The organism is Bradyrhizobium sp. USDA3010 (assembly GCF_056429065.1).
Genome location: NZ_JBWJZD010000004.1, coordinates 109,519 through 164,619, shown reverse-complemented (window position 1 = coordinate 164,619; position 55,101 = coordinate 109,519). Strand labels below are relative to the sequence as shown.

Genomic DNA, 55,101 nt, shown 5'->3' with positions numbered 1-55,101 from the left:
CGATCGCGGCCTGCACCTGATAGGGCCCGCTGCGGCGATGGCGCATCGCCTTGTCGATCAGCGCCAGCCCCTCGGCGATCAGCTTCTGGTTCCACAGGCTGCGGTCCTGGTCGTCGAGCAGGATGACCTGGCCGTCGGCGTCGAACCGCGCGGCGGCGCGGGCGTGCTGCAACAGCAACAGCGCGGTCAGGCCCATGATCTCCGGCTCGCTCTGGAACAGCCGCAGCAGCAGGCGGGCGAGGCGAATCGCCTCCTCGCACAGCGGCGAGCGGATTTGAGCGGTGTCGCCGCTCGCCGAATAGCCCTCGTTGAAGATCAGATAGATCATCGCGGCGACCGAGACGAGCCGCTCGCTGCGCTCGACCGCGCCCGGCGTCTCGAACGGCACATTGGCGTCGGCGACGCGCGTCTTGGCCCGCGTGATGCGCTGCTCCATCGCGGCTTCCGAGACCAGGAAGGCGCGCGCGATCTGCTTCACCGACAGGCCGGAGACGATGCGCAGCGCGAGCGCGATCTGCTGCGTCGCCGGCAGGTCCTTGTGACAGCAGATGAACAAGAGCCGCAGGATATCGTCGCGGTAATGCGAGCCGTCGAGCCGCTCGGCGAGCTCTTCCTCGGCGTCGCCGAGGTCGGAGATCGCCTGGTCGTCGTCGGGCAACGCCTCCTGCTTCTTGCTGCGCCTGATGTCGTCGATCGCGACATTGCGGCCGACCATGATCAGCCACGCCGCGGGATCGCGCGGCGGGCCGTTCTGCGGCCAGCTCTTCAGCGCCCGCAGGCAGGCATTCTGGAAGGCCTCCTCGGCGGTATCGAGATTGCGGAAGTAGCGCAGCAGGGCGCCAACCGCCTGGGGACGCGCCGACGTCAGCGCGGCATCGATCCAGGCAGTGTCGGTCATGCTCACGCCTTTGCGCTCCCCGGAGTGAAGTAGCCGACCGGGCGGATCTCATAGGTGCCGCCGGGATTGGCCTCGCCGAGGTCGCGCGCGATGTCGAGCACCTCGTCGAGGTTCTTGCCTTCGACCAGATAGAAGCCGAGCAGCTGCTCCTTGGTTTCGGCGAACGGGCCGTCGAGCACCACCGGCGGGTTTTCCTTGCGCAGCGTGGTCGCCGCGGTGGTCGGCAGCAGCCGCGCCACCGGGCCGAGCCGGCCCTGCTTGGCGAGCTTGTCCTGCACGACCGACAATTTCTGCATGACCGAGGCGTCGTGTTCCTTGCTCCAGGAACCGACCATGTCTTCGTCATGATAGCAGAGGATGGCGTACAGCATCGAAAAGGCATCTCCGTTCATTGCAAGAACGAACGATTATGCCCGCTGCCGACAGGCGGAGCGAAAGAAATTTAGGTTCCGGATGTCGGCGATGGATTTGGTCGACGCTTCATGGCGCGCCTCGACCGACTGCGTCTTGGGCCGTGGCGATGGCGCGTCACGCCGTGACCACGACGTTCATGTGCGACTACCAATAGACGCCGTAGCGGGCTGCGATCCGGCGCGCCTTGGCCTCATCGCTCTCCCGGCGGTTGGCGTGGCTCCTGTTGTTGGCCGGGAGGCTTGCAGCCTCGGAGGCTCCGCCAGCTGCGCCTGCGACGGGGCCTGCTGGGCTTCGGCCGGAGCGGGCGCAACAGCCGGTTGCGCCTGAGTGGGCGTATCGGCGTTTGCGAGCACCAGGCCGCGGCTCTGGCCGGCATCGGCGGTGGCGACGGTAGCTGCGATGAAAGCCGCGATCAGGATCAGCTTGCGCATGGAAGTTCTCCCCGGTTGATGGCAGGAGACTAGGGAGCGGGCCATGCCCGCTCTGTGATACATATCACATTGAAATTGGAGGTATCCGGATGGGTAAGGGCGCACTGGCGCTGCTGATCAATGGCGGCTCGGAAAACTGGTCGTCGGCGCGCTGGAAAGCGCGGTTCGACACGGTCTGCCCGGACCGCCGCGTGGTGCTGCTGCCGGATGGCGCGCTCGATCCTGCCGAGGTGCACTATGCCGCGGTGTGGAAGCCGAAGCCGGGCGAGCTCGCGGCGTTCAAGAACCTGCGCGTCATCTTCAACCTCGGCGCCGGCGTCGACGCGCTGATGGCCGACCGCTCGCTGCCCGACGTGCCGTTGGTGCGGGTCGCGGTCGGCGATCTCACGGATCGCATGACCGAATATGTCGTGCTGCATGTGCTGATGCATCACCGCCAGGAGCTCTATCTGCGGGAGTCGCAACGATTGAGGCGCTGGGCGCCGAAATATCAGTGGGCGGCGGGCGCGATCACGGTCGGCATCATGGGGCTCGGCACGCTCGGCGCGGCCTCGGCACAAGCGCTGCGCGCGCTCGGCTTCCGCGTCGTCGGCTGGAGCCGCAGCGCGAAGCGGAACGACGGCATCGCCTGCCACCATGGCACTGAGGGGCTGGACGCGTTCCTGCGCGAGACCAACATCCTGGTCTGCCTGCTGCCGCTGACGCCCGACACGCGGCACGTGCTGAACCGCGACGTGTTTGCGAAACTGAACCGCAACAGCCCGCTCGGCGCACCCGTCATCATCAATGCCGGCCGTGGCGGCTTGCAGAACGAGGAAGACATCCTGCGCGCGCTCGACGACGGCACGCTGGGCGCCGCCTCGCTCGACGTCTACGAGACCGAGCCGCTACCGCAAGACAGCCCGTTCTGGAGCCATCCGAAGGTGGTGCTGACGCCGCACAACGCTGCCGACACCGATGCCGACGAGATCTCGAAATACGTCGCCGAGCAGATCGCGCGCTTCGAGCAAGGTGGCATGCTGGAGAACCTGGTCGATCGCGGACGGGGGTATTGAGGCAGTGTCGTCCCTGCGAAAGCAGGGACCCATAACCACCGATGCTTATTGACGCGCGATAGTGGAACGACGAGTCTGTTTCACTACACCGGCCGCGGGGTATGGGTCCCTGCTTTCGCAGGGACGACCACGTTGATGGAGCAGCGCTTCGCTGGCGAAGCACAACTCTCGGCGAGGGCTTCACCCCATCTCGGCAACGATCTCCGCGAGCCGGTCGTAGGCGGGCTCTACGCCCTTGTCGATGCCGGAATTGAGGTGGCCATCGCGGGCCTCCTTCGTCGGATGCTTGATCGTGGTGGTCAGCGTTGTGGTGCCGCCTTCCTCGACGAAGGTCGAGGTGACCAGATATTCGTCGCTGGTGAAGCCCGGCATCGCAAAGGTCTCGCCGAATGTCAGCCGCTCCGGACGCACCACTTCGCGATAGGTGCCGGTGAGGATGTGCTCGACGCCGTCGGACGACCGGAATACGAACCGATAGGCCCCGCCGACGCGCAGGTCGATCTCGCACACCGGCATTGTGAGCTGCTCGCAGCCGAGCCAACGCACCAGATATTCCGGCTTGGTCATCGCATCGAACACGAAACGCCGCGGCGCATCGAATTGCCGCGTCATCGCGATCTCGAAATCCGACGGGGTCGTGACTTTCAGTTTCCTATCTGCGCGTGCGTCCACGTGGCTTCTCCTTCCTTACTCTGACTTTACGGTTGCTGCGCGGCGGGGCCTTCGCGGCCTCCTCCGCCTTCATCTCCTCGAGAAGGCCGTCGAGGCGGTTGAAGCTCTCGTCCCAGAAGCGGCGGAAATTCCCGAGCCAGCCGTCGACCTGCTTGAACGAGGCGGGCGCGATGCGGCACGGCCGCCACTGCGCCTCGCGCCCACGCGCGATCAACCCGGCATGCTCCAGCACCTTCAGGTGTTTGGAGATCGCCGGCAGGCTCATGTCGAACGGCTTTGCCAGCTCCATCACCGAGGTCTCGCCGAGCGCGAGCCGCGCCAGGATCGCGCGCCGGGTCGGATCGGCCAGTGCCGCGAAGGTCGAAGTGAGGGGATCGAGCGGCATGTACTTAGCCCATCGGTTAAATAACCCATGGGTTAAATATGACCGATCGGCGGTCGCGTCAACGGCCAATTTTGGCCGCTGACGCGGGTGTGAACCGTTCAGGATGTCTTGCGCGCGAAAGTGACGTGCGTGGCGTTCGGGCTCGCGACATGCGAGACGACGGCATACCCGAGCGCAGGCAGATCGAGGCCCGCGAACAGATTCTCGCCCGAGCCCAGCAGCGCCGGCGACAACGCCAATTGCAGCTCGTCGAGCAAACGCGCTTGCAGGAACTGGCGCACCAGCGAAACGCCGCCGCCGACCCTGATGTCCTTGCCCTGCGCAACATCGCGCGCGCGCTCGAGCGCTTCGGCAATACCTGATGTCACGAAGTGGAACGTCGTCCCGCCTTCCATCTCGATGTCAGGCCGCGCGTGATGGGTCAGCACGAACACCGGCGTGTGATACGGCGGATTGGCGCCCCACCAGCCTTTCCAGGCATGATCCGGCCATGGCCCGCGGATCGGGCCGAACATGTTACGGCCCAAAATCCAGGCGCCGATATTTTCCATCGATTTGCGCGCGATCTCGTCATCGAGACCGGTGCTGCCGCCATCCTGGCCGAACGTCTGGCGAAACGTCCGCGTCCCGAGGAACCAGGCAGGCAGCGCCATGCCACCTTCGCCGAATGGATTTTCGAGGCTCTGCCGCGGCGCTGCGCCAAATCCGTCGATCGAGACCGAGAATGCTGAAGTCCTGACTTTTCCCATGATATTCCACTTCCGTAGGTTGAGGGACCTTACGGAAGACGGGCGGGAAAAACAGCGCCCGACATTTGATGCCGAAGAAATTTCGCCGCTTCTATTTGGCCGCGCACAGCACGTCGAGGGCGCCTTTCACGATCGCCTCGAGTTCCCCGCGCGGCACGCGGGCGCGGGCACGGATCGCGATGGTGTGGATGGTCGCTGAGGCGAGATGCGCCAGCGACGCGGGATCGGCGCCCTCAGGGAGCTCGCCGCGCTCCTTGGCATGGCGGAAGCAGATGCCGAACGCCTTGTCGAGCTCGGTCAGGCCCTCCACCACCATTGTGCGGATGCCCGGATCCGACACCGCCTCGGAGGCTGCCGTCATCACCGTGAAGCAGCCGCGCGGGCCGGACTCGCCGGAGAGATAGATGTCGAGCGCGATCCGGTAGATGCGCTCGAGCCGCTCGCGCAGCGGCGCATCGGCGCGGAAGATATCGACCATCGCCGCGCGCGCGTCATCGCGGTAGCGCTGGTAGCTCTTGATGTAGAGCTCGCGCTTGTCGCCGAACGCGCCATAGAGGCTCGGCCGGTTCATGCCGGTCGCAGCGCTGAGATCATCGAGCGAGGTCGCGGCGAAGCCATCGCGACGGAACAGATCGAGCGCCTTGCCGAGCGCGACCTCGGGCTCATAGGCGCGCGGCCGCCCGCGGCGCTTCGGCGCGACCGGAGCCTCGATTTTGGCAGCAGATGGCGGCTTCTTACTTTTTTGTACCATTTCGCACTTAAATCCTTGACCGCATCAATATTATCCAGGACAGTACAAAAATCAACAAGGCCGGGACATCCGCGCCAGACCGCCCCAAGGAGGCACCAATGGACCTTTATTTCTCGCCGCTCGCCTGCTCGATGGCGACCCGTGTCGCGCTCTATGAAGCCGGCCAGCCGGCCAACTATCTCGAGGTCGATCCGAAGACCAAGCAGGTGCGCAACGACGGCTCCGACTTCAACAAGGTCAACCCGCTCGGGCTGGTGCCGACGCTGCGCACCGACGACGGCGTGGTGCTGACCGAGAACGCGGCGATCCTGCAATATGTCGCCGACCAGTTCCCGCGGGCCGGCCTCGGCACCGCGTCGAACGCCGAGCGGTCAAAGCTGCATCAATGGCTGTGCTTCATCGGCACCGAGCTACACAAGGGCCTGTTCCTGCCGCTGCTCGACAAGAAGGCGCCGCCGGACGCCAAGGCCTACGCGCTGGAAAAATACGTGTCGCGGCTCGACTATGTCGAGGATCATCTGAAAGGCCGCGAGTATTTGCTCGATCATTTCAGCGTCGCTGACGCCTATCTCGTCACGGTCATCAACTGGACCATGGCGACGCCGCCGATCGAGCTCGCGAAATGGCCGGCCCTGAAGGCCTATTACGAGCGCCTGCGAACCCGGCCGTCGGTTGCCAAGGCGGTCGCGGAAGAGTTCGAGCTCTACAAGGCCGAGATCGCGCGCCACAAGGCCGCGGCGTAAGGCGGTTTCTTACCATGCGTCGTCCCGGCCTTCGCCGGGACGACAACTAAAGCGCGATGAGATTAGGTTGAGCTGGAACGGCGTCGAAAGTTCACCTCTCCCTTGGGAGAGGTCGATTTGCGCAGCAAATCGGGTGAGGGGTCACGGTCTATCGAGAGAGCAGGAGCCCTCACCCGGATTGCTTCGCAATCCGACCTCTCCCCGGCGGGGAGAGGTGAACCGAAAACGCGGCGGGCCGATTCAACCAAAACTCATCCCGCCTCAGAACGGTTCCTGGCCCAACCCCGGCACATCGGCCGGACGCGGGCCGGGAGCCGGCCAGTGGAAGCGGCGATCCTTCTCCGTGATCGCGATGTCGTTGATCGAGGCCTCGCGGCGGCGCATCAGGCCGTGCTCGTCGAACTCCCACTGCTCGTTGCCGTAGGAGCGAAACCAGTTGCCGGCGGCGTCGTGCCATTCGTACTGGAAGCGCACCGCGATGCGGTTGCCGTCGAACGCCCAGAGATCCTTGATCAGACGATACTCCCGCTCCTTTTCCCATTTGCGGGTCAGGAAGGCGACGATCGCCTCGCGGCCCTCAAACACCTCGGCACGATTGCGCCAGCGGCTGTCCTCGGTATAGGCGCCGGCAACCCGAACGGGGTCGCGCGAATTCCAGGCATCTTCCGCCGTGCGCGCCTTCTGCGCGGCGGTCTCGCGGGTGAAAGGCGGCAGTGGCGGGCGTGACATCGGCGATCCCTCGCGGTTGTTTTGTCACGCGCAAATCTATCGTCGCCGGATGAAGAGTCGATGGGGCATTCCCTATCACCCGATAGCTAGGCCAGATCGGCCTTCATCAGTGCGCGGATGGACTTCGGAATCGGCTGTGCCCTGCCCTGACTGACGAAGGCGACGCGCACCTGCGCCTTCACAAGCACGTCATCGCCGCGCCTAACCTCCTGCGCGAGCATGATGGATGCGCCCTTCACCGCGATCGGCCAGGTCACGACGTCGAGCATGTCGTCCATCCGCGCGGGCTTGAGGAAGTCCAGCGTCATCGAGCGCACGACAAAGGCGAAGCCGCCGGTCTCCTCCTGCGCCTCCTCGAACAGCGCGTTCTGTTCGGCGCCCATCAATCGGAGATGATTGGTGCGCCCGCGCTCCATGAAGCGCAAATAGTTGGCGTGGTAGACGATGCCGGAAAAATCGGTGTCCTCGTAATAGACACGGACCTGCATATGGTGTCGGCCATCGCGGATCGCGCCGTCGATATGGGGTAAGGTCAATTGCGGCCCCTCGATCGCTCTCGGAAAGACAATCGTTTTGCGCAAATTGCCCGATCACGCAAGCGCGATCAGGACACCACCGGCCCCTTTGCGCCGAGCGTGACCTGCACGATCTCGGGCGGCACGCCGAGGCGGAACGGCATGATGCTGCAGCCGAGGCCGCCGGAGACGACGACGTCGCATTTCAGCTTGAAATGGCCGTAGGCGAGCCGCATGCCGTGCTTCACCGGCACCGCCGGCGACCAGCCGAGCAGCCGGATCTGGCCGCCATGGGTGTGGCCGGACAGCTGCAGCGCGACGCGTGAGGGCACGCGGAGCGCGACGTCGGGCTCATGCGCGAGCAGGATCACCGGCGCATCATCGGTGACTTTTGCAAGCGTCGCGTTGAGATCGTCGACCCCGATGCGCCGGACCTCGCGATAGCGCCGCGCCGGCAGATAGGCGAGCTGGTCGCCGAGGCCGGCGAGCCAGAACGGGCGGTTATCCTTGACGAGCCGCACCGCATCGTTCTCGTAGACCGGAATGCCGACGCGCTCCAGCGCACGGCGCGCGACGGGTGTGCCCTGCCCCAGGCGCTGCACCGTCTTGTCTTCCCAATAATCGTGATTGCCGAGCACAGCATGGACGCCGAGCGGCGCCTTCAGGTCCTTGAGCACCGCGGCCCATTCGGAGGCCGGAATGAAGCGGGTGACGTGGCGCAGCCCCGCCACATAGTCGCCGAGCAGCACGATGATGTCGGGGTTCAGCGCGTTGGTGCGCTCGACGATCTCGGCGATGCGATCGAGCGACATCCATGGATCGCAGGCGTGAATGTCGGCGATCGCGGCGATCTTGAGCGGAAAGTCCGAAGGCCAATGCCGCGGCGACAGATCGTAGCGCGCCAGCGTGAGCCGGACGACCGGCTCGCTCAGGCCGTAGGCCCCGGTCGAGGCGGTGGCGGCGGTCATTCCGCCGGCGGTGCGCAGAAAATGTCGACGTGAAATCATGGACGCTTGATCGGTGATGCCTGGTCCATGATAGGCCCTTTGATTGGAGCGAAATTGGGCCGCGTTTGTGCAGACGGCCTGCAGAGACGTCGCAATGGTTAGCGGGCAAGGTTACCGTGCAGCGCGATGCGCTGCGTCAACACGTCTGTTCACGTCTTCGAGAGCGAGGAGGCTCAGTCTTCATCGTCATTGCCGCCGAACAGGCCGAACTGCGAGGGATCGCGGTTCGGCTCGGCAAGGCCGAGATGGCGGAAGGCATGTGAGGTCAGCAGTCTTCCGCGCGGGGTGCGCTGCAAATAGCCGCACTGGATCAGATAGGGCTCGATGATGTCTTCGATCGCATCGCGTGGCTCGGATAGCGCGGCCGCCATGGTCTCGACGCCGACCGGACCGCCGCCATAGTTCAAGGCAATGGTGGTGAGATAGCGCCGGTCCATCGCATCGAGCCCGGCGCTGTCAACCTCGAGCGCACTCAGCGCACGATCGGCGATGCCGCGATCGATGGCGTCGGCATCGGCCGCGGACGCAAAGTCGCGCACGCGGCGCAAAAGGCGGCCGGCGATGCGCGGCGTGCCGCGGGCGCGGCGCGCGATCTCGTTGGCGCCATCGGGGCTCATGCCGATGTTCAGCACGCGGGCGCCGCGGGTCACGATCTTTTCCAACTCTTCCTCGGTGTAGAAATTGAGCCGGATCGGAATGCCGAAGCGGTCGCGCAGCGGATTGGTCAGCAGGCCTGCGCGCGTCGTCGCGCCGACCAGCGTGAATTTCGACAGCTCGATCTTGACCGAACGCGCCGCGGGTCCTTCGCCGATGATCAGATCGAGCTGAAAATCCTCCATCGCGGGATAGAGCACTTCCTCGACCGCCGGGCTCAGGCGATGGATCTCGTCGATGAACAGCACGTCGCGCTCTTCCAGATTGGTGAGCAGCGCCGCGAGATCGCCGGCCTTGGCGATCACAGGACCGGAGGTGGCGCGGAAGCCGACACCGAGCTCGCGCGCGACGATCTGCGCCAGCGTGGTCTTGCCGAGACCCGGGGGGCCGACGAACAGCACGTGATCGAGCGCCTCGCCGCGCTTCTTCGCCGCCTCGATGAAGATCGAGAGATTCTTCCGCGCCTGCGCCTGGCCGACGAACTCCGTCAGCGACTGCGGGCGCATCGCGGTGTCGCCGACATCGTCGGAGCGGCGTTCGGGCGTGACCATGCGCGAGGGCGTATTCACTTCGACAATTCCTTCAGGCCCAGCCGGATCAGCTGCGCGGTCTCGGCCTTCTCACCGGCGCTGCGGGAGGCGGCGGCGATCGCGGCGGCGGCCTGCGGCTGGCCGTAGCCGAGATTGACCAGCGCGGAGATCGCGTCGGTGACTGGGCGCGGCGCGCGGTTGTTGTCGATCGCGCCGGACAGGTGCACCACCGCGGGATCGACATCGGCAAAGCCCGGCGCCTTGTCCTTCAATTCGCTGACGATGCGCTCGGCCACTTTGGGTCCGACGCCCGGCGTGCGCGCCACCGCCGCCTTGTCGCGCAGCGCGATGGCATTGGCGAGATCGGTCGGCGGCAACGTGCTGAGCACCGCGAGCGCGACCTTGGCGCCGACGCCCTGCACGGTCTGCAACAGGCGAAACCACTCACGCTCGAGATCGCTGCGGAAGCCGAACAGCTTGATCTGGTCCTCGCGGACATAGGTCTCGATCGAAAGCACGGCCGCGGCGCCCGGCTGTGGCAGCGCCTGCAGCGTACGGCTCGCGCAATGCACCTGATAGCCGACGCCGCCAACGTCGAGGATCACGTAATCCTCGCCGTAGGAATCGATCAGGCCCTTGAGCTTGCCGATCATAGGCTCGCCACCCTGAGCCGAAGCGCGGTGCTCTGGCGGTGATGGGCGTGGGTGATCGCGACCGCGAGCGCGTCAGCGGCGTCTGCGGACGGCGGCTCGGCTTTCGGCAGCAGTATCTTCAGCATCACCTGGATCTGGTTCTTCTCGGCATGTCCGGCGCCGACCACGGTCTTCTTGACCTGGTTCGGCGCGTATTCGGCGACCGAGATACCGAACATTGCGGGCGCCAGCATGGCGACGCCACGCGCCTGGCCGAGTTTCAGCGTGGCAACGCCGTCCTTGTTGACGAAGGTCTGCTCGACCGCGGCCTCCGCCGGTCGGTAGTGGCCGAGCACGGCGGCCAGCCCCTCATGGATCGCGAGCAGCCGGCTCGCCAGCGGCAGATCGTCCGGCGGCTCGACCGAACCGCAGCCGATATAGACCAGACGGTTGCCCTCGGTCTCGATCACGCCCCAGCCGGTGCGGCGGAGACCCGGATCGATACCGATGATGCGGACGGGAGAGCGAATCGGCTGCGATGTCATGGGGTAGTGATACCGCCTGGGCCGGGAGAACGAAACACAAACGGAGGTTCGTCCCCTGCCGAGGTCGTTGTGCTCGGCCGCGCTCGTCATCCCATTCTTGCTTGTCATCCCCGGCAAAAGCGGGGGTATCCAGTACGCTGCGGCCTCGCGAATCAAACGACGGTCTCTGGAATACCGGATCGCCCGGATCGAACCGGGCGATGACAGCGGAGTTCGGGGCGATGAACGGGCGCTTACCCGCCCATCTTCGCGAGCAGCGCGTCGGACACCTCGAAATTGGCGTACACGTTCTGCACGTCGTCGTGCTCGTTGAGCAGGTCCATCAGCTTCAGCAGCTTTTCGCCGGTCTCGTCGTCGACCGCGACGGTGTTCTGCGGCTTCCAGGTCAGCGCCGCCTTGCGCGGCTCGCCGAACTTCGCTTCCAGCGCCTTTGCAACTTCGCGGAAGGTCTCCTGCGAGGCGTAGACCTCGTGACCGGCTTCGCTCGAGACCACGTCGTCGGCGCCGGCCTCGATCGCGGCGTCCAGCATGGCGTCGTCGGAGGCGACCTTGGCGTCGTATTCGATGATGCCGGTGTGATCGAACATGAAGGCGACCGAACCGGTTTCGCCGAGATTGCCGCCCGACTTGGTAAAGAAGGAGCGGATATCGGAGGCGGCGCGGTTGCGGTTGTCGGTCAGCGCCTCGACGATGACGGCGACGCCGCCGGGGCCATAGCCCTCGTAGCGGATCTCGTCATAGTGCTCGCCCTCACCGCCGATCGCCTTCTTGATGGCGCGGTCGATATTGTCCTTTGGCATGTTCTCGGCGCGGGCGGCGACCACGGCGGCGCGCAGCCGCGGGTTCATCGCCGGGTCCGGGGTGCCGAGCTTGGCCGCCACGGTGATTTCGCGGGCCAGCTTGCCGAAAAGCTTCGACTTCTGGGCATCCTGCCGGCCCTTGCGGTGCATGATGTTCTTGAATTGGGAATGGCCGGCCATGCGACGTCTCTTCGAGCGTAGGGTCTGAACAGGGGTGGAAAACGCGGCCTTATAGGCCCCTGGCGGTCAAAATCAAAGGTCGGCAGGGGCCGTCCGGCGGGGGAATACTACCGCATGCCGGAATATGAGGCACTTGTTAACCACGACTTCATGCCCGGATGCGAGGATCACCCCGTCCCGCCGCAACTTTCCAAGAGCCCCCATCCCCATGGCGTTCGGTTTGTTTCGAAAGAAAGTGCCGGAGCCGGCCGCGCCTGCCGCCGCGCCGCAGGTTCCGACCGCGGCTGATGTCTCGACCGAGATTGATTCGGCCAAGGATTCGTCAAAGGAAATCCTGGAACTGCTGGAACTCGAGCTGGGCGCGATGATCCGCCAGCTCGAGCGCGCCGCGGGCTCGGTGGCCGACGGCGCCGAGGCGACGGCAGCCAAGCTCGCGACCATCCGCGCCCGCACCGACGCGCTGACCGGCCGCAGCAGCGATGCGCAGAGCACCGCGACGACGTTCTCCGAAGCCGCCGACCGGTTCACCCATTCCGCCGAAGGCATCGGCGCGCAGGTGCGCAGCGCGAGCCAACTCGCCGACGACGCCGCGGCCGCGGCGCGCGAGGCCACCGCCAATGTCGATCGCTTGCGCGAATCCTCGGCGGCGATCGGCAATGTCGTCAATCTGATCGCGCAGATCGCGCGGCAGACCACGCTGCTGGCGCTCAACTCGACGATCGAGGCGGCGCGCGCCGGCGCCGCCGGCAAGGGTTTTGCGGTGGTCGCCACCGAGGTCAAGGCGCTGGCGGTGCAGACCCAGAGCGCAACCGAAGAGATCACCCGCAAGATCGAGGCGTTGCAGAAGGACGCCACCGGATCGGCGGACGCCGTCCACCGCATCTCGCAGGCGATCGAAAAGATCCGACCGGTGTTCGCGAACGTCAACGGCGCGGTCGCCGAGCAGAACCAGATCACCGGCGAGATGGGCCAGAACGCGGCCTCCGCCTCCCATTTCATCGTCTCGGTCGGCACCAGCGCCGGCGAAATCGACTCGGCAACGCGCGAAGCCGCCGTGCATGGCGACAATGTCGCCAAGGCCGGCAAGGCGGTGACCGGCTTCGCCCAGAAGCTGAAGGCGCGCTGCGCGGTCCTGCTGCGCCAGGACGAGCGCGGCGATCCGCGCAAGAACGAGCGCCTGCCGTGCAGCCTCACGATCGAGATCACGACCGCGCGCGGCACGGTCACCGCGCCGGTCTACGAGATCGCGATGGACGGCATCCTGATCGGCGGGCCGGATGCCGAGAGGCTGCCGACCCATGAGACCCTGAGCGCGACCTTGCAGGATATCGGCGCCTGCCGGATCAGGATCGGCGAGCGCTCCAAGGCAGGCAGCCAGGCGCGCTTCGAGGTGGCGACCGCCGCGCTGCGCGAGAAGATCGAAGACCGGATGTGGGCGATTCACGAGGAGAATGCCGAACTCGTCACCCGCGCGATGGAAGCGGGTCGCACGCTGAGCAGGCTCTTCGAGGACGGACTGGCAAGCGGCGCGATCACGATCGCCGACATGTTCGACACCGACTATGTCGAGATATCAGGCACCAACCCGGTGCAGTATCGCACCAAAATGCTGGATTGGGCGGATCGCTCGCTGCCCGCTCTGCTCGAGGCGTTCCTCGCCAAGGACAAGCGCCTGGCGTTCTGCGCCACCGTCGACCGGAACGGCTACCTGCCGGTCCATAACAAGATCTACTCGCAGCCGCAGCGGCCGGGCGACGTGGCCTACAACACCGCCAATTGCCGCAATCGTCGTATCTTCAACGATCCCGCGGGCCTCGCCGCCGCGCAAAATCAGCGCGCCTATTTGGTTCAAAGCTATGCGCGCGACATGGGCAATGGCACCACGGTGATGATGCGCGAGATCGACGTGCCGATCCGCGTCCGCGGCCGGCACTGGGGCGCCTTCCGCACCGCCTACAAGCTTTGATGACTTCGTAGCATGGATGCAGCGAAGCGTAATCCGGGACAGGTATTCCCACGAGCAGGAATCCCGGATTTCGCTGCGCTGCATCCGGGCTACGCAGTGCGCGCTCAGGCAAGACCGTCGGCCCGAATCACGTTTTAGTTTTCGAAATGGGAATGTTGCGGCGGGCCAGCGGACCGCTCTGATGGAGGAAGTGCTGACATGTCGGCGGCGCAGCTTGCAGTGCTGGATACGTCATCGAACCGGACACTGGCCGAACGGCTGGTCGACCAGCTCGCCGACCGGATCGGCGGCCTCGGGGTCGAGCTTGCCGACATCGCCGGCAACGTCCAGGAGGTCGCGAACCGCGTCACCAACCAGTCGGAGCGGTTCCATCATTTGCAGGAGACCGCCGAGATCATGGTCTCGGCCAATCACGACATCGCGGGTGCTTCGCAGGCGGTGCAAACGACCGCAGCCGCCGCGGTTGGCCAGATCGCTGAATCGCGCAACGCGGTCGAGACGGCGGTCAGCCATATCGCAGAGCTCGTCGCAGCGGTCGGACGGATCGAGGCGCGGCTCGCCGCGGTCGGTTCCGCGCTGAGCCAGGTCGCCAAGGTCTCCGGTTCGATCGAGGCGATCGCCAAGCAGACCAACCTGCTGGCGCTCAACGCCACGATCGAGGCCGCGCGCGCCGGCAATGCCGGCCGCGGCTTTGCCGTGGTCGCGAGCGAGGTGAAGAACCTTGCCGAGGCGACCCGCCAGGCGACGCATCAGATTTCCGACACCGTACGCGACCTCGACGGCCAGATCGGCAGCCTGATCGGCGAGAGCAGCGACGCCTCGCTGCGCGCCAAGAGCGCCGGCGAAGGCGCCCGGCAGATCTCCGGCATCATCATGCGCGTGCAGGAGGGCTTCTCATCGGTCGGCACCGAGATCGACAGCGTGGCGCGCGCTGCAACCTCCAATCTCGGTCATTGCGACACCGTAATCGCCGAGCTGAACGAGCTCGCCAAGGGCGTCGATCTGTCCTCGCGCGACCTCAAGCACGCCGACGGCCGCGTCGCAAAGCTGCTCGAGCTGTCCGAGAGCCTGATCGTGACCATCGCCGACAGCGGCGTCGAGACCAGCGATGCGCCGCTGATCCGCGTCGTGATCGACACCGCGAAACAGATCTCGGAGCTGTTCGAGCATGCGATCGCGCGCGGCGAGATCACGCTCGCGCAGCTGATGGACGAGAATTATCGCGAGATCGCGGGCACCAATCCGAAGCAATATCTGACCGACTATGTCAGCTTCACCGACCGCGTGCTGCCGGCCATCCAGGATCCGATCCAGAAGACCGATCCGCGCATCGTGTTCTGCGTCGCCTGGGCGCGGAGCGGCTATCTGCCGACCCACAATCCGAACTACCGGCTGCCGCAGGGTCCGGACCCGGTGTGGAACAACGCCAATTGCCGCAACCGCCGGCTGTTCAACGACCGCGCGGTGAGCAAGGTCGCGGCCAATACCAAGCCGTTCCTGCTGCAGACCTATCGCCGCGACATGGGCGGCGGCAAATTCGTGTTGATGAAGGACGTGTCGTCGCCGATCTTCGTGAACGGCCGCCACTGGGGCGCGTTCCGGATGGGCTTCCGGCAGGGCTAGGCTCGTTGTTTGGACGCGTTTTCTTCACGCACACCGGAATCCACTTCGCTCGAAACGCCTTGGCTATTCCGGCAATCCTGCGTCGCGCAGTGCGGCGCCGATCTTGTCACGCAGCGCGGCATCGCGCACCGGAAACGCCTCGCTGACATGCGAGGTGCGGAAGCCCGGATGCACCCGCAACAAACGAGCGATCGCCTTTCTCGCCTCCCCCGCATCGCCCGCGCGGATCGCGTTGATGATGAAGGCACCCAACGAATGGGCATTGGTGTTGAAGCGCAACGACCGTCTGGCAACCTTGCATCCCTCCTCATAACGTTCGAGCCAGAAGTAGGCGTGCGCCATGCCGATCCAGGCGCTGACGCGCAAGGGATCGAGCGGACTAAGCCGGATCATGTAGTCGAAGCTCTCGATGGCCCGTTCGGTCTCGCCGCACATCAGCGAGACCCAGCCGCGCGAATACCAGGCGAATCCAAGATTGGGATTCAGTGTGATTGCCTCCTCGACCATCGACGAGCCGAGGTCGTAGTCATGCCCGAGATAGGTCAGCGCGTGGCCGGCCGTCGACTGCACGAACGCATCCTCCTCGCCGAGTCGCGACGCCAACCGTGCGTGCTTGACGGCCTCGAACCGCTCCGGGCCGTCGAGCGGCGAGCCGGTGGTGGCCTGCCGGGCCATCCAGGTCCACGCCAGCATTGCATGCGCCGCGGCGAACTGCGGATCGAGCTCGATCGCGTACTTGAACAGCTTGTAGGCATCGGCGAGCGAGGCGCGCTGATGAATCAGCGCCATGCCTCGCAGGTAGAGGTCGTAGCTGTCCAGCTTGTCCGTCGGCTTCTGCCTGACACGCTCGAACTCGGCCTGTTCGAGCCTCGGCGCGATCAGGCCGACCACGTTTGAGGTGACCTTGTCCTGCAAGCCAAAGACATCCTCGAGGTCGCCATCGAAACGGTCGGCCCAGATATGGTTGCCGGTCGTCGCCTCGATCAGCTGACCGGTGATGCGGACACGGTTGCCGGCCTTGCGCACGCTGCCTTCGAGCACATAGCGCACGCCGAGCTCCTGGCCGACCCGCTTGATATCGACGGATTTGCCCTTGTAGGCGAAGCTCGAATTGCGCGCGATGACGAACAGCGATTTGAACCGCGACAGCGCCGTGATGATCTCCTCGACCATGCCGTCGGCAAAATAATCCTGCTCGCGATCCCCGCTCATGTTGTCGAACGGCAGCACTGCAATCGACGGCCTATCCGGCAGTGGAAGCGGCTGGACTGGCACTGTGGGCACTGCCGAGCGCTCCGCGGCAGACTCGCCGCCGACCCGAATCTGCCATACCCGCATCGGTTCGGCGATATTCTTCAGCGACTGTGAGCCCAGGTCACCGAAATCGATATCGACCTTGCCTCGGATTTGCCGATGGGCATCGTCCGAAATGCAAATTCCGCCGGGGTCGGCCATTCCCTCGAGACGCGCCGCGATGTTGACGCCGTCGCCGAAGATATCGTCACTGTCGATGATGATGTCGCCGACGTGAATGCCGATGCGGAATTCGATTCTGCGATCGGGCGGCACCGCGACGTTTCGTTCGGTCATGCCCCGCTGAATCTCAATGGCGCACCGCGCCGCATCGACAGCGCTGGCGAACTCGACCAACATCCCGTCACCGGTGGTCTTGACGATGCGGCCTCGGCATGCCGCGATGGTCGGATCGACCAGCGTCTGGCGGGCGCCCTTCAGGTCGCCAAGCGTCCGCTCCTCGTCGCGACCCATCAGGCGGCTGTAGCCGGCAACATCGGCCGCTACCAAGGCCACCAAACGACGTTCGACGCGCTCGGACACCGCAATCTCCGGAAGCTAAAATCACAGGGATCGAAAAATCACTGTCCCCTCAAAAATCACTGCGCATCAAAGCACGACAAGATGTCGCAGGCTAGCTCAGCCAGAACCCCGGCACCGCGGGCTCGAGCCGCCCGCCGGCGCGCACCGGCGCGATCCTGACCGCAAGCCCGGTCGCATCGTCGGTCTCGACCGCGACGCCGCTCAGCGTCGCAACGCCTCCAGCCGGCTCGAAACGTCCGGAGGGAATGCCGGTGAGGAAACGCTGCAGCGGCTCCTCCTTCTGCATGCCGATCACCGAATCATAGTCGCCGGTCATGCCGGCATCGCTCATATAGGCGGTGCCGCCGGGCAGCACCTGATGGTCGGCGGTCGGCACATGGGTGTGGGTCCCGACCACGAGGCTGACGCGGCCGTCGCAGAAGAAGCCGACGCCCTGCTTCTCGCTGGTGGCCTCGGCATGGAAATCGAGCACGATGGCGTCACAGCCTTCGCGCAACGGGCAGGCGTCGAGCTCGCGCTCGATCGCGCTGAACGGATCGTTCGAGGACGGCTCCATGAAGACGCGGCCGATCGCGTTGATGATCAGCGCGCGCTTGCCGCTCTTGGTGTCGACCAGCGTGGCGCCGCGGCCCGGCGAATGGCGCGGGAAGTTCAGCGGCCGGATCAGGCGCGGCGCGCGCTCGATGAAGACCAGCGCCTCCTTCTGATTCCAGGCGTGGTTGCCGAGCGTGATCGCATCGGCGCCGGCATCGAGCAGCTCCTGATAGATCGCCTCGGTGATGCCGAAGCCGCCGGCGGCGTTCTCGCCATTGACGACGACGAGATCGAGCGACCAGCCCCTGATCATGCCGGGAAGATGGTCTGATATGGCGGTGCGGCCGGTCCTGCCGACGACGTCACCAACGAACAGAATACGCAAGGCTAGCCACTCCGGAAATCGAACGTCTTGCGCTCCGTTAGCACATAATCGAGCGGAACGTCGTGCGACAGCGCCGGAATGGCCTTGGTTTCCTGTGCAGCAAAGGCGACCCCCACCCCGATCACATGCTTGGCCTTGCGCAGATGTGCAAAGGTATAGTCGTAATAGCCGGCGCCATAGCCGATGCGGTGGCCGAGCCTATCGAATGCCGCGAGCGGCACCAGCATGACGTCGGGATGCACCTCGGCGGCGGCCGGCGACGGCTCGGGAATGCCGAGCGGGCCGAGCATCAGCCGGTCCTGCGGCGACCAGCTGCGGAAGGTCAGCGACTGGCCGCGCGCATTGATGCAGGGCAGCGCAAGCCGCGCCCCCTTTTCGGCAAGCTTCTTCATCAGCGGCGCCGGATCGAGTTCGCTGCGGATCGGCGCATAGCCCGAGACGATCATGCCTTGCGTGATCTCGAACGGCGCGCCGCGCTTGGCGAGCGCTTCGGCGGCGGCCGCGCGCTTCTCGTCGCTCAGCGCGTCGCGCTTGGCGAGGGCAAGTGCCCGAAGCTCGGCCTTCGATGGAGATGCGTGCATGGTCCATCTTCCGCTGTCATCGTCCGCAAAACGCGAACGAGCCGGCACTCAGAAACGCTAGCATTCGTTTGACCAGGCCGCGGCGCACTGGACACCCCGCGAGGACCTGCCAGCGGGCGAGCCGATGACGAGACCCATTGCGGGGAAACTGCACCACAATCAAACCGCCGCAGCGCGACGACAAGGCAACAGCAAAATTCAGTGCGAAGCCGCAGAGGCCGTTGGAGCGCTCGATCCCGGAGTTCCCTACGAAAGTAGGTGGGCACCATATGTCCGGGTCCACGGACCCGGCCAGGGACAGTTCCCTAAAGGATCGATAAGGCCCCGGGGATATATGGCTCCTGACGCACGACGCAGCTTCGCGAGGGCTAATCTAGCTATCGTTGATCCAATCCGCCAGCGGTAAGGAAGACGCAGTCCAAGCTCTCGTATGATCTTCCTCACCCTCCGCAGGGGCGCGCTGCCAAAACATCGAAAACAACCCCATGCAAAGGAGCCGGCGGCTTGCCGGCATTCGACACGGCAACTTGACATGTCGGGCAAATCAGCAGCACTATTCTAATATTCAGAAATTTTTCAGCCGCGCTCCGTCCCGCACCATGGGAGGTGGCCGCAGCCATCTGCGATGGCCTGCCCAGAAGAGCTAAGGTGAAGCAAGATCACCCGATCGCGATGCCGCCGCCGATGGTGCGGTTGAGCACCTGCGTGGTGCGCTCGATCCGCTCGGCGGCGGCGTTGAGCGCGTTGGAGACCGCGGTCTGGGTGGCGCGGGCGCGGTCGGTGGCGGCGACGCGGGCATTGCGCAGCTGCTCGACCTCTTCCTCGAGGCTGCGGATGCGTGCGCCCGCATCGACCAGCTCGTCGCAGGCGGTGAGCGCCGCCATCACGGTGAGCCTGGCATCGCCGATCTCGCCGAACTTGCCGCGCAGCGATTCGACGCGCTGCTGGAGATTTTCCGCGAGCTTCAGGAGCCGCACCTCCTGGCCCTCCTCGCAGGCCATCCGATATTGCCGGCCATTGATGGTGACGTTGATGTGGCTCATCTGCCTTCTCCGCCCTCGAGCACGGCGCGAATGGTGCCGATCGCCGCATCGAGCTTTTCCACGATGTCGCGATTGACGCGCTCGAGCTTGCGCGTCTTCACCAGCGATCCGTCGAGCTCGTCGGCAAGCCGGGAGCGATCGGCGCCGAGCGCCTGGATCCGGCTCGCCAATTCGTTTTCGTCGCGGTCGGCCTCGCGGCGCCGCTCCACCGAGTTCTCCAGCGCATCGAGCGCTGCCATCAGCCGCCTTGTCGCAGCATCGATATCGGCGAGCGGTGCCTCGGTATTGCCAGAGCCGTTGGCGAGACGATCACTCATGACACGCGGTGTGGACCCTTCGAAATCGGCTAGCTGGGGTAGCCCCCGGTGGAAACAGGCCTGCCGCACGGCAAAACTGGCGGTTCGGCAAGCGGTTAGCGGACGAAATTTACGTGGCAAGCGAGCCGAGCGCAACGGCGGCGCCAAACTATGCACCGTTGAATGAAATTGGGCCATTTTGAGCAACTTTTCCCCGTTTTGGGGCGTTTCATCGCCTTGGACTTGCGGAATTGAGGTGCTAATCCACCCTCCAACCCGTAAGGCCATCCATGCGCGTATCGCGGCTCCCGCCCCGATGCGTCCAGCAATCATCACCTCATTTCAGGCGGACTTTTCATCATGACGCAGGTCGATCACACCCGTATGGCCAATGCGATCCGTGGCCTTGCCATGGACGCCGTCGAGAAGGCGAATTCCGGCCATCCCGGCCTGCCGATGGGCGCTGCCGACATCGCGACCGTCCTGTTCACCAAATTTCTGAAATTCGATGCGGCCGACACGGCATGGCCCGATCGCGACCGCTTCGTGCTCTCGGCCGGCCACGGCTCGATGCTGCTCTATGCCTTGCTGTACCTCACCGGCAACAAGGACATGACGCTCGACCAGCTCAAGCATTTCCGCCAGCTTGGGTCGCTGACGCCGGGACACCCGGAGAATTTCCACACCAAGGGCATCGAGACCACCACCGGCCCGCTCGGCCAGGGCATTGCGACCGCGGTCGGCATGGCGCTCGCCGAGAAGATGCTCGCCGCAGAGTTCGGCAAGAAGATCGTCAACCACCACACCTATGTGCTCGCCTCCGACGGCGACCTGATGGAAGGCATCTCGCAGGAAGCAATCGCGCTGGCCGGTCACTGGCGCCTCAACAAGATGATCGTGCTGTACGACGACAACGGCATCTCGATCGACGGTCCGACCTCGATCTCCGATTCCGTCGACCAGGTGAAGCGCTTCAAGTCCGCGGGCTGGGCCGCCGAATTGATCGACGGCCATGATCCGCAGGCGATTGCCGCAGCGATCACCCGCGCTCAGAAATCCAACAAGCCTTCGATGATCGCCTGCAAGACCACGATCGGCTTCGGCGCGCCGACCAGGGCCGGCACCGCGAAAGCGCATGGCGAGGCGCTCGGCGCCGCCGAGCTCAAGGGTGCCAAGGAGAAGCTCGGCATTTCGCTCGAGCCGTTCTCGGTGCCCGACGACGTGCTGAAGGCCTGGCGTGAGGCGGGTGCCCGCGGCGCCGCCGAGCACAAGGCTTGGGACGAGCAGTTCGCGCAGCTCGGCAACCGCAAGCGCGCCGAGTTCGAGCGCCGCCTGCGTCACGAGCGGCCGCAATCGCTCGCCAAGGGGCTGCGCGCCTTCAAGAAGGGCCTGTTGGAGAATCCGCTCAACGTCGCCACCCGCAAATCGTCGGAAGCCGCGATCGAAGTGATCGCCGCCGCGATGCCGATGGAATTCGTCGCCGGCTCCGCCGATCTCACCGGCTCCAACAACAACAAGGCGAAGTCGGCAGTGGCGTTCGCCGCCAAGACGCCGAAAGGCCGCTTCATCCATTACGGCATCCGCGAGCACGGCATGGCGGCGTGCCTCAACGGCATCTTCCTGCACGGCGGCTTCGCGCCGAACGGCGCCACCTTCCTGGTGTTCACCGACTATGCGCGCGGCGCAATCCGGCTGTCGGCGCTGATGGGCACCGGCGTGGTCTATGTGATGACCCATGACTCGATCGGCCTCGGCGAGGACGGCCCGACGCACCAGCCGGTGGAGCACCTCTCGGCGCTGCGCGCGATGCCCAACATGCGCGTGTTCCGTCCCTGCGACGCGGTTGAGACCGCCGAGTGCTGGGAACTGGCGCTCAACCGGATCGACGGGCCGACCGTGCTGGCGCTGACCCGCCAGAACCTGCCGCAGCTCCGCACCACGGCGCCGAACGACAACCCGTGCAGCCACGGCGCCTACGAGCTGGTCGCGGCGCAGGGTGACGCAAAAGTGTCATTGTTCGCCTCCGGTTCCGAGGTCCAGATCGCGGTCGAGGCGCAGAAGCAGCTCGCCGGGCGCGGCATCGCGACGCGGGTCGTCTCGGTCCCGTCGCTGGAATTGCTGCTGGCGCAGCCCGCCGAGCGGCAAAATGCCGTCATCGGCAACGCTCCGGTCAAGATCGCGATCGAGGCTGCGGTGCGCTGGGGCTGGGATGCCGTGATCGGCCGCGATGGCGAATTCGTCGGCATGCACGGTTTCGGCGCCAGCGCCCCGGCGAAGGACCTTTTCCCGCATTTCGGCATTACTGCGGAGGCCGTCGTTAACGCTGCCCTGAAGCGCGTCTGACGCTGGCCTGACACCGCCGGTCAAAGGTTGAGCTTGCCGCGAAAAAGGATTACCAAAGCTCCATCTTTTCCGCTCGCGTCCGGCTGAACCGGGCGTTCCGCCGTAAAACCCTCGTGGGACCACTCCCGCGGGGCCGGCAGTAGCTTTTAGAGGAGACACAGCATGGCAATCCGCGTCGCGATCAACGGGTTTGGGCGTATCGGCCGCAATGTGTTGCGCGCCATCGCCGAGTCCGGCCGCAAGGACATCGAGGTGGTCGGCATCAACGACCTCGGCCCGGTCGAGACCAACGCGCACCTGCTGCGCTTCGATTCCGTGCACGGCCGCTTTCCGGGCACCGTGACCGTCGACGGCGACTCGATCAGCGTCGGCGACAACAAGATCAAGGTCTCGGCCGAGCGCGATCCCTCCAAGCTGCCGTGGAAGGCCCTCGGCGTCGACATCGCGCTGGAATGCACCGGCATCTTCACCGCCAAGGACAAGGCCTCGGCGCACCTCACCGCCGGCGCCAAGCGCGTGCTGGTCTCGGCCCCGGCCGATGGCGCTGACGCCACCATCGTCTACGGCGTCAACCATGACACGCTGAACAAGGATCAGCTCGTCGTCTCCAACGGCTCCTGCACCACCAACTGCCTCGCGCCGGTTGCCAAGGTGTTGAACGAGACGGTCGGCATCGAGACCGGCTTCATGACCACGATCCACGCCTATACCGGCGACCAGCCGACGCTCGACACCCTGCACAAGGATCTCTATCGCGGCCGCGCCGCGGCGATGTCGATGATCCCGACCTCGACCGGTGCCGCGAAAGCCATCGGCCTGGTGCTGCCGGAACTGAAGGGCAAGCTCGACGGCGTCTCGATCCGCGTGCCGACGCCGAACGTCTCGGTGATCGATCTGAAGATCGTCGCCAAGCGCTCAACCGACGCCAAGGAAATCAACGAGGCGATGAAGCGCGCCTCCGAGCAGCAGCTCAAGGGCATCCTCGGTTTCACCACCGCGCCGAACGTCTCGATCGACTTCAACCACGATCCGCACTCGGCCACCTTCCACATGGACCAGACCAAGGTGCAGAACGGCACGCTGGTGCGTGTGATGGCCTGGTACGACAATGAGTGGGGCTTCTCGAACCGCATGGCGGACACCGCCGTCGCGATCGGCAAGCTGATCTGAATTCGACTGTTCGTGATGCCCGGCCGAGCGCCGGGCATCTGCGTGTTTGCCCCCTCATTCGCGACCTTGACGGCCGCGACATCGGCAAGCGAAAGCGACGCCGTCCGCTGGATGGCTGTGTCCGGCCGCACAGGAAACGCCCATGACCAAATCGTTCCGCACCCTCGACGACGTCAACGTGAAGGGCAAGCGCGTGCTGCTGCGCGTCGACCTCAACGTCCCCATGGAAGGCGGCCGCGTCACCGACGCCACGCGGCTCGAGCGCGTTGCCCCCACGATCACCGAAATTTCCGACAAGGGCGGCAAGGTGATCCTGCTCGCCCATTTCGGGCGGCCCAAGGGCCGCGATCCCAAGGAGTCGCTGAAGCCGGTCGCCGAGGCGCTGTCGAAGGTGATCAAGCGCCCGGTCGCCTTCGCCGAGGATTGCATTGGCGAGCCCGCGGCCAAGGCGGTTGCGGCCCTCAACGACGGCGACATCCTCTGCCTCGAGAACACCCGCTTCCACAAGGAAGAGGAGAAGAACGACGCCGGCTTCGTCGCTGAACTGGCCAAGCTCGGCGACATCTGGGTCAACGACGCCTTCTCCGCCGCGCACCGCGCCCACGCCTCGACCGAAGGCCTCGGCCACAAGCTGCCGGCCTATGCCGGCCGCACCATGCAGGCCGAGCTCGACGCGCTCGGCAAGGCGCTGGAAGCACCGACCAAGCCCGTGATCGCGATCATCGGCGGCGCCAAGGTCTCGACCAAGATCGACCTGCTGGAAAACCTCGTGAACAAGGTCGACGCGCTGGTGATCGGCGGCGGCATGGCCAACACCTTCCTGCACGCGCAGGGCATCGCCGTCGGCAAGTCGCTCGCCGAAAAGGACCTCGCCGCGACCGCGCTGCGGATCATGGAGAAGGCCAATGCGGCGAATTGCGCGATCATCCTTCCCGTTGACGCCGTCGTCGCCAACCAGTTCGCCGCCAATGCGCCGTCGCACGCCTATGGCCTCGACGCGATCCCGGCCGAGGGCATGATCCTCGACGTCGGCCCGCAATCGATCGCGCGGATCCATGCCGCGATCGACGATGCCGCGACGCTGGTCTGGAACGGGCCGCTCGGCGCCTTCGAATTGACGCCGTTCGACCGCGGCACCGTGGTGTCGGCCAAGCATGCCGCCGAGCGCACCAGGGCCAGGAAGCTGATCTCGGTCGCCGGCGGCGGCGATACCGTCGCGGCGCTCAACCAGGCGGGCGTGGCCGGCGATTTTTCCTACGTCTCGACCGCGGGCGGCGCGTTTCTTGAATGGATGGAAGGCAAGCCGCTGCCGGGCGTCGAAGTGTTGAAAAACGGTTGATCCAGAGCATGATCCGGAAAAGTGTGAAGCGGTTTTCCGAAAAGATCATGCTCAAACAAAGAGCTAAGCGCGATGACGATTCAACCTAATCTCATCGCGCTTCAAATCCGCGAACGCGCTTTACAGGGAGAAATGGAATGGCTCGCATAACATTGCGGCAACTGCTCGATCACGCGGCCGAGCATGATTACGGCGTACCTGCCTTCAACATCAACAACATGGAGCAGGCGCTGGCGATCATGGCCGCGGCCTCCGAGGTCGACGCGCCCGTCATCATCCAGGCCTCGCGCGGTGCGCGGTCCTACGCCAACGACGTCATGCTCAAGCACATGATGGACGCCGTCACCGAGATCTACCCGCAGATCCCGGTCTGCGTGCATCTCGACCACGGCAACGAGCCCGCCACCTGCATGACCGCGATCCAGGCCGGCTTCACCTCGGTCATGATGGACGGCTCGCTGAAGGCCGACGGCAAGACCCCCGGCGACTGGGACTACAATGTCGGCGTCACCAGGACGGTGACCGGCATGGCCCATCTCGGCGGCATCTCGGTGGAAGGCGAGCTCGGCGTGCTCGGCTCGCTCGAGACCGGCATGGGCGACAAGGAAGACGGCCACGGCGCCGAGGGCAAGCTGTCGCATGACCAGCTGCTGACCAATCCGGACGAGGCCGTGAAGTTCGTCAAGGAAACCAAGGTCGATGCGCTGGCGATCGCGATGGGCACCTCGCACGGCGCCTACAAATTCACCCGCAAGCCCGACGGCGACATCCTCGCCATGAACGTGATCGAGGAAATCCATCGCAAGCTGCCGAACACGCATCTCGTCATGCACGGCTCCTCGTCGGTGCCGCAGGAGCTGCAGGAGATCATCAACGCCAATGGCGGCAGGATGAAGCCGACCTGGGGCGTGCCGGTCGCCGAGATTCAGCGCGGCATCAAGAACGGCGTGCGCAAGATCAACATCGACACCGACAACCGGATGGCGATGACCGGCCAGATCCGCAAGGTGCTGAAGGACAATCCGGAAGAGTTCGATCCGCGTAAGTACCTGAAGCCCGCGATGGAGGCGATGACCAAGCTGTGCAAGCAGCGCCTGCAGGAGTTCAACACCGCGGGCCAGGCCAGCAAGATCAAGAAGGTGCTGACCACGGCGGAAATGGCCAAGCGCTACGCTTCGGGCGCGCTCGATCCCAAGGTTGCGTAACGTATCCCTCCCTCTCCCCGCCCTTCGCGGGGAGAGGGTTGGGGTGAGGGGCCGCTTCCACGAGTGGTGAATGCGGTTAGACCTGTACCCCCTCACCCGGATTGCATCTAGCGATGCAATCCGACCTCTCCCCGCAAGCGGGGCGAGGTGAACAGAGCAAGCCAAATTTACTTGCGATCCCGGCCGCGACGAACGTTTTCTAGGCATTTGCCCGAGAACCGCCTATTTTGGCTCGCAAAGGCAATGCGCTCTGGAGGACGCCTCATGAACCTCGCTGACCTCAACAAGATCGCCCTCGCCATGGTCGCCCCGGGCAAGGGCATCCTCGCCGCCGACGAATCCTCCGGCACCATCAAGAAGCGTTTCGACGCCATCAAGGTCGATTCGACCGAAGACAATCGCCGCGACTATCGCGAGATGCTGTTCCGCTCGCAGGAGGCGATGAGCAAGTACATCTCCGGCGTCATCCTCTACGACGAGACGATCTGGCAGAATGCCAAGGACGGCACGCCGCTGATCAAGCTGATCGAGCAGGCGGGCACGATTCCCGGCATCAAGGTCGACGAAGGCACCCAGGCGCTGCCGAACTGCCCGGGCGAGCTCGTTACCGTCGGCCTCGACAAGCTCGCCGAGCGGCTGAAGAAATATTACGAGCGCGGTGCGCGCTTTGCGAAATGGCGCGCCGTGATCGATATCGGGCCGCGAATCCCGACCCAGACCGCGGTCCGCGTCAATGCGCACGCGCTGGCGCGCTACGCGGCGCTGTGCCAGGCCGCGCAGATCGTCCCGATCGTCGAGCCCGAGGTGCTGATGGACGGCGATCACGACATCGACCGCTGCTATGAGGTGACGCAGCGCGTGCTGAACCGCACCTTCCAGGAATTGCGGGTGCAGCGTGTCGCGCTCGAAGGCATGATTTTGAAGCCCAACATGGCGATCTCGGGCAAGAAATGCCCGAAGCAGGCGTCGGTGCAGGAAGTCGCCGAGAAGACCATCCGCCTGCTCAAGAGCTGCGTGCCCGCCGCGGTGCCGGGCATCGCCTTCCTCTCCGGCGGACAGAGCGACGAGGAGGCGACCGCGCATCTCGACGCCATGAACAAGATCGGCCATCTGCCCTGGCGACTGACCTTCTCCTATGGCCGTGCGCTGCAGGCGGCGCCGCAGAAGGCGTGGTCCGGCAAGCCCGACAATGTCCCCGCCGGCCAGCGCGCCTTCTCGCATCGCGCCCGGATGAACGGGCTCGCGAGCACCGGCAATTGGGAAGCCGGCCTCGAGAAACAGGCGGCATAATTGGCCACCAAGCCCGTTCCGCCGCGGCCGGCGCCGCGCCTCTATCTGGCAACCCCGCCGGTCGACGAGCCCGCGCGGCTTGCGGCCGAGCTTGCCGATCTGCTTGCCGCGGCCGACGTCGCGGCTGTTCTGGTGCGGCTGCGCGAGACCGATCCGCGCAGCATGATCTCCACCATCAAGGCGCTGGCGCCTGCGATCCAGAACGCGGGTGCGGCGCTGCTGATCGACGGCCATCCCGACATCGTGGCCCGCGCCGGAGCCGACGGCGCGCATCTGACCGGCCTCGCCGCGATGGAAGAGGCGATGCCCTCGCTGAAGCCCGACCGCATCGCAGGCGTCGGCGGGCTCGCGACGCGCCACGATTCCATGGCCGCGGGCGAAGCCGGTGCCGATTATGTGCTGTTCGGCGAGCCCGACGCCAACGGACAGCGCCCCTCGCCTGAAGCGATCGCCGAGCGGCTGGAATGGTGGGACGAATTGTTCGAGCCGCCCTGCGTCGGCTTTGCGACCTCGCGCGAGGAGGCCGAGGCATTCGCCGCGGCCGGCGCGGATTTCGTGCTGGTCGGAGATCTCATCTGGTCCGATCCGCGCGGCGCCAAGACCGCACTCGCCGAGATCGGCGCAGCGATTGCACAGGCGCATGCCGGCACGTTGGGCCAGGCCAAGGCCGAGGGATGACGCCGGAATGAACCGCCTGCGTCCGATAGGTGTTGCGCTCGGCTGCATGATGCTGACGAGCGGCGCGATGGCGCAGCTCTCGATCACGCCGCCGGCGCAGACGCCGCCCGCGAAGAAGGAGACGCCGAAAGAGAAGCCGAAGGTGCATGCGCCCGCCGCGAAGAAGCCCGCGCCGAAGCCCGCCGCCACACCAACGGCCACCCCGACGCCCTCGCCGACCCCGACGCCGGACGATCCCAATGTCGACCTCGTCTACGGCGCCTATCAGCGCGGCATGTACAAGACCGCATTCGAGCTGGCGATGGTCCGCGCCCAGAACAACAACGATACCAAGGCAATGACGATGCTGGGCGAGCTCTATGCCAACGGGCTCGGCGTCAAGCGCGACTACGTCAAGGCGGACGACTGGTACAAGCGCGCATCCGATGCCGGCGACCGTGAGGCGATGTTCGCCCTCGCCATGATGCGAATCGCGGGCCGTGGCGGCGCGGTGGACAAGGATTCCGCGGTCAAGCTGCTGGCCTCGTCGGCCAAGCTCGGCGAACCGAAGGCGGCCTATAACCTCGCGCTGCTCTATCTCGACGGCCAGACCCTGCCGCAGGACCTCAAGCGCTCCGCCGAGCTGTTGCGGATGGCCGCGGACGCCGGCAGCCCCGAGGCGCAATACGCGCTGGCGACCTTCTACAAGGAAGGCACCGGCGTGCCGAAGGACCTCGAAAAGGCGGCCCGCCTGCTGCAGGCCGCCTCGCTGGCCGACAATGTCGATGCCGAGGTCGAATACGCCATCGCGCTCTACAACGGCGCCGGCACGCCGCGGAACGTGCCGGCGGCGGTGGCGCTGCTGCGCAAGGCTGCCCGGCAGAACAGCGCGATCGCGCAAAACCGCCTCGCCCATGTGCTGGCGACCGGCGCCGGCGCCCCGGTGGACAAGGTCGAGGCGCTGAAATGGCACACCGTCGCCAAGACCGCCGGCAAGGGCGACCCCGATCTCGACGACATCCTCGCCGATATGAGCCCGGAAGACCGCGCCAAGGGCGAGGCAGCCGCGCGAAAATGGATCGGAAACAACGTCAAATGACGCCTTGACGGGGGCGCCTCCAGAGGGCACCCAGTCCGGCAATCCAAGGCAGTGCCCCTCCCGCCCCGGTCATCCTGAGGTGCGAGCGGAGCGAGCCTCGAAGATGTACGGCCCGGCTGGTGGCCGTTCGTCCTTCGAGACGCGCGTTCCGCGCTCCTCAGGATGACGGGACCACGCTTGGGCCGGTCCTCCAGCACAATCGCAAAGAAACCGTTCATCATGCTCTACTCCGCCCTCATCAATGTCATGGTCAAGGCCGCGCGCCGCGCCGGCCGCAGCCTCAAGCGCGACCTCGGCGAGATCGAACACCTCCAGGTGTCGCTGAAGGGGCCGGCGAACTTCGTCTCGCTCGCCGACAAGCGCGCCGAGGAGATGCTCTACACCGACCTCGAAAAGGCCCGGCCCGGCTACGGGTTCCTCGGCGAGGAAGGCGGCAAGCGCGAGGGCTCGGACAAGAGCCACACCTGGATCGTCGATCCCTTGGACGGCACCACCAACTTCCTGCACGGCATCCCGCAATTCGCGATCTCGATCGGGCTCCAGCGCGAAGACACGATCATCGCGGGCGTGATCTACAATCCCGCCAATGACGAGCTCTACATCGCCGAGCGCGGCAAGGGCGCGTTCCTCAACGACCAGCGGCTGCGCGTCGCCGGCCGCCGCCAGCTCAACGAATGCGTGGTCGCCTGCGGCCTGCCGCATATCGGCCGCGGCAACCACCAGCTGGCGCTGCAGGAGATGGCCGCGCTCCAGAACAAGGTCGCGGGCTTCCGCCGCTTCGGCGCCGCCTCGCTCGACCTCGCCTTCGTCGCTGCCGGCCGCCTCGACGGCTATTGGGAGCGCAATCTGCAGGCCTGGGACGTCGCGGCCGGCCTGCTGATGGTCCGCGAAGCCGGCGGCACCGTCTCCGGCATCCAGGGCAGTGACGACCCGCTGCAGACCGGCCACGTCGTCTGCGGCAACGAATTCGTGCACGGCGAGCTGATCAAGATCCTGAAGCCGCTCGGGCAATAGCGCGACGCGCGATCTAATCGTCGTCGTCATCTTCGTCGTCGTCTCGTCCGTCACGAAATTCACCGCCGAGGGTCAGACCCTCGATAGTCGTGGCGCCCTTCGCCTTGACCACCCGGCGAAGCGGGACCGAGCTCTCGCTGCGCAGCGCCTCCATCAGATGTTCCGAATGGGTGACGATCCAGATATCGGCGCGGCGCGACGCCTTGGCGATCAGCCTGGCCAACGGCGCCAGCAGCGATGGATGCAGGCTGGTCTCGGGCTCGTTCAGCGCGATGAACGGCGGCAGCCGATAGCCCATGAACACGGCGAGCAGGCAGATATATTTCAGCGTGCCGTCGGATAGTTCGTGCGCCTTGAACGGACGCGGCACGTCCGCTTGCTGCAGCTCAAACTCGCACCGCCCGTTTTCCGCCCATGCCCGGAGCTCGGCGCCCGGGAACGCGTCCTCGATCGCATCCTGCAGGTCGGCCGCATCTTGCCTGATCGCGCTGAGCGTTGCCAGGGCGGCGGCCAGATCGCTGCCATCAGCGCTCAGCGACGGCGTCGTGATCGCGAGACACGGCTTTCGGATCGGCGACGCCGGATCGGTGCGGAAATCGTGATAGAAGCGCCAGCTTTGCAGCGCGTTTCGGATCAGGTCGATTTCGGGGCACGCACTGCCGTCGAGGAAATCCGCGAGCGCGGTTTCCGACGGCAGTACCGCATCCTTGTGCTCGCTCCAGGCGCCGCTCTCGCCGCGGACGCTGACGCGCGAATTGGTCCGCTCCATCATCAGGACTTTTCGCTTGCCGTGGATCGCCTCGATGCGTTCGGACTTGATCATCGGCTCGCCGGGAAATGCCGCCTCGACCGGACCCGGATGTCCGAGCTCGATCGCGTAGTTGACGTGATCGAATCTGACCTCCAACCGCAACCGCCCATCTTCACCCCGCCTGCGGATGCCGGACCAGCAGACCGAGTTCAATCCACCCTCGTCGGCGATCGTGCGCGTGATCCGGCCGGTCGCCGCGTCGCGCAGCAGCGACAGGGACTTGTAGAGATTGGATTTGCCGACGCCGTTCTCGCCGACGAAGACCGACAGCGGTTGAATGGGCATGTGGAGCCGCCGAATGGAGCGATAATTCGAGATCGCAATATCGGTCGGCCGCATCACATGCCCTCAATCCCCGGGTTGCCTGTACGCTCCCCGTTCAATCCAGAGATGCAATCTGGATTGGCCAGGCCGCAAAGGCAAGCCGCCGATCCGATCGGCACCGATCTCTGACATCAGTGACCGATCCTTGCCGGCGCGGGCGGGCCGTAGGCTTCGGCGTTGTCGGGCGCCTTCTCGCGATCACCGGCCAGCACGCGCTGCACGCTGACGAAGAACACCGGCACCAAGAGCAGCGCGAGGATCACGACGGCGATCATGCCGCCCATCACCGAGGTGCCGAGCGCCTGCTGGCTGGCACCGCCGGCGCCGGTGGCGATCGCCATCGGCAGCACGCCGCAGACGAAGGCGAGACCGGTCATCAGGATCGGGCGGAAGCGCAAGCTACATGCCTCGATGGTCGCCTCGACCAGCGGCTTGCCCTGCGCGCGCAGGTCCTTGGCGAACTCGATGATCAGGATCGCGTCCTTGGCGGCCAGGCCGATGATGGTGATCAGGCCGACGGTGAAATAGACGTCGTTCGACAGCCCGCGCAGCGTCGCGGCCACCACCGCGCCGAGAATGCCGAGCGGAATCGTGAGCAGCACCGCGAGCGGAATGGTCCAGCTCTCATAGAGCGCGGCGAGCAGCAGGAACACCACCAAGACCGACAGCGCGAGCAGGAACGGCGCCTGCGAGCCCGACAGCTTCTCCTGTAGCGACTGGCCGGTCCACTCATAGCCGAAGCCGCGCGGCAGCTTGTCGGCGAGCCGCTCCATCTCCGCGATCGCATCGCCCGAAGTGAAGCCGGGCTTCGCCTCGCCGGAGATGCGCACCGCCGGATAGTAGTTGAAGCCCGCAATTTGAGTGGGCCCCTTCGACCATTCGATGGTGGCGAAGGCCGAGAACGGCACCAGCTGACCACGGCTGTTCTTGACGTTGTAGTTGAGGATGTCGTCCGCGTTCATGCGGCTGGTCTTGTCGGCCTGCACGATGACGCGCTGCATGCGCCCGCGGTTCGGGAAGTCGTTGATGTAGTTCGAGCCGAGATTGGTCGAAATGGTATTGTTGATGTCCTCGAAGGTGAGGCCGAAGGCGCCGGCCTTCTCGCGGTCAATCATCAGATTGACCTGCGGCGCCGGCGGCAGGCCTTCGACATAGACCTTCTGCAACACGGGACTGGCATTGGCCTCCGCGATCAGACGGTCGCTTGCTGCGATCAGCGCCGCATAGCCCTTCTGGCCCCGGTCCTGCAGGCGGAACGAGAAGCCCGAGGAGTTGCCGAGGTTGTCGATCGGCGGCGGCTGCAGCGCCGAGATCCTGGCATCACGGATCGACGACAGCTCGCGGTTGATATCGGCAACGATCGCGGCGGCGGAGTCTTTCGAGCCGCGCTCCGACCAGTCCTTCAGCGTGATGAAGGCCTGCGCGGTGTTCATGCCCTGGCCGAGGAAGCTGAAGCCGGTGAGGAACGTGACGTTCTCGATGCCGGCGCGGTCCTTCAGGTACTTCTCGACCTGCTCGACCGCAGCTTCGGTGCGCGCATAGGACGACTCCGACGGCGTCTGCACGTCGGTCGTGATGAAGCCCTGGTCATCGACCGGCAGGAAGCCGCCGGGCAGCCGCACGAAGCCGTAGGCGACGCCCGCGAACAGCACGAGATAGATCAGCATCAGGCGGCCGGTGCGCTTCAGCCCGGCCTGCACGGTGCGGACATAGCCGGCGCGGCTGCTGTCGAGCATGCGATTGAAGGCGCCGAACACGCCCTTGCGGGCATGGCCGTGGCCCTTCTCGACCGGCTTGAGCAGCGTCGCGCACAGTGCCGGCGTCAGCGACAGCGCGAGCAGCGCGGAGAAAGCGATCGCCGCCACCATGGTGACCGAGAACTGGCGATAGATGATGCCGACCGAGCCGGGGAAGAACGCCATCGGCACGAACACCGCCATCAGCACCAGCGTGATGCCGATGATGGCGCCCGTGATCTGCGACATCGCCTTCTTGGTGGCTTCCTTCGGCGGCAGGCCCTCCTCGGCCATGATGCGTTCGACGTTCTCGACCACGACGATGGCGTCGTCGACCAGGATGCCGACCGCCAGCACCATGCCGAACATGGTCAGCATGTTGATCGAGAAGCCCGCGATCATCAGCGTCGCGCAGGCGCCGAGCAGCGCCACCGGAACCACGATGGTTGGAATGATGGTGTAGCGGATATTCTGTAGAAACAGGAACATCACGATGAACACCAGCACCACCGCCTCGACCAGCGTCATCAGGACCTTCTCGATCGAGGCCTTCACGACGGGCGTGATGTTGTAGGGAATCTCGTAGGAGATATTGGCCGGGAAGAAGCGCGACAGCTCCTTCATCTTGGCTTCGACCGCGCTCGCGGTCGCCAGCGCATTGCCCTTCGGCGACAGCAGCACCGAGAGACCGGCGGTCGGCTTGCCGTCGAGACGGGTGTTGAACTGGTAGCTGAGGCCGCCGATCTCGATCCGCGCGACGTCGCGCAGGCGGACCGTCGAGCCGTCGGCATTGGCGCGCAGGATGATCGCGCCGAATTCGTCGGGCGACGACAGCTGGCCCTTGACCAGGACCTGCGCGGAGATCTTCTGCGTGTCGGTGCTCGGCTCGGCGCCGATGCTGCCGGAGGCGACCTGGGCGTTCTGCGCCGCGATCGCCTTGTTGACGTCGTCGGCGGACAGGCCGTAGCCGACCAGCTTGGCCGGATCGATCCAGATGCGCAGTGAACGCTCGGTCGAATACAGCGTGGCGCGGCCGACGCCGGGAATGCGGCGCACCTCGCCCAGCACGTTGCGGATCATGAAGTCGCCGAGGCCCACTTCATCCAGCGAGCCGTCGGTCGAGTTCAGCGTGATGATCTGCAGCACGGCGGAGGAGGCTTCCTCGACCAGGATGCCCTGCTGGATCACGGCGCGCGGCAACCGCGCCTCGACGCGCTTGAGGCGGTTCTGCACCTCGACCGAGGCCTGGCTGGTGTCGGTGCCCGGCTTGAAGTTGGCGATGATCTCGACCTGGCCGAGCGAGTCGGAGGTCGATTCGAAATTCAGGATGTTGGCGGCGCCGTTGAGCTCCTCCTCGATCAGCCGCGTGACGCTGTTGTAGAGGTTTTCAGGCGATGCGCCGGGATAGCTGGTCGAGATCGAGATCGAGGGCGGCGCGATGATCGGATACTGCGCGACCGCGAGCAACGGGATCGAGATCGCGCCGACCAGACAGATGAACAGCGCGACGACCCAGGCGAAGATCGGCCTGTCGATGAAGAAGCTGGGCATGTCGGATCACCGCACCGCGTGCGCGGTCTGCTGCGAATCCGATGCCGCAGCAGCGTCGATCTCACGCCAGGCCAACGGCCGAACCTTGTCGCCGGCGGCGAATTTCTGGAAGCCCTCGACGACGACCTTGTCGCCGGCCTTGAGGCCTTCGGTCACGAACCAGGAACCGCCCTGCAGCGAGCCGGCGCGCACCGGCTGCACCGCGACGTGATTGTCGTCCTTGACGACGAACACCTCGCTGCCGCCGCCGCCATTGCGCTGGATCGCCTGCTGCGGCACAGCGATCGCATCGGCGTCGATGCCCTGCTCGATCTGCACGCGGACATACATGCCCGGCAGCAGGACGCGCTTCGGATTCGGAAACTCGCCGCGCAGGGTGACCTGCCCGGTATGGGCGTCGACCTTGGCGTCGGAGAACAACAGCTTGCCCGGCAGCGGATAGATCGAGCCGTCGTCGAGCACGAGACGCACCTTCATCGCGTCGGCCTCGATGCGGTCGAGATCGCCGTTCTCGAAGGCGCGGCGCAGCTGGTTCATCTCGGTGACCGACTGCTGGAAGTCGGCATAGATCGGATCGAGCTGCTGGATGGTCGCAAGGCTCGCGGCGTCGTTCTGCACGACGAGCGCGCCTTCGCTGATCACAGCAGCACCGATGATGCCGTCGATCGGCGCGCGAATGGTGGCGTAATCCAGATTGAGCCTGGCACGCGCGACGTCGGCCTCGCGGCCCTGCACGTCGGCTTCGGCCTGCTTCAGGTTGGCGATCGCCTTCTCGTTCTCGGCCTCCGAGGTCGCGCGCTGGTTGGTGAGGGTGGCGATACGGCGGGCCTGCAGCGAGGTCTGCTCGAGCACCGCCTTGGCGCGTGCCAGCGCCGCCTCGGTCGACTGCACTTCGACCTCGAACGGGCGCGGATCGATCTGGTAGAGGGGATCGCCGACCTTCACCTCGCTGCCCTGATGGAACATGCGGTTGACGACGATGCCCGAGACGCGCGGGCGCACCTCGGAGACGCGGGTCGGCGCGATGCGGCCCGGCAGCTCGCGCACCATCGCGCGCGCCTGCTGCTTCACAGTGACGACACTGACGTCCGGCTCGGGTGCTTGTACGGCGGCGGTTGCGGAGTTCGGCTCGTCGCAGCCAGCAAGCAGTGGCGCCGTCACGGCCAGCATCAGAGCAATGCATGCCGATTGCGCGCGAAGTCCAGACATTGAGATGATCGCCCCTGAGAGGTTTGAACAAACGAACGGCGGTGTCACGGCGACAGCGCTCGCGTTGCTGCAGTGAAAATAAAATCTCGTTGCTGCGACGCAATGCGTTTCTCGGCGGCTCATTGTCACAGAACGCTATCGCCCTGATTTCGCGGCATGTTTTATCGGGTCACTGCATTGTGAGCGGGTTCCATCGCAGGCTGTGGGAATGCGTTAAGGACTGCGTGAGCGGGAACAGGTCATTTGCCTGCGCAGGAATGCCGCACCTCGCAACATCATGCGGCGATCCGGCCGAATCACCGCGCATCGCGCGTACCTCGTCCAACGATACGTGCAAACCGGCCTCGTCTCGCGATCTGCGCGTGGGACCGGGGGCCTGCGCGAGCGTTGATCCGGAGACCGGCGACGAAGCCGCGCAAAGCGGCAACACTCCCCCCAATCTCAACCCAAGGTTCTGCCATCCGCCTTTGGATTCGGCTTTCCTCACTCCGCCGCTGTGCCATATTGCTGGCAGATGCGGCCTTCGCGAACGGATGACCCGGCAATGCCCCCTTCCCGCTCCGAGATGGAGATCGAACTGAGCAAGCTGTCCTCGCCCAGGATCTTCCTGGTGCGGATGCTGGTGTTCCTGGTGCTCTGCGGCCTGGTCGGGGTCGTGCTGTACAAGCAGATCGTCACCGCATTCTTCGCCAATCCCGGGCTGAACGCCCTGATCGGCGCCGTGCTGCTGATCGGCATTATCCTGGCGTTCCGCCAGGTGATCCGGCTCTATCCCGAGGTCGCCTGGGTCAATAATTTCCGCATCGCCGATCCCGGCCTTGCGATCGAGCGCCGCCCGACCCTGCTTGCCCCGATGGCCGCGATCCTCGGCGGAGAGCGCACCGGGCGGATGTCGATCTCGCAGCAGACCATGCGGCATCTGCTCGATTCGATCGCAACCCGCCTGGATGAAGCCCGCGACATCTCGCGCTACATGACGGGCCTGCTGGTGTTCCTCGGCCTGCTCGGCACCTTCTGGGGCCTGATCGAGACGGTCGGCTCGGTCGGCAAGGTGATCGACGGGCTCAAGGTCGGCGGCGACGCCGGCGCGCTGTTCGACACGCTGAAGGAGGGCCTCGCCGCCCCGCTCGGCGGCATGGGCATCTCGTTCTCATCCTCGCTGTTCGGACTTGCCGGCTCGCTGATCCTCGGCTTCCTCGACCTGCAATCGAGCCAGGCCCAGAACCGCTTCTACACCGACCTCGAGGACTGGCTCGCCACCACCGTGCGCGGCATTTCCGGCGAGGGCGTCGGCGCCGGCGGTGCCGACCTGCAGGGCGCGATCGACCGGCTGCGTGCCACCTTCGAGGAAGGTGGCGCCGGCGGCGGCCGCGGCACCACGGCCGCGATGGCCAATCTTGCCGAGGCGATCCAGGGTCTGGTTGCACATATGCGCACCGAGCAGCAGATGATCCGCGAATGGGCCGACGGCCAGGGCGAGCAGAACCGCGAGATCAAGCGGCTGCTCGAGCGCCTCGCCCGCCAGCCCGAGAAGAGCTGAGCTACGGAGGCCAACGTGCTGGACCACGTGACCATCGGCATCAGCGATATCGAGCGGTCCAAGACTTTCTACGATGCGGCCTTGCGTCCTCTCGGCATCACCCGCTTGTATGCCGAGGGTGCCGAGTTTGCAGGCTATGGCGTGCGTCCAAAAGCCTTCTTCTGGATCGGCCGGCGCGCTACACCGCAGACCGGCGCCCACATTGCCTTCACGGCAAACGATCGTGTCACCGTCGATCGCTTCTATGACGACGCGATCAAGGCCGGCGGCAGGGACAACGGGCGCCCCGGAATTCGGCCGCACTATCATGCAAACTACTACGGCGCTTTCGTCCTCGATCCCGACGGTCACAATATCGAAGCCGTCTGCCACGCGCCGCAGGACTGACGGCAACAGATAAAGGAAACCGAATGGCCCTCGCCCGCTCGCGCCGCAGCGAATCCGGCTTCAACTACTGGCCCGGCTTTGTCGACGCGCTGTCGACGCTGGTGCTGTCGATCGTGTTCCTGCTGTCGGTGTTCCTCGTCGTGCAGTTCTTCCTGTCGCAGGAGGTCACCGGCAAGGACAAGGCGCTGGAGCAGCTCAACGCCAAGATCGCCCAGCTCAACGACCTGTTGTCGCTGGAGAAGCTCTCCAAGCTGACGCTCGACGACCAGGTGTCGCAGCTCCGCGCCGGGCTCGCTTCCGCCGAGAGCGAGCGCGACCGCATGAAGGGGCTCTATGAGGGGCTCGCCAATTCCGGCAATGACGCGCAGGGCCGCGCCAACGAACTCAACAAGGCGCTGGAGTCCGAGAAGAGCGTGTCGTCGCGCGCGCTGGCGCAGATCGAGGTGCTGAACCAGCAGATCAGCGCGCTGCGCCGGCAGCTCGCGGCGCTCGAGGAAGCGCTCGACGCCTCCGAGAAGCGCGACAAGGAATCGCAGAGCCGGATCGCCGATCTCGGCTCGCGCCTCAACGTCGCGCTGGCGCAGCGGGTGCAGGAACTGTCGAAATACCGCTCGGAATTCTTCGGCCGGCTGCGCGCGATCCTCGGCAACCGTCCCGATATCCGCATCGTCGGTGATCGCTTCGTGTTCCAGTCCGAAGTGTTCTTCGACACCGGCCAGGCGACGCTGCTGCCGGAAGGCAAGACCGAGCTCGACACCGTGGCGAACGCGCTGATCGATCTCGACAAGCAGATCCCCGCCGAAATCGCCTGGGTGCTGCGGGTCGACGGCCACACCGACGTGCGGCCGATCAACAGCCCGCTGTTCAAGTCGAACTGGGAGTTGTCCTCGGCACGCGCGATCTCGGTGGTGCAGTATCTGGTGTCGCTCGGCGTGCCCGCGCAGCGCCTGGTCGCCGCCGGCTTCGCCGAATTCCAGCCGCTCGACACCGCGCAGACCGAAGACGCCTACAAGCGCAACCGGCGCATCGAGCTGAAGCTGACAGAACGCTAGGTGGCACACGCCTTCGCGCTCCGCTTTCGCCAGGACGACACTGAATGTGTGGCACGGCCTGCATCCACAGTCGTCGTCCCGGCGGAAGCAGGGACCCATAACCACAGGGTTGTGTTGTTGCAGAGGGCTGTGGCTGCAGCGTCGCGCAACAACGCGCATTTGGGGTAATGGGTCCTGGCTTTCGCCAGGACGACATCGAGTGCGTGGCAGGGCCTGCATCCACAATCGTCGTCCCTGCGAAAGCAGGGCCCCATAACCGCAGGGTTGTGTTGTTACAGAGGGCTGTGGCCCCAGCATCGCACGACAATTGCCGTTGATGGTTTTGGGTCCCGGGTCAAGCCCGGGACGACACTGAGTGTGTGGCTCGGCTTCCTCAGCGTCCAACCATCCCGAGCAATTGCTCCGGATAGCGCGCGCCCTGCACCTCGACGGCGGCGACGGCCTTGCCGATGTCGGCGAGATCGGCGGAGCTCAGCTCGATCCGCGCGGCGCCGATGTTTTCTTCGAGCCGATTGAGCTTCGTGGTGCCCGGAATCGGCACGATCCACGGCTTCTGCGCCAGCAGCCAGGCCAGGGCTATCTGTGCCGTCGTCGCGCCCTTGCCGGCGGCGATCCGGCCGAGCTGATCGACCAGCGCATGATTGGCGCGGCGGGCTTCCGGCGAAAAACGCGGCACGAGGTTGCGGAAGTCGTCGTTGGCGAACGTCGTCGACGCGCTGATCGCACCGGTGAGAAAACCGCGGCCGAGCGGGCTGTACGCCACGAAGCCGATGCCGAGCTCCTGCAGCACCGGCAGGATCTCAGCTTCCACCCCGCGCTCCCACAGCGAATATTCGCTCTGCAAGGCCGTGACCTTCTGCACCGCGTGGGCCCGGCGGATGGTCTGCGCGCCGGCCTCCGACAGGCCGAAATGGCGGACCTTGCCGGCGGCGATCAGGTCCTTCACGGCGCCGGCGACATCCTCGATCGGCACGTTGGGATCGACCCGATGCTGATAGAACAGATCGATCACATCGATATTCAGCCGCTTCAGCGAGGCGTCCGCGACCGCCTTGATGTGCTCGGGCCGGCTGTTCAACGATCGGTGCCGCTCGGCCATGGTGCCGATATCGAAGCCGAACTTGGTGGCGATCACGACGTCGTCGCGGACCGGCGCCAGCGCCTCGCCGACCAGTTCCTCGTTGACGAAGGGACCGTAGACCTCCGCGGTATCGAAGAAGGTGACGCCGCGCTCGACGGCGCCGCGCAGCAGCGCGATGCCTGCGGCTTTCTCGACCGCCGGGCCATAGGCGAAGCTGAGACCCATGCAGCCCAGGCCGATCGCCGATACCTCCAGATTGCTGTTACCGAGTTTACGCTTCTGCATGACATCTCTCCGCATCAAAGGCTGGAACCTGCCGCTGCGGGATTTAGGGCGTGCACGCGCGCACCATTAGACATACAAATCGGGATGGACTTATGAGCTGGATTCATCAATGCCGCGGCACGACGTCAATGACCTGATCGCCTTCCTCGCCGTCGCGCGCGAGCGCAGCTTCACCCGCGCCGCGGCGCGGCTCGGTGTGTCGCAATCGGCGCTCAGCCACACCATGCGCGCGCTGGAAGAGCGGCTGGGCGTGCGGCTCCTGACCCGCACCACCCGCAGCGTCGCGCCGACCGAGGCCGGCGAGCGGCTGCTGCAGGGCATCGGGCCGCGCTTCGAGGAGATCGAGGCCGAACTCACAGCCCTCAACGCACTGCGCGAAAAGCCGGCCGGCACCATCCGCATCAACGCCGGCGAGCACGCCGCCGAGACCATCTTGTGGCCGGCGCTGGAAAAGTTCCTGCCGCGCTATCCCGACATCAAGGTGGAGCTGGCTGTCGACAACGGACTCGCCAACATCGTCGCCGAGCGTTTTGACGCCGGCGTCCGCCTCGGCGAGCAACTGGCAAAGGACATGATCGCGGTGCGGATCGCGCCGGATTTCCGCATGGTCGTGGTCGGAGCGCCGTCCTATTTCAAGCGGCGCGACCGTCCGAAGCGGCCGCAGGACCTGACCCAGCACGCCTGCATCAACATCCGCCTGCCGACCCATGGCGGCATCTATGCCTGGGAATTCGAGAAGCGCGGACGCGCGATCAAGGTCCGCGTCGACGGACAATTGGTGTTCAACAGCACCGCGCTGCGGATCAAGGCGGCGTCGGCCGGACTCGGGCTTGCCTATGTCGCCGAGGATCAGGTGCAGGCGCAACTTGCCAGGGGCCAGCTGGTCCAGGTGCTCGACGACTGGTGCGCGCCGTTTCCCGGCTATCACCTCTACTACCCGAGCCGCCGGCAATCCTCGCCGGCGTTCGCGCTGCTGGTCGACGCGCTGCGCTATCGGGGATAACGGAGCGAACGCGGCGCCGTGATCACGCCCGCATCCACCACACGGATATTTGCTTTGCGGTTTGGCGGAAGCCTCTGGGAACGGGACCAGCACCGCCTACGTTATTGCAGACGCAATCGTGCGGGCTTGGCGAAGGTCTCGCCACCGCTCGAACCTCACCGCACATCCGGACCAGCCCATGTTCAGAAACACATTCGCCATCATCGTCGCCGCCGGCCTCACCCTCGCGCCAGCCCAGCTTCTCGCGCAGAGCACGGGGGGCTCCCCACTGCCGCCGAGGCCCGGAGATCGCGCCGCTTCGTCGGACGGCGTTGGCGGCACTGCGCTTCCAGCCCAGAGCGGCCAGCGCTATGCGCCGTCCTCCGGCGGCAATTTCAGTGCGGCGCCGGCCGCTCCCGGCGGTTCGGTGAGCACGACCGGCAATGTCAATAGCGCGCAGGGACGCTGAGGCGCGGCGCTAGATCGCGCCGGCCGGCTCCACGGCCGGTTCGTCCGGCTCGGCATCGGCGGTCACGAATTTGAGCCCGTAGGTCTTGCCGCGACGCCAGACCACCTCGCAAGGGTAGCGCTTGGCGTGATCGGCGAGCAGCGTCAGCGCAAGGCGGTCCTTCACGTCGAACTCGACCTCGGTCGTGATCTTGGCGCCGCCGGGCGAGATGTCGACCACGGCGCAGGCGTTTTCGGTCACGCCGTCGTCCACGGTGATCCACGCCGCGCGATTGTTGAGCTGGCGCCGCGGTTCGCGACTGACCTTGATCCGTGCTCCATTGCTCGCCATCGTCTCGTCCTCGAAGACATTGGTCCTTGAAAAAACATTGGAGGCCGCGCATGTCGATCGACACGCCCGGCACACAACCGCAGGGGCCACAATGCCGTCTCCCCGTAAAGTCCGGCTTAGCGCGATCGCTTGAACTTTACCGGAATCTTGCCCCGGCTTTTAGCAAACGAGGATTCCGCAATTCCATCAGCGGGATACCGGCCACCTCGGCAGCCGTCGGCTTGACACGGAGACCGCATAGTTGGTGAAGTGGCGGCAGTGGCCTTGGCCACATCCCTGCAACAAGAGCGCTTCAAGCCGCCTCTGTCTTCCGGAAACGCCCCATGCTGATCCCCCTCGCCGACGTGCCGCGCTGGTATGCCGAACGCAAGCCCGCAGACGCGGTCGCCGTCAGTCACGGCGCGGACACGCTGACCTGGCTTGAGCTCGAGCGCCGCGCCAATGCACGGGCGCGCGCCTTTGCCGCCAAGGGTGTCAAGCCTGGCGACTTCGTCGCGATCGGGCTGCCCAACAGCAATGCATTCTTCGAGACCACTTTCGCGGTGTGGAAATGCGGCGCGACGCCGACCTCGCTGTCATGGCGGCTGCCGCGCGGCGAGGCCGCCGCGGTGCTCGAGATCCTGAAGCCGTCGCTGGTGGTCGGCGGCGAGGCCGACTGGAATGCGCCGAATTCGCTGCCGGTGGATTTCGTGCCGGAGGGATTTTCCGGAGAACCGCTCGATGCGCCGGTCGCGCGCTACTGGAAGGCGATGACGAGCGGCGGCTCGACCGGGCGCCCGAAGGTGATCCTCGACCACAACCCCGCCGTGATCGAAACCACGGCACCGCTGCTGCTCGGCATGCCACATGAGGCCTCGGTGCTCAACCCGGGCCCGCTCTATCACAACGCGCCGTTCATCCTGTCGCACTCCGCGCTGTTCGGCGGCGGACGGCTGACCGGCATGGTGAAGTTCGACGCCGAGGAGACGCTGCGGCTGATCGCGCGCGAACGCGTGCAATGGGTCAACTTCGTGCCGACCATGATGCACCGGATCTGGGCGCTGCCCGAAGAAGTGCGCAACCGCTACGACGTCTCCAGCCTGCAAATCGTGTTTCATATGGCTGCTCCGATGCCGCCCTGGCTGAAGGAGAAATGGATCGAATGGCTCGGGCCGGAGCGGATCTGGGAGCTTTACGGCGGCACCGAGCGGCAGGGCGCCTGCGTGATCTCGGGCGTCGAGTGGATGGCGCACAAGGGTTCGGTCGGCAGGATCGGCGAGACCGCGCGCTTGCGCATCATCGGCGAGGACGGCAACGACGTCGCGCCCGGCGAGACCGGTGAGATCTACTTCCTGCCCAATGACGGCGCCGGCTCCACCTACCACTATCTCGGCGCATCACCGAAGCGCCGGCCTGACGGTTGGGAATCGCTCGGCGATATCGGCCGGCTCGACGAGGAAGGCTATCTCTATCTCGGCGACCGGCTCGCCGACATGGTGCTGCGCGGCGGCGCCAACATCTATCCTGCCGAGGTCGAGGCCGCGGTCAGCGAACATCCCGAGGTGCGCTCCTGCGTCGTGGTCGGATTGCCCGATCCGGAATTCGGCCAGCGCGTGCATGCGATCCTCGAACTCGCCGACAGCGCCGATGCGCAGAAGATCGCCGACGGCATGGGCGACTTCCTGAAGGACCGGCTCAGCCGCTACAAGCATCCGGAAAGTTTCGAGCGCGTCGGCACCGCGCCGCGTGATGATTCCGGAAAGGTTCGCCGCACCATGCTGCGCGACGAGCGCGCCGCCTGGATCAAGGAAGATCGCGCCTTCCGCATCATGCCGGCGCGTGCGGCAGCAAAAAGCGATTAGGTTCAGTTCATCTTGCGAGGGGCAGCTCTGCACGCCAGATGAGCTGTGCAGGCCGCCGCGCAAGGTATATCATTCCATCTTCCCTGCCGGCAGAACCTCGGATTACCTTGAGGTTCCAGCGCCCTGCACGCCAGGAGATCCTTGATGTCCTCCACCACCGAATGGAAAGTGCCGGCGGCCTTTCAGCCGCGCCCCGAAGATTACCGCTATGACCTCGATCGTGCGTTGACGAGCGTGGTCGGGCTGCACTCGATCATTCCGCCGGATGCCTTCAGCGCCGAGACGCTCGGCACCGAGCGCGTCGGCAACGGCGTCTTGATCGACGACGGGCTGGTGCTGACGATCGGCTATCTGATCACCGAAGCCGCCACGGTGTGGCTGCATCTCGGCGACGGCCGCGCGGTCGAGGGCCACGCACTCGGCTTCGATTTCGAATCCGGCTTAGGCCTGGTGCAGGCGCTGGGACAGCTCGACATCAAGCCGCTGCCGATAGGCTCGTCGGCGGCGACGCAGGTCGGCGACAATGTCGTGCTCGGCGGCGCCGGCGGCCGCACGCGCTCTGTCGCGAGCCAGATCGCGGCGAAGCAGGAGTTCGCCGGCTACTGGGAATATCTGCTCGACGAGGCGATCTTCACTTATCCGTCGCATCCGAACTGGGGCGGCACCGGACTGATCAACAATGCCGGCGAGCTGATCGGCATCGGCTCGCTGCAGCTCGAACGCGAACGCTCGGGCCGCGCCGAGCACGTCAACATGATCGTTCCGATCGACCTGCTCAAGCCGGTGCTGAGCGACCTGCGCAAGTTCGGCCGGGTCGACAGGCCGGCGCGGCCGTGGCTCGGCATGTACACGACCGAGATCGACAACCGCCTCGTAGTGGTCGGCGTCGCCAGCAAGGGACCGGCGGCGCGCGCCGAGCTCAAGACCGGCGACGTGATCCTCGCGGTCGACGGCGACAAGGTGACGAGCCAGACCGGCTTCTACCGTAAGCTCTGGTCGCTCGGCGCAGCCGGCGTCGACGTGCCGCTGACCATCTACCACGAGGGCGTCACCTTCGACGTGACGCTGACCTCGATCGACCGCATGAAGCTGTTGAAGGCACCGCGGCTGCATTAAGAGAAAGAAAAAGAGGCAGCAACGATGAGCGAGGCCGTGGTTGACGACATCGTGGCCGTGCTGCCGCCGCTGTTGCAGACGCTGGAATCGCTGTCCTTTGTCGCGCGCAACCTCAATCCGCCGGACTTCGATCGTGTGATGCAGATCGCGGGCGAGCCCGAGAAGGCCCTGCAGGCGGTGCGGCCGCGGCTCGCCGATTGGCCGGAGAAATTCGCGCACATCAAGACCGCGCTGGAAGCTGCGATCGAACCGGCGCTGGCCGGCTATGCCGGCCTGCGCGCGGTGCAGAATGGCGAGGGCGATCTTGTCAGCGTATTTCGCGCGCTGCGCTATCTGCCGCGCGCACAGGAGGCGCTCTATCCGCTGACCGAGCTGCCGCCGGTCAGCGGCTTCTTCGTCGCGCCCGACTTGCGCGAGGACGCCGCGCTGCAGGCGAAGCTCGCGGCCACGCCGAACTCCGACACCGGCATCTTCCACGAGCGCAACGAGCCGGGCAGCCGCGGCGGCTTCTCGATGTATGTGCCGGAATATTACACGCCTGATCGCACCTGGCCGCTGGTGATGGCGCTGCACGGCGGCAGCGGCAACGGCCGCGGCTTCCTGTGGAGCTGGCTGCGCGATGCGCGCAGCCGCGGCGCCATCCTGGTGGCGCCGACCGCGACCGGCCAGACCTGGGCGCTGATGGGCGACGACACCGACACGCCGAACCTCAACCGCATCATCGACCAGGTGCGGGCGCGCTGGCGCATCGACGAAACCCGCATGCTGCTGACCGGCATGAGCGACGGCGGCACGTTCAGCTATGTGAGCGGGCTCGATGGCGCCTCGCGCTTCACGCATCTGGCGCCGGTTGCCGCGACCTTCCATCCGCTGATGGCCGAAATGGCCGATGCCGCGCGGCTGCGCGGTTTGCCGATCTTCATCACCCACGGCCGGCTCGACTGGATGTTCCCGGTGCAGACCGCGCGGCAGACTCAGGGCTTGCTGTCGGCCGCCGGCGCCAGGGTGATCTATCGCGAGATCGACGATCTCAGCCACACCTATCCGCGCGAGATCAATGCGGAGATCATGCAGTGGCTGAACGGTGAGCTGGCCGACGGCGTCTGAGAAACTCTCTCCCCGTCACCCTGAGGAGCGCGAAGCGCGTCTCGAAGGGTCGACGGCCCGGCTGCGGCTGCGTGGCTGCATCGGGGCCGTGCATCCTTCAAGGCTCGCCCAGCGGCGCAAGTGCACCGCAAGGCTCGCACCTCAGGACGACGGTGATGGATGATGCAAGTGGACCATCCCCTTCGTTGCCTCAGATCGAAAGGCGCCTGGTTACTCATTCACCCGTGGCTTGAGCAGGTCTGCGAGCCCGACCCGGTGCAGCATTTCGTTGCGGACGCGGTCGATCACGCCGAATGCGACTTCGGCACCGTCCTGGGTCGGATCGATGTGGACGCGGAACGGCCGCTTGCCGAACGGCGTGTCCACCACCTTGACGATTGCATCGGCGACCGAGCTGGCGTCGGCGTCCTCGGGCACGATCGCCGCAAACGCCTTCATGATCTGCTCGCCGAAGCCGGCATAGGGACCGGCTTCATATTCGGCGACGCGCGCCTGGTCGACTGGACGGCCGGAATGCGCGAAGTGGTTGGTGCCGCCGGTGAACGCGCCGGGCACGATGATCGAGGTCTCAATGCCCCAGCGCGACAGCTCACGGGCATAGATCACCGCCATCGCATCCATGCCGGCCTTCGCCGCGAAATATGGCGCGAGATAGGGCGGCGTGCCGCCGGCCGAGCTGCTGCTCGATACCCAGACCACGAGTCCCCTGCCCTGCCTGCGCAGCTGCGGCAGCGCCGCGCGATTGACACGCTGGGTCGAGAGCACGTTGACGTCGTAGAGCTCGGCGAGCTGCTCGGGCGTGAACGCCTCCGCCGGTCCGAACACCATGTGGCCGGCGTTGTGCATCACGACGTCGAGGCGGCCCTCTTCAGTGACGATCCGCGCGATCGCCGCATCGACCGACGCCTGCGAGCCGACGTCGAGTTCGAGCGAGCGCAGATCGACCTTGTTGTCGCGGGCGAACTCCTCGATATCGGCGACCGCGGCGGCGTTGCGGCCGGTGGTCTGGCGCATCGAGGCGTAGACGGTGTGGCCGGCCCTGGCGAGCGCGTTGGCGGTGAGGCGGCCGAAGCCGCTCGAAGCGCCGGTGATGACGATGACCTGTTTCATGACACGTATCCTTGTGATGGCGGGTTGAACGAGAGTTGGGTTGAAGTGTGGGGACGTCAGACCAGGCCGCCATTGGCGCGCAGGGTCTGGCCGTTGATCCAGGAGCCGTCGGGACCGGCGAGGAACGACACGGCGTTCGCGATGTCGTCAGGCGTGCCGAGCCGCTCCAGCGGGACCATCCTGGCGAAGCGATCGATCAGCTCGTCCGACTTGCCGTTGAGGAACAAATCGGTCGCGGTCGGGCCGGGCGCGACCGCATTCACCGTGATGCCGCGGCCGCGCAATTCCTTGGACAGGATCGCGGTCAACGACTCGATCGCGGCCTTGGTCGCGACATAGATGCCGTAGGTCTCGAGCTTCGTGCCGACGACGCTGGTCGAGAAATTGACGATGCGTCCGCCGTTGCGCAGCCGGCGTGCCGCCTCGCGCATGGTGTTGAAGCTGCCCTTCAAGTTGACCGCGACCTGCTGGTCGAAGGCCGCATCGACGCTGTCGGCGATCTTGCCGAGCTTCATGATGCCGGCATTGTTGACCAGCACGTCGACGCCGCCGAACGCCGCTTCCGCCGCGTCGAACAGGCCGCGCACCGCACTGGCATCGCTGACATCGGCCTTCGCCGTCAGCGCCCGGCCGCCGGCGGCTTCGATCCGGTCGGCCACCGCCTGGGCCGACTTGGCGTCGCCGGAATAGTTGATGACGACGGTGAAGCCGTCTTTGGCGAGGCGTTCCGCAACCGCCGCGCCGATCCCGCGCGAGGCGCCCGTCACCAGTGCTACCTTGTTGGTTTTGTTGGTCATTTGCAGTCTCCCATCAGGTTGGCGGCGAAGGCCGCGTTCGATGGGAGGACACTAGATCTTGGCATCGTCCGGATAATCAGGCATCTTCTGGCATCACTATTCGTTATTTTCGGATAATAGATGGACCGCTTCGACGCGATGCGCGTGTTCACCCGGGTGGTCGAGCGGCGCAGCTTCTCGCTCGCCGCCGACGATCTCGCTTTGCCCCGCTCGACGGTGACGGACGCGGTGAAGGGCCTGGAAGCACGGCTCGGCGTGCGGCTGCTTGAGCGCACCACGCGCACGGTGCGGCCGACGCTCGACGGCGAGGCGCATTACCGCCGCTGCCTGTCGCTGATCTCGGACCTCGAAGACGCCGAGGGCGCGTTCGGCGGCGCGCGGCCGAAGGGCGTGCTGCGGCTCGAAGTGCAAGGCACCTTGGCGCGGCACTTCCTGCTGCCGAACCTGCCGGGCTTTCTCACTGAGTATCCCGACATCGAGATCAACATGAGCGAGAGCGACCGCTGGGTCGACCTGATCCGCGAAGGCGTCGACTGCGTGCTGCGCTTCGGCCGATTGCCCGACAGCGACATGATCGCGCGGCAGGTCACGATGCTGGAGCGATTGACCTGCGCCACGCCGGACTACCTTGCGCACTTCGGCATGCCGACCGACCCGCTCGCGCTCGACGGCCATCGCATGATCGGCATTCGCTCGCTGACGACCGGCCGCTTGCGCCCAATGGAGTTCGTAATCGACGGCGCGCTGAAGCGGTTTCCGCTGCCCGCGCCGATGTCGGTGACCGGCCCCGAGAGTTATCTGGCGAGCGCCAAACTCGGCCTCGGCCTCGTGCAGGTGCCGCGCTTCCATGCCGAAACCGATCTCGCCAACGGCACACTGGTCCCGGTGCTGCAGCAATGCCCGCCGCCGTCGGTGCCCGTATCGCTGCTCTATCCGCGCAACCGACAGCTGTCGCCGCGGGTTCGCGTGTTCATCGATTATGTGATGCGGGTGTTCGCGCGCAGTTGATCGACATCCGGAACCACAGTGAACCCCACGACGTTATCCCGCCGACACCGGAGGGATTGAGCGATGCGGACGTTTTTCGGCATGATTTTGGGCGCGCTGCTGCTGGTTTGCGGCGTCTATGTCTATGATTCGATTCGGACGTCGAGCGTCGCCAACGGCGAAGTGGCGCAGGACACCCGCACGATCGTGAATTGGGATGTCGCAGCCCATGACTGGAATCTGCTGAAGACGCGTGTCCACGAGGAATGGACAAGGGTCGCCGCGAAGTAACTGCCGCCGTCACGGCGCGATCGCGGATGTCGCGATCGCCGCACCGAACCCCGCACTCAGCGCGGCCCACTCCCTGGCCGTGACGGCCATCGTCACGAGCGCGACCATCGTCCCGACGAGACCTGCCAGCCCGCCGGACAGGCAACCGCCAACAATGAATGCGATGAACAGATTGCCGGGCGCGAGCCGAAGAAACCGGGCGGCGATGCCGTCGTCGCGCATCGACGCGGCGAGGACGTATCCACCGGCGCGCATGGCATAGCATGTCAGCCCGAGGATGAAGATCACGCCGAGAACGTCCAAGTTCTTCATCAAGTCATGCATCGGTCCGCTCCATCATGCTGACGAGCGTGCCGCATCCGCCTCCGATCAGCATGGACCAGCTCGTATCCACGAATCGGCTGACCAGGAGCGCGACAACCGCCGAGACCAGCCACGGCCACGGAGATGTCGCGTTCTTCCACTGGCTCGGAAGCAGGGTCGCGATGAACATCGTCGGCAGCAGTGCGGCGGCGAGCCTCAGCGGTCCGTTCGTTGCGAGCGGGGCGGCATAGGCAAGTGCGGTGCCGCCGACCCAGCCGATCGCCATCGGGATGCTCGATCCGAGCAGATAGCCGGCGTCGGGTCCGTTGCGGTCCGCATCCGAGCTCGTCATCAGCCACGACGCATCCGCGAGCAGAAACAGGCTGAGCAGGATCTTCCGGGGGGCTAGTCCGCCAAACAGCTGGCGCAGATGGGCACCCATCAGTAAGTATCGCGAATTGGTGGCGATGCAGGCAACGACCATGGCGGCAACCGGCAGTGGGCTCGCCCACATGCTCAGCGTGATTGCCTGGGCGGTGGCGGAGTAGACGAGCAGGCTGAACAAAATCGCTTGCGGCGCCCCCAGCCCAAGCCCCTTGTAGGTCAGTCCCATCACAAGGCCAGCGGCGCCGTTGCTGAGCAGGAACGGCAAGGCCGCGACCAGGCCCCGCCTGAATCCGGTGGCCGTCATCGTTGGGACGCGTCGAGGCGACTGGGCACTTGTAATGGTCATGACCATTAGATTAAACTAGGTGAGAGGCCGTGATGTCAAGGGATCCCGCGCGGGCGGCGACGCAGTTCTTCGGTGGACGGGTCTGCCTCGATTTCGCGAACACACTCGACTGGCGGACGTCGAACGATCCGCAGGAGCTGATCCCGGATTACGCTGCGCTATTGTCCTGGAGCGAACGCCGCGGGACCTTGCCGCTCGCGGCGATCAGGAAGCTGAAAGCGCATTCGGCGAGCAGCCTTGCCGTGGCGGCGATGCAGAAGGCGCACGATTTGCGTCGCGACATCTGGGCGATTTCCGACGCGCTCCGCAGTGGCCGCAGCGTGGACCTCCGTCTCGTCAATCGGATGCTGTCGGCGGCTCCCCGGCAGCCCGACCTTGTGCGGCAGGATCGCGGCTATCGCCATGCGCTGGCCGGGACCGACGTGACGGAGCCATTGTGGCCGGTGCTGTGGTCACTGACGGCCCTGCTGGCGTCCGATGACGCGAGCCGCATCGGATGCTGCGAGGCTGACGGCTGCGGCTGGTTCTTCGTCGACGAGAGCCCGAACCGGACTCGCAGATGGTGCTCGAGCGAAGTGTGCGGCAATCGCGAGCGCGCGCGGCGCGCCTATGCCAAGCGGAAAGGCTCTACGTGAGTGAGCGCCAAGGGGTTTAGTTCTGCTCGGTCTTGCGGCCCATATTGGCCTTGCGCGCGTCCGCGATCACCTGCTCGAATTGATCGATGCTGAGCACGCCCGGCACGCGATACTTGCCGACGATGAATGACGGCGTCCCGTTGAAGCCGAATGCCTGCGCCTGCTCGTTGTTGCGCGCCAAAACTGCGTCGATCGCCTTGGCGTTGGCGTCGAGATCCTTCTTCAGGCGGTCCATGTCGAGGCCGGCGCCCGACAGCAGTTCGGCAATGCGCGGCTCGGTGATGCGCGAATTGACTGAGATCATCGCCTCATGCGCGGCTTCGAACTTGTCCTGGTACTTCGCCGCCAGTGCCATCCGCGCCGCGACCTTGGAGACCGGCCCGAGGATCGGCCAATCCTTCAGCACCAGGCGGACCTTGCCGTCGTCCTGCACCACCTGGCGGAGCTCCGGCGCGAGCTTGCGGCAATACGGGCAGTTGTAGTCGAACCATTCGACGATCGTGATGTCGCCCTTGGGATTGCCAATCACCGGAATATCCGGGTCGCGCAGCACCTGTTCCTCGGTCAGGACATTGTCGTCCTCGGCGCGCGCGCTTCGGGCGGCGAGGAGCGCAATGCCGGCACCGATCAAGCCGAGCGCGCCGCGGCGGGTAGCGCCGGCGTTGTCGAGGGGTGACTTCGTCAGATGGTTCATAGCTTGCTTCCGGAAGGGCTCCTCGCCCTTCTACGTTCAGGACACATTGATGTTACGCAGCAGCATATAGATCGCCACGACGATAATCACAGTCGCAAACACCATATTGAGCGCGCCGCGGCGTTCCGACAGGTACCGGGCGCTCCGTGTGCCCAGCAGGCCGCCCGCGATGCCGCCGGCGACGAATAGCCCCGCCAGGCCCCACGACACCAGCCCGGACCACGCATAGCTCAGGGCCGTGGTCATGCCGAAGGCGGTGACGGCCACCAGCGACGAGCTGACCGCGTTCATGATCGGCATCCCGGTCGCCAGCATCAGGGCCGGCACGATCAGGAAGCCGCCGCCGATGCCGAAGAAACCGGACATGGTTCCCGTGGCAAGCCCGAGACCTATGATCGCGGGCGTGTTGGCCATCGAGATCTTGACGTCGGTCAGCCCGACCCGCGCGCGGGTCTTCAGCATCAACCCCGCGATCACCAGCATCACGATCGAGAACAGGGCCAGCAGCTCCTGCCCATCCAGCATCTTGCCGAGGATCGAGCCGCCGAAAGCGCCGAACATGCCTGACAGCGCGAACAGCAGTGCACAGGACCAGATCACGGTGCCGCCGCGGGCGTGGTTGGAGAGGTTGATCGCGGCGTTGGCGGCGACCGCAATCGCCGAGGTGCCGATCGCGACATGCGGCTGGGCCACCCCGACCACATAGACCATCAGCGGCACGGCAAGGATCGATCCGCCGCCGCCGACCAGGCCCAGCGAAAAGCCGACCAGCATGCCCGATACCAGCCCAAGCACGCTCTGAGTTGCGGAGAAGACCAAGGGGAACAGACTCGCGTTTGAGGCCGCAACCCTAGAAGGATTTGCTGCACAACGCCACACCAATAGCACAAAACTGCCCTGCAACCAGGGTCTCTCTATTTGAACATGATCTTTTCGGAAAACCGGTCTCCACTTTTCCGGATCATGCTCAGCGCAGCAGATATGTCACGGCCAGCGGCACCAGCAGCGAGGTGACCAGCGCGTTCAGGCTCATCGCGATCCCGGCGAAGACGCCGGCGACCTCGTCGACCTGGAATGCGCGCGCGGTGCCGATGCCGTGGGCGGCGATGCCGGCGGCAAAGCCGCGGCCGCGGAAGTCGGTGATGCCGATGAAGTTCATCAAGGGCGTGACGATGATCGCCCCCATGATGCCGGTGAGGATCACGGAGACCGCCGTCAGCGAGGGATCGGCATGCAGGGATTCGCTGATGCCCATGGCAACGCCTGCCGTCACCGATTTCGGCGCCAGCGACAGGATGATGTCACGCGGCAGACCGAAGGCCCGCGCCAATAGCACCACCGAGACGATCGCGGTGAGCGAGCCGACCGCGAGCGCGACCAGCATCGGCAGGACCGCAGCCGCGACTCGCCTGCGGTTCTCGTAGAGCGGCACCGCGAGCGCCACCGTCGCCGGCCCGAGCAGGAAGTGCACGAACTGCGCGCCGGCAAAATAGGTGGTGTAGGAGGTCCCGGTCAGCAGCAGGAACGCGCCGATGATCCACAGCGAATGCAGCACGGGATTGGCGATCGGATGCCGGCGGGTCTTCAGCGACACCGCATCGGTCACCGCATAGGTCAGGAGCGTCACCGTCAGCCAGAGCAGCGGCGACTGCGACAGATAGACCCAGAGCGAGAACGGATTGTCGCTCACGGGTTCTCCTCCTCGCGCGAAAGCAGGCTGCTCGCCGCGACGAAGGTCGCGACCGTCGCCAGCAGCGTGACGATGACCGAAACCGCGAGGATCACCAGGATTGCGATGCCGTGCTCGGCGAGCAGATCGAGCTTCTGCACCACGCCGACGCCGGCCGGAATGAACAGCAGCGAGAGATTGGCAAGCATGCCGCGGCTTGCGCTCTCGACCCCGTCATTGCCGAGCGGCCCGCGCGCGAGCACCGGAAACCGGTCGCGCGCCAACAGCAGCAACAGCAGCAGCACCAGCCCGACCACCGGTCCCGGCACCGGCACGGCCAGCGCCCGCACGGCAACCTCGCCGACCAGCTGACAGAGCAGGATCAGACTGAGACTGGCGATCATGGCAAGGCGCTCACGCGAAGCATGCGCGTATCAGGTCGGTGTGGGGGAGGCTTGTCAATGCGCGGGACTCAAGCGTGTGCGCAAATGCTGGGCACGCCTTTCCTAAGCAGCCTGGTCTCTGAGTCCCGTCATCCTGAGGGGCGCGAAGCGCGTCTCGAAGGATCGACGGCCGGCCGGGCCGTGCATGCTTCGAGACGCCGCTGCGCGGCTCCTCAGCATGACGGGGATAGACTAGCGCGGCTACCCTTCCCGCCGCTGCAGCGCCATCAGCGTGCCGCTCATGGTCGCGACCAGCGTTTCGGCGCCGTCCTGCACGGCATAGGCGCGGCCATCGCAGACCGTCAGCGTGCGGCCGGGCTTGACCACGACGCCGCGGAACACGAATCGCTCGCCGCGGGCCGGCGCCAGGAGATTGGTCTTGAACTCCACCGTGAGGATGTCGGAGCCTTCGGGCATCAGCGTGAAGGCGGCGATCCCGCAAGCATTGTCGAGCCCCGCGGTGATGATTCCGGCATGCACGAATCCGTTCTGCTGGCAGAACTCCGGCGCGTAGGGCATCGCGAGATCGACCTCGCCCGGCTCCATGCGCGCGATCGAGATACCAAGCGTCTGCATTGCGCGCTGGCGCGCGAATGTGGCGGTGGCAACCGCGCGGAAGTCGGGATTCTTCGGTTCAAAACGGGGCATGGCGGTCACGCAGTCACGGATTCTGACGGCACGAGGTGCGGCATCGCGGCGTAGCGGATCGCCGGCGCGAACGGCGCCGATTTGCGCGCTGCACGATCGATGTGCACGGCGGCGATCTCGCAGGTCGCGGCGATGTCGCCGGTCTCCGCGTTGCGCATCTCATGCAGGATACGGACCGACTTGTCGCGGAACTCGACCAGCCGGCTCTTGACCTCGACGAGGTCGCCGGCAAGCAGTTCACGCTGGTAGGAGATGTTCTGTTGCACGGCGGCCATGCCGCGGCCGGACTCGCGCAGATAGCTCGGTGTCAGCCCAAGCCGCGCGAACATGTTCCAGCTCGCCTCGTCGAACTTGCCGACATACCACATGACGTTCATGTGGCCGATGTGGTCGCAATGCCAGGGATAGACCGTGCCGCGATAGGTCGCCTCGCCCTCCATCGTCCCCTCCTTCGATTTTTGATACGGTAGCGTATCAGGCACCAAGCGGGCTAGCAATACGGCACCGTATCGGGACCGCTCCGCGGAGATCACATGACTGAAAGCAAGGGCGACGTCTGGGTCGCGGCCGGCTTTGCCGAACTCGCGCATACCGGCGTCGACGGCGTGCGGGTCGAGGTGCTGGCGAAGAATCTGGGCGTCACCAAGGGCGGCTTCTACCGCCGCTTCAGGGATCGCGCCGCGCTGCTCGAGGCCATGCTGACGCGCTGGCGCGACGGCCGCATCGCCGCGATCGAGAAGCAGACCGCGCTCGACGGCGCCAGCGCGCGCGAGCGGCTGAAGGCGATCATCACGCTCTATTCGGAGCGCATGAACACCGAGGCGATGGCGGTGGAGCTCGCGATCCGGCAATGGGCGCGCACCGACGAAGCCGCGGCCACCGCCGCCGCGAGCGTCGAT

General features: G+C 65.6%; 57 protein-coding genes and 1 other RNA gene (2 of these 58 cut by a window edge). 24 read left to right on the top strand and 34 right to left on the bottom strand.

Going from position 1 to position 55,101, the window contains the following annotated elements; genetic code table 11:
- A protein-coding gene (locus tag AC066Y_RS08795) for an RNA polymerase sigma factor (protein WP_478273521.1) crosses the window boundary here: on the bottom strand, nt 1-904 show its 5' portion. Its footprint begins 374 nt before the window's first position; the window shows 904 of its 1,278 coding nt (coding positions 1-904); the start codon lies at nt 902-904; the stop codon falls past the left edge of the window.
- Nucleotides 901-1,269 carry a YciI family protein gene (locus AC066Y_RS08790; protein ID WP_478273520.1) on the bottom strand — a complete coding sequence of 123 codons (369 nt, stop codon included), beginning with the start codon at nt 1,267-1,269 and terminating at the stop codon, nt 901-903. The genes AC066Y_RS08795 and AC066Y_RS08790 overlap by 4 nt, the downstream gene beginning before the upstream one ends.
- A 563-nt stretch (nt 1,270-1,832) precedes the next feature.
- Here AC066Y_RS08790 and AC066Y_RS08785 point away from each other — a divergent pair.
- Nucleotides 1,833-2,798 carry a 2-hydroxyacid dehydrogenase gene (locus AC066Y_RS08785; RefSeq protein ID WP_478273519.1) on the top strand — a complete coding sequence of 322 codons (966 nt, stop codon included), beginning with the start codon at nt 1,833-1,835 and terminating at the stop codon, nt 2,796-2,798.
- Nucleotides 2,799-2,978: 180 nt separating this feature from the next.
- Here AC066Y_RS08785 and AC066Y_RS08780 read toward each other — a convergent pair whose 3' ends face one another.
- The 4 genes from AC066Y_RS08780 to AC066Y_RS08765 form a co-directional block, all read right to left on the bottom strand.
- The gene (locus AC066Y_RS08780; RefSeq protein ID WP_478273518.1) at nt 2,979-3,470 is read right to left on the bottom strand and encodes an SRPBCC domain-containing protein; all 492 of its coding nucleotides are present in this window, start codon (nt 3,468-3,470) and stop codon (nt 2,979-2,981) included.
- On the bottom strand, nt 3,451-3,855 hold the full coding sequence (locus AC066Y_RS08775; protein ID WP_478273517.1) for an ArsR/SmtB family transcription factor: 405 nt from the start codon (nt 3,853-3,855) through the stop codon (nt 3,451-3,453). Before AC066Y_RS08775 ends, AC066Y_RS08780 begins: the two co-directional genes overlap by 20 nt.
- Nucleotides 3,856-3,953: 98 nt before the next feature.
- Nucleotides 3,954-4,604, bottom strand: a complete 651-nt coding sequence (locus AC066Y_RS08770; protein ID WP_478273516.1) for a dihydrofolate reductase family protein — start codon at nt 4,602-4,604, stop codon at nt 3,954-3,956.
- 91 nt (nt 4,605-4,695) lie between these two features.
- A complete protein-coding gene (locus tag AC066Y_RS08765; RefSeq protein WP_456760741.1) occupies nt 4,696-5,355 on the bottom strand; it encodes a TetR/AcrR family transcriptional regulator in 660 nt (219 codons plus the stop codon).
- A gap of 98 nt (nt 5,356-5,453) precedes the next feature.
- Between AC066Y_RS08765 and AC066Y_RS08760 the strand changes: the two genes are divergently transcribed.
- The gene (locus AC066Y_RS08760) at nt 5,454-6,098 is read left to right on the top strand and encodes a glutathione binding-like protein (protein WP_456720589.1); all 645 of its coding nucleotides are present in this window, start codon (nt 5,454-5,456) and stop codon (nt 6,096-6,098) included.
- Between the two features lie 261 nt (nt 6,099-6,359).
- Here AC066Y_RS08760 and AC066Y_RS08755 read toward each other — a convergent pair whose 3' ends face one another.
- The 7 genes from AC066Y_RS08755 to AC066Y_RS08725 all read right to left on the bottom strand — a co-directional run bounded on the left by AC066Y_RS08755 (nt 6,360) and on the right by AC066Y_RS08725 (nt 11,690).
- A complete protein-coding gene (locus tag AC066Y_RS08755) occupies nt 6,360-6,827 on the bottom strand; it encodes a nuclear transport factor 2 family protein (protein ID WP_478273515.1) in 468 nt (155 codons plus the stop codon).
- Nucleotides 6,828-6,913: 86 nt separating this feature from the next.
- Nucleotides 6,914-7,363: a tol-pal system-associated acyl-CoA thioesterase gene (gene ybgC / locus AC066Y_RS08750; protein WP_021076499.1), complete on the bottom strand. Its 450-nt coding sequence runs from the start codon at nt 7,361-7,363 to the stop codon at nt 6,914-6,916.
- 68 nt (nt 7,364-7,431) lie between these two features.
- Nucleotides 7,432-8,349, bottom strand: a complete 918-nt coding sequence (locus tag AC066Y_RS08745; protein ID WP_478273514.1) for a metallophosphoesterase — start codon at nt 8,347-8,349, stop codon at nt 7,432-7,434.
- A gap of 173 nt (nt 8,350-8,522) precedes the next feature.
- A complete protein-coding gene (gene ruvB, locus AC066Y_RS08740) occupies nt 8,523-9,572 on the bottom strand; it encodes a Holliday junction branch migration DNA helicase RuvB (protein WP_478273513.1) in 1,050 nt (349 codons plus the stop codon).
- Complete coding sequence (gene ruvA, locus AC066Y_RS08735; RefSeq protein ID WP_478273512.1) at nt 9,569-10,186, bottom strand: Holliday junction branch migration protein RuvA; 618 nt, start codon at nt 10,184-10,186, stop codon at nt 9,569-9,571. Before ruvA ends, ruvB begins: the two co-directional genes overlap by 4 nt.
- A complete protein-coding gene (gene ruvC / locus AC066Y_RS08730) occupies nt 10,183-10,710 on the bottom strand; it encodes a crossover junction endodeoxyribonuclease RuvC (RefSeq protein WP_478273511.1) in 528 nt (175 codons plus the stop codon). The genes ruvA and ruvC overlap by 4 nt, the downstream gene beginning before the upstream one ends.
- Nucleotides 10,711-10,943: 233 nt before the next feature.
- Entirely contained in the window at nt 10,944-11,690 is a 747-nt protein-coding gene (locus AC066Y_RS08725) for a YebC/PmpR family DNA-binding transcriptional regulator (RefSeq protein ID WP_478273510.1), read from the bottom strand.
- A gap of 208 nt (nt 11,691-11,898) precedes the next feature.
- Here AC066Y_RS08725 and AC066Y_RS08720 point away from each other — a divergent pair, with 208 nt between their 5' ends.
- Nucleotides 11,899-13,656, top strand: coding sequence for a methyl-accepting chemotaxis protein (locus tag AC066Y_RS08720; RefSeq protein WP_478273509.1), 1,758 nt, complete (start codon nt 11,899-11,901; stop codon nt 13,654-13,656).
- 198 nt (nt 13,657-13,854) lie between these two features.
- Nucleotides 13,855-15,279, top strand: coding sequence for a methyl-accepting chemotaxis protein (locus AC066Y_RS08715; protein ID WP_478273508.1), 1,425 nt, complete (start codon nt 13,855-13,857; stop codon nt 15,277-15,279).
- Between the two features lie 63 nt (nt 15,280-15,342).
- Here the strand turns inward: AC066Y_RS08715 and AC066Y_RS08710 are convergent, their stop codons facing one another.
- From AC066Y_RS08710 to AC066Y_RS08685, 6 genes are all read right to left on the bottom strand, one after another.
- Nucleotides 15,343-17,115 carry an adenylate/guanylate cyclase domain-containing protein gene (locus AC066Y_RS08710; RefSeq protein ID WP_478273507.1) on the bottom strand — a complete coding sequence of 591 codons (1,773 nt, stop codon included), beginning with the start codon at nt 17,113-17,115 and terminating at the stop codon, nt 15,343-15,345.
- A 91-nt stretch (nt 17,116-17,206) separates the two neighbouring features.
- Nucleotides 17,207-18,034 carry a TIGR00282 family metallophosphoesterase gene (locus AC066Y_RS08705; RefSeq protein ID WP_478273506.1) on the bottom strand — a complete coding sequence of 276 codons (828 nt, stop codon included), beginning with the start codon at nt 18,032-18,034 and terminating at the stop codon, nt 17,207-17,209.
- Nucleotides 18,035-18,036: 2 nt separating this feature from the next.
- Nucleotides 18,037-18,615, bottom strand: coding sequence for a 5-formyltetrahydrofolate cyclo-ligase (locus tag AC066Y_RS08700; RefSeq protein ID WP_456760728.1), 579 nt, complete (start codon nt 18,613-18,615; stop codon nt 18,037-18,039).
- A 202-nt stretch (nt 18,616-18,817) separates the two neighbouring features.
- A non-coding RNA gene (ssrS, locus tag AC066Y_RS08695) (6S RNA) lies at nt 18,818-18,978 on the bottom strand.
- A gap of 296 nt (nt 18,979-19,274) precedes the next feature.
- Nucleotides 19,275-19,658, bottom strand: coding sequence for a cell division protein ZapA (locus AC066Y_RS08690; protein ID WP_342724566.1), 384 nt, complete (start codon nt 19,656-19,658; stop codon nt 19,275-19,277).
- Nucleotides 19,655-19,975, bottom strand: a complete 321-nt coding sequence (locus tag AC066Y_RS08685; protein ID WP_478273505.1) for a DUF4164 domain-containing protein — start codon at nt 19,973-19,975, stop codon at nt 19,655-19,657. Before AC066Y_RS08685 ends, AC066Y_RS08690 begins: the two co-directional genes overlap by 4 nt.
- Nucleotides 19,976-20,314: 339 nt before the next feature.
- Between AC066Y_RS08685 and tkt the strand changes: the two genes are divergently transcribed.
- The 8 genes from tkt to AC066Y_RS08645 all read left to right on the top strand — a co-directional run bounded on the left by tkt (nt 20,315) and on the right by AC066Y_RS08645 (nt 30,071).
- Nucleotides 20,315-22,297, top strand: a complete 1,983-nt coding sequence (gene tkt, locus AC066Y_RS08680) for a transketolase (protein ID WP_478273504.1) — start codon at nt 20,315-20,317, stop codon at nt 22,295-22,297.
- Between the two features lie 162 nt (nt 22,298-22,459).
- Nucleotides 22,460-23,467, top strand: coding sequence for a type I glyceraldehyde-3-phosphate dehydrogenase (gene gap / locus AC066Y_RS08675; protein ID WP_176533606.1), 1,008 nt, complete (start codon nt 22,460-22,462; stop codon nt 23,465-23,467).
- 142 nt (nt 23,468-23,609) lie between these two features.
- Nucleotides 23,610-24,806 (top strand): phosphoglycerate kinase, encoded by a 1,197-nt coding sequence (locus tag AC066Y_RS08670; protein WP_478273503.1) that lies wholly within the window; start codon nt 23,610-23,612, stop codon nt 24,804-24,806.
- A 137-nt stretch (nt 24,807-24,943) separates the two neighbouring features.
- Entirely contained in the window at nt 24,944-26,011 is a 1,068-nt protein-coding gene (gene fba / locus AC066Y_RS08665; RefSeq protein WP_478273502.1) for a class II fructose-bisphosphate aldolase, read from the top strand.
- 264 nt (nt 26,012-26,275) lie between these two features.
- Nucleotides 26,276-27,301 (top strand): class I fructose-bisphosphate aldolase, encoded by a 1,026-nt coding sequence (locus AC066Y_RS08660; RefSeq protein ID WP_478273501.1) that lies wholly within the window; start codon nt 26,276-26,278, stop codon nt 27,299-27,301.
- Complete coding sequence (locus AC066Y_RS08655) at nt 27,302-27,979, top strand: thiamine phosphate synthase (protein WP_478273500.1); 678 nt, start codon at nt 27,302-27,304, stop codon at nt 27,977-27,979.
- 7 nt (nt 27,980-27,986) lie between these two features.
- Nucleotides 27,987-29,057, top strand: coding sequence for a tetratricopeptide repeat protein (locus AC066Y_RS08650; RefSeq protein WP_478273499.1), 1,071 nt, complete (start codon nt 27,987-27,989; stop codon nt 29,055-29,057).
- A 219-nt stretch (nt 29,058-29,276) separates the two neighbouring features.
- Nucleotides 29,277-30,071 (top strand): inositol monophosphatase family protein, encoded by a 795-nt coding sequence (locus tag AC066Y_RS08645; protein ID WP_173638789.1) that lies wholly within the window; start codon nt 29,277-29,279, stop codon nt 30,069-30,071.
- Nucleotides 30,072-30,084: 13 nt separating this feature from the next.
- On the opposite strand, the gene AC066Y_RS08640 is transcribed toward AC066Y_RS08645, so the two are convergent.
- From AC066Y_RS08640 to AC066Y_RS08630, 3 genes are all read right to left on the bottom strand, one after another.
- Nucleotides 30,085-31,221, bottom strand: coding sequence for an AAA family ATPase (locus tag AC066Y_RS08640; RefSeq protein WP_478273498.1), 1,137 nt, complete (start codon nt 31,219-31,221; stop codon nt 30,085-30,087).
- 116 nt (nt 31,222-31,337) lie between these two features.
- Nucleotides 31,338-34,493 carry a multidrug efflux RND transporter permease subunit gene (locus tag AC066Y_RS08635; protein ID WP_478273497.1) on the bottom strand — a complete coding sequence of 1,052 codons (3,156 nt, stop codon included), beginning with the start codon at nt 34,491-34,493 and terminating at the stop codon, nt 31,338-31,340.
- A gap of 6 nt (nt 34,494-34,499) precedes the next feature.
- Complete coding sequence (locus tag AC066Y_RS08630) at nt 34,500-35,702, bottom strand: efflux RND transporter periplasmic adaptor subunit (RefSeq protein WP_478273496.1); 1,203 nt, start codon at nt 35,700-35,702, stop codon at nt 34,500-34,502.
- Between the two features lie 544 nt (nt 35,703-36,246).
- Between AC066Y_RS08630 and AC066Y_RS08625 the strand changes: the two genes are divergently transcribed.
- From AC066Y_RS08625 to AC066Y_RS08615, 3 genes are read left to right on the top strand one after another with little or no spacing between them, the layout of a single operon-like run.
- On the top strand, nt 36,247-37,242 hold the full coding sequence (locus tag AC066Y_RS08625) for a flagellar motor protein MotA (protein WP_456760719.1): 996 nt from the start codon (nt 36,247-36,249) through the stop codon (nt 37,240-37,242).
- A gap of 15 nt (nt 37,243-37,257) precedes the next feature.
- Nucleotides 37,258-37,629 carry a VOC family protein gene (locus AC066Y_RS08620; protein ID WP_176533616.1) on the top strand — a complete coding sequence of 124 codons (372 nt, stop codon included), beginning with the start codon at nt 37,258-37,260 and terminating at the stop codon, nt 37,627-37,629.
- 23 nt (nt 37,630-37,652) lie between these two features.
- Nucleotides 37,653-38,681 carry a peptidoglycan -binding protein gene (locus AC066Y_RS08615; RefSeq protein ID WP_207833107.1) on the top strand — a complete coding sequence of 343 codons (1,029 nt, stop codon included), beginning with the start codon at nt 37,653-37,655 and terminating at the stop codon, nt 38,679-38,681.
- Between the two features lie 373 nt (nt 38,682-39,054).
- Here AC066Y_RS08615 and AC066Y_RS08610 read toward each other — a convergent pair whose 3' ends face one another.
- Nucleotides 39,055-40,047, bottom strand: a complete 993-nt coding sequence (locus tag AC066Y_RS08610) for an aldo/keto reductase (protein WP_478273495.1) — start codon at nt 40,045-40,047, stop codon at nt 39,055-39,057.
- Nucleotides 40,048-40,156: 109 nt separating this feature from the next.
- Here AC066Y_RS08610 and AC066Y_RS08605 point away from each other — a divergent pair, with 109 nt between their 5' ends.
- Both AC066Y_RS08605 and AC066Y_RS08600 read left to right on the top strand, forming a co-directional pair.
- Complete coding sequence (locus AC066Y_RS08605; RefSeq protein ID WP_478273494.1) at nt 40,157-41,050, top strand: LysR family transcriptional regulator; 894 nt, start codon at nt 40,157-40,159, stop codon at nt 41,048-41,050.
- Between the two features lie 178 nt (nt 41,051-41,228).
- Nucleotides 41,229-41,498 carry a hypothetical protein gene (locus AC066Y_RS08600; RefSeq protein ID WP_342724580.1) on the top strand — a complete coding sequence of 90 codons (270 nt, stop codon included), beginning with the start codon at nt 41,229-41,231 and terminating at the stop codon, nt 41,496-41,498.
- A 9-nt stretch (nt 41,499-41,507) separates the two neighbouring features.
- Here the strand turns inward: AC066Y_RS08600 and AC066Y_RS08595 are convergent, their stop codons facing one another.
- A complete protein-coding gene (locus AC066Y_RS08595; RefSeq protein ID WP_478273493.1) occupies nt 41,508-41,828 on the bottom strand; it encodes a PilZ domain-containing protein in 321 nt (106 codons plus the stop codon).
- Nucleotides 41,829-42,151: 323 nt separating this feature from the next.
- Here AC066Y_RS08595 and AC066Y_RS08590 point away from each other — a divergent pair, with 323 nt between their 5' ends.
- From AC066Y_RS08590 to AC066Y_RS08580, 3 genes are all read left to right on the top strand, one after another.
- On the top strand, nt 42,152-43,669 hold the full coding sequence (locus AC066Y_RS08590) for an AMP-binding protein (RefSeq protein ID WP_478273492.1): 1,518 nt from the start codon (nt 42,152-42,154) through the stop codon (nt 43,667-43,669).
- 144 nt (nt 43,670-43,813) lie between these two features.
- Nucleotides 43,814-44,785: a S1C family serine protease gene (locus AC066Y_RS08585; RefSeq protein ID WP_478273491.1), complete on the top strand. Its 972-nt coding sequence runs from the start codon at nt 43,814-43,816 to the stop codon at nt 44,783-44,785.
- Nucleotides 44,786-44,809: 24 nt separating this feature from the next.
- Nucleotides 44,810-45,892, top strand: coding sequence for a carboxylesterase family protein (locus AC066Y_RS08580; RefSeq protein ID WP_478273490.1), 1,083 nt, complete (start codon nt 44,810-44,812; stop codon nt 45,890-45,892).
- 210 nt (nt 45,893-46,102) lie between these two features.
- Here the strand turns inward: AC066Y_RS08580 and AC066Y_RS08575 are convergent, their stop codons facing one another.
- Together AC066Y_RS08575 and AC066Y_RS08570 are read right to left on the bottom strand one after the other, a co-directional pair.
- On the bottom strand, nt 46,103-47,002 hold the full coding sequence (locus tag AC066Y_RS08575; RefSeq protein ID WP_478273489.1) for an SDR family oxidoreductase: 900 nt from the start codon (nt 47,000-47,002) through the stop codon (nt 46,103-46,105).
- A gap of 56 nt (nt 47,003-47,058) precedes the next feature.
- Complete coding sequence (locus tag AC066Y_RS08570; protein ID WP_478273488.1) at nt 47,059-47,799, bottom strand: SDR family oxidoreductase; 741 nt, start codon at nt 47,797-47,799, stop codon at nt 47,059-47,061.
- A 120-nt stretch (nt 47,800-47,919) separates the two neighbouring features.
- On the opposite strand from AC066Y_RS08570, the gene AC066Y_RS08565 reads away from it, so the two are divergent.
- Both AC066Y_RS08565 and AC066Y_RS08560 read left to right on the top strand, forming a co-directional pair.
- A complete protein-coding gene (locus tag AC066Y_RS08565; protein WP_478273487.1) occupies nt 47,920-48,807 on the top strand; it encodes a LysR family transcriptional regulator in 888 nt (295 codons plus the stop codon).
- 63 nt (nt 48,808-48,870) lie between these two features.
- A complete protein-coding gene (locus AC066Y_RS08560) occupies nt 48,871-49,077 on the top strand; it encodes a hypothetical protein (protein ID WP_097673675.1) in 207 nt (68 codons plus the stop codon).
- Between the two features lie 9 nt (nt 49,078-49,086).
- On the opposite strand, the gene AC066Y_RS08555 is transcribed toward AC066Y_RS08560, so the two are convergent.
- Nucleotides 49,087-49,365 (bottom strand): hypothetical protein, encoded by a 279-nt coding sequence (locus AC066Y_RS08555; protein ID WP_478273486.1) that lies wholly within the window; start codon nt 49,363-49,365, stop codon nt 49,087-49,089.
- Between the two features lie 28 nt (nt 49,366-49,393).
- Entirely contained in the window at nt 49,394-50,071 is a 678-nt protein-coding gene (locus AC066Y_RS08550; protein ID WP_478273485.1) for an AzlC family ABC transporter permease, read from the bottom strand.
- Between the two features lie 74 nt (nt 50,072-50,145).
- Between AC066Y_RS08550 and AC066Y_RS08545 the strand changes: the two genes are divergently transcribed.
- A complete protein-coding gene (locus tag AC066Y_RS08545; RefSeq protein WP_478273484.1) occupies nt 50,146-50,748 on the top strand; it encodes a CGNR zinc finger domain-containing protein in 603 nt (200 codons plus the stop codon).
- A gap of 16 nt (nt 50,749-50,764) precedes the next feature.
- Here AC066Y_RS08545 and AC066Y_RS08540 read toward each other — a convergent pair whose 3' ends face one another.
- The 6 genes from AC066Y_RS08540 to AC066Y_RS08515 all read right to left on the bottom strand — a co-directional run bounded on the left by AC066Y_RS08540 (nt 50,765) and on the right by AC066Y_RS08515 (nt 54,642).
- Nucleotides 50,765-51,442 (bottom strand): DsbA family protein, encoded by a 678-nt coding sequence (locus AC066Y_RS08540; protein ID WP_478273483.1) that lies wholly within the window; start codon nt 51,440-51,442, stop codon nt 50,765-50,767.
- Between the two features lie 36 nt (nt 51,443-51,478).
- On the bottom strand, nt 51,479-52,216 hold the full coding sequence (locus AC066Y_RS08535) for a sulfite exporter TauE/SafE family protein (RefSeq protein WP_478273732.1): 738 nt from the start codon (nt 52,214-52,216) through the stop codon (nt 51,479-51,481).
- Between the two features lie 193 nt (nt 52,217-52,409).
- Entirely contained in the window at nt 52,410-53,132 is a 723-nt protein-coding gene (locus AC066Y_RS08530) for an LrgB family protein (protein WP_478273482.1), read from the bottom strand.
- Nucleotides 53,129-53,515, bottom strand: coding sequence for a CidA/LrgA family protein (locus AC066Y_RS08525; RefSeq protein ID WP_478273481.1), 387 nt, complete (start codon nt 53,513-53,515; stop codon nt 53,129-53,131). Before AC066Y_RS08525 ends, AC066Y_RS08530 begins: the two co-directional genes overlap by 4 nt.
- Before the next feature lie 240 nt (nt 53,516-53,755).
- The gene (locus AC066Y_RS08520) at nt 53,756-54,202 is read right to left on the bottom strand and encodes a PaaI family thioesterase (RefSeq protein ID WP_092126669.1); all 447 of its coding nucleotides are present in this window, start codon (nt 54,200-54,202) and stop codon (nt 53,756-53,758) included.
- A gap of 5 nt (nt 54,203-54,207) precedes the next feature.
- The gene (locus tag AC066Y_RS08515) at nt 54,208-54,642 is read right to left on the bottom strand and encodes an acyl-CoA thioesterase (RefSeq protein WP_223966740.1); all 435 of its coding nucleotides are present in this window, start codon (nt 54,640-54,642) and stop codon (nt 54,208-54,210) included.
- Between the two features lie 93 nt (nt 54,643-54,735).
- Here AC066Y_RS08515 and AC066Y_RS08510 point away from each other — a divergent pair, with 93 nt between their 5' ends.
- Nucleotides 54,736-55,101, top strand: partial view of a TetR/AcrR family transcriptional regulator gene (locus tag AC066Y_RS08510; RefSeq protein WP_456760705.1) — the 5' portion only. It continues 192 nt past the right edge of the window; the window shows 366 of its 558 coding nt (coding positions 1-366); the start codon lies at nt 54,736-54,738; its stop codon lies off the right edge, out of view.

Excerpts from the sequence above, each read along its gene's own strand:
- AC066Y_RS08720 (WP_478273509.1), top strand. The coding sequence starts at position 11,899 with ATGGCGTTCGGTTTGTTTCGAAAGAAAGTGCCGGAGCCGGCCGCGCCT.
- AC066Y_RS08515 (WP_223966740.1), bottom strand. The coding sequence starts at position 54,642 with ATGGAGGGCGAGGCGACCTATCGCGGCACGGTCTATCCCTGGCATTGC.
- AC066Y_RS08520 (WP_092126669.1), bottom strand. The coding sequence starts at position 54,202 with ATGCCCCGTTTTGAACCGAAGAATCCCGACTTCCGCGCGGTTGCCACC.
- AC066Y_RS08600 (WP_342724580.1), top strand. The coding sequence starts at position 41,229 with ATGTTCAGAAACACATTCGCCATCATCGTCGCCGCCGGCCTCACCCTC.
- AC066Y_RS08565 (WP_478273487.1), top strand. The coding sequence starts at position 47,920 with ATGGACCGCTTCGACGCGATGCGCGTGTTCACCCGGGTGGTCGAGCGG.
- AC066Y_RS08590 (WP_478273492.1), top strand. The coding sequence starts at position 42,152 with ATGCTGATCCCCCTCGCCGACGTGCCGCGCTGGTATGCCGAACGCAAG.
- AC066Y_RS08575 (WP_478273489.1), bottom strand. The coding sequence starts at position 47,002 with ATGAAACAGGTCATCGTCATCACCGGCGCTTCGAGCGGCTTCGGCCGC.
- AC066Y_RS08615 (WP_207833107.1), top strand. The coding sequence starts at position 37,653 with ATGGCCCTCGCCCGCTCGCGCCGCAGCGAATCCGGCTTCAACTACTGG.
- tkt (WP_478273504.1), top strand. The coding sequence starts at position 20,315 with ATGACGCAGGTCGATCACACCCGTATGGCCAATGCGATCCGTGGCCTT.
- AC066Y_RS08605 (WP_478273494.1), top strand. The coding sequence starts at position 40,157 with ATGCCGCGGCACGACGTCAATGACCTGATCGCCTTCCTCGCCGTCGCG.
- AC066Y_RS08650 (WP_478273499.1), top strand. The coding sequence starts at position 27,987 with ATGAACCGCCTGCGTCCGATAGGTGTTGCGCTCGGCTGCATGATGCTG.
- AC066Y_RS08765 (WP_456760741.1), bottom strand. The coding sequence starts at position 5,355 with ATGGTACAAAAAAGTAAGAAGCCGCCATCTGCTGCCAAAATCGAGGCT.
- AC066Y_RS08630 (WP_478273496.1), bottom strand. The coding sequence starts at position 35,702 with ATGTCTGGACTTCGCGCGCAATCGGCATGCATTGCTCTGATGCTGGCC.
- fba (WP_478273502.1), top strand. The coding sequence starts at position 24,944 with ATGGCTCGCATAACATTGCGGCAACTGCTCGATCACGCGGCCGAGCAT.
- AC066Y_RS08580 (WP_478273490.1), top strand. The coding sequence starts at position 44,810 with ATGAGCGAGGCCGTGGTTGACGACATCGTGGCCGTGCTGCCGCCGCTG.
- AC066Y_RS08785 (WP_478273519.1), top strand. The coding sequence starts at position 1,833 with ATGGGTAAGGGCGCACTGGCGCTGCTGATCAATGGCGGCTCGGAAAAC.
- AC066Y_RS08760 (WP_456720589.1), top strand. The coding sequence starts at position 5,454 with ATGGACCTTTATTTCTCGCCGCTCGCCTGCTCGATGGCGACCCGTGTC.
- AC066Y_RS08550 (WP_478273485.1), bottom strand. The coding sequence starts at position 50,071 with ATGACGGCCACCGGATTCAGGCGGGGCCTGGTCGCGGCCTTGCCGTTC.
- AC066Y_RS08775 (WP_478273517.1), bottom strand. The coding sequence starts at position 3,855 with ATGCCGCTCGATCCCCTCACTTCGACCTTCGCGGCACTGGCCGATCCG.
- AC066Y_RS08585 (WP_478273491.1), top strand. The coding sequence starts at position 43,814 with ATGTCCTCCACCACCGAATGGAAAGTGCCGGCGGCCTTTCAGCCGCGC.
- ruvA (WP_478273512.1), bottom strand. The coding sequence starts at position 10,186 with ATGATCGGCAAGCTCAAGGGCCTGATCGATTCCTACGGCGAGGATTAC.
- AC066Y_RS08560 (WP_097673675.1), top strand. The coding sequence starts at position 48,871 with ATGCGGACGTTTTTCGGCATGATTTTGGGCGCGCTGCTGCTGGTTTGC.
- AC066Y_RS08685 (WP_478273505.1), bottom strand. The coding sequence starts at position 19,975 with ATGAGTGATCGTCTCGCCAACGGCTCTGGCAATACCGAGGCACCGCTC.
- AC066Y_RS08625 (WP_456760719.1), top strand. The coding sequence starts at position 36,247 with ATGCCCCCTTCCCGCTCCGAGATGGAGATCGAACTGAGCAAGCTGTCC.
- AC066Y_RS08770 (WP_478273516.1), bottom strand. The coding sequence starts at position 4,604 with ATGGGAAAAGTCAGGACTTCAGCATTCTCGGTCTCGATCGACGGATTT.
- AC066Y_RS08725 (WP_478273510.1), bottom strand. The coding sequence starts at position 11,690 with ATGGCCGGCCATTCCCAATTCAAGAACATCATGCACCGCAAGGGCCGG.
- AC066Y_RS08670 (WP_478273503.1), top strand. The coding sequence starts at position 23,610 with ATGACCAAATCGTTCCGCACCCTCGACGACGTCAACGTGAAGGGCAAG.
- AC066Y_RS08755 (WP_478273515.1), bottom strand. The coding sequence starts at position 6,827 with ATGTCACGCCCGCCACTGCCGCCTTTCACCCGCGAGACCGCCGCGCAG.
- AC066Y_RS08595 (WP_478273493.1), bottom strand. The coding sequence starts at position 41,828 with ATGGCGAGCAATGGAGCACGGATCAAGGTCAGTCGCGAACCGCGGCGC.
- AC066Y_RS08610 (WP_478273495.1), bottom strand. The coding sequence starts at position 40,047 with ATGCAGAAGCGTAAACTCGGTAACAGCAATCTGGAGGTATCGGCGATC.
- AC066Y_RS08790 (WP_478273520.1), bottom strand. The coding sequence starts at position 1,269 with ATGCTGTACGCCATCCTCTGCTATCATGACGAAGACATGGTCGGTTCC.
- AC066Y_RS08535 (WP_478273732.1), bottom strand. The coding sequence starts at position 52,216 with ATGCTGGTCGGCTTTTCGCTGGGCCTGGTCGGCGGCGGCGGATCGATC.
- AC066Y_RS08690 (WP_342724566.1), bottom strand. The coding sequence starts at position 19,658 with ATGAGCCACATCAACGTCACCATCAATGGCCGGCAATATCGGATGGCC.
- gap (WP_176533606.1), top strand. The coding sequence starts at position 22,460 with ATGGCAATCCGCGTCGCGATCAACGGGTTTGGGCGTATCGGCCGCAAT.
- AC066Y_RS08540 (WP_478273483.1), bottom strand. The coding sequence starts at position 51,442 with ATGAACCATCTGACGAAGTCACCCCTCGACAACGCCGGCGCTACCCGC.
- AC066Y_RS08635 (WP_478273497.1), bottom strand. The coding sequence starts at position 34,493 with ATGCCCAGCTTCTTCATCGACAGGCCGATCTTCGCCTGGGTCGTCGCG.
- AC066Y_RS08745 (WP_478273514.1), bottom strand. The coding sequence starts at position 8,349 with ATGATTTCACGTCGACATTTTCTGCGCACCGCCGGCGGAATGACCGCC.
- AC066Y_RS08700 (WP_456760728.1), bottom strand. The coding sequence starts at position 18,615 with ATGCACGCATCTCCATCGAAGGCCGAGCTTCGGGCACTTGCCCTCGCC.
- AC066Y_RS08545 (WP_478273484.1), top strand. The coding sequence starts at position 50,146 with ATGTCAAGGGATCCCGCGCGGGCGGCGACGCAGTTCTTCGGTGGACGG.
- AC066Y_RS08660 (WP_478273501.1), top strand. The coding sequence starts at position 26,276 with ATGAACCTCGCTGACCTCAACAAGATCGCCCTCGCCATGGTCGCCCCG.
- AC066Y_RS08645 (WP_173638789.1), top strand. The coding sequence starts at position 29,277 with ATGCTCTACTCCGCCCTCATCAATGTCATGGTCAAGGCCGCGCGCCGC.
- AC066Y_RS08715 (WP_478273508.1), top strand. The coding sequence starts at position 13,855 with ATGTCGGCGGCGCAGCTTGCAGTGCTGGATACGTCATCGAACCGGACA.
- AC066Y_RS08640 (WP_478273498.1), bottom strand. The coding sequence starts at position 31,221 with ATGCGGCCGACCGATATTGCGATCTCGAATTATCGCTCCATTCGGCGG.
- AC066Y_RS08525 (WP_478273481.1), bottom strand. The coding sequence starts at position 53,515 with ATGATCGCCAGTCTCAGTCTGATCCTGCTCTGTCAGCTGGTCGGCGAG.
- AC066Y_RS08570 (WP_478273488.1), bottom strand. The coding sequence starts at position 47,799 with ATGACCAACAAAACCAACAAGGTAGCACTGGTGACGGGCGCCTCGCGC.
- ruvC (WP_478273511.1), bottom strand. The coding sequence starts at position 10,710 with ATGACATCGCAGCCGATTCGCTCTCCCGTCCGCATCATCGGTATCGAT.